Consider the following 57,671-nt stretch of genomic DNA (forward strand, 5'->3'; position numbering starts at 1 on the left):
GGCACAGTGGCAGCCCTCGTAAAACTGCCTCGTAGCTGTCACAACTATGCCAGACGAGCGTTCGTAGTCGTCACAACTACGACTCGTCTACGAGGCAGAACGTCGGACGCTTACGAATGTTTCGAGTTCTGTCTTTGACTTCTCGCTTGAAGCGCTTTCCGCGGAGGGAAGCGGACTAGTCGCAGCAACAAGGAGGACGATTCCAACAATACGGAACTTCATGGGACAAATCAGTGAGTTGAGCAGAGGACACCTTAACCCACCGCGAGCGCAGCCGAACCGATCACGCTCGCAAAGCGAGCAGACCAATCCAGAGCGCGGGCAGAGAGCGAAAGCGGGGTTGAGCAGGACGGGCTAGCTGACATGGGCTGTTCTTTCGGCGGCATCACGGATCGCATCCACGAAACTTGCAGCCGCGCCGATTCGTGAAACCTGAATCAATTCGTTAAGGCCGGTTGTGCTGCGCAGGTGCAGCTCCTCATACCGCGCGATCGGAATGCTCGGATTATCCTTAAACCTTCGGTCGGGCCCACCTGATTTGTTCACGTATCGGAACGTGCTCCCCACCACCTTTGCGTCTCGGGGGACTCCTTCAGATTCAATAAAGTTTGTTTCATCTATGACCATATCGATCGAGGCATAGCCAAGGGCTCCGACCTTTTTGCCGTCTACGATTAAAATAACGTCCGGCAGGAAGTGCAGAGTCTGCCGCCCTACTGGTATGCACGGGACCGGGATATTAGCCTTCACCGACTTAGGTAGCCTGAAGCCAAGCTGAACATGTTTTCGTCCTACGACTGAATTCGCACCCGCGTGATACTTACGATCGCGGACCCCGACCTTCCCCGCCGCACTCACATGCCATGTGCGAGCAACTGAGGCTAAACTTTCGAAAGCGACATGCATCCGCTTAAAGCGCTCTTCTTCCGCATCCTCAAAATCATACATTAAGACACTCGTTTTTCGCTGCGCATCCCAGATACGGGCGGCAATGAACGCAGTGAGTGCAATCGCTATGATAATCGCGGGGCTAAATTTATCGTGGGTTGCCCATAGCGTTCCAGCTCCTGCAATCGCGACAAGCGGCGCAAACGGCCATTTCGCGGCATTGGCGTTTATCTCGGCTAACAGAGCAGCCGAGGAACCGTCGACCATGGTGGCCACATCCCCGCTCTCAATCTCGTGCATGACTGGGCCGTGTCTCTTTGAGGGCTCAACAACTTCGGGCCTAAACGGCGCTGCATGCCTGGAGGACGGCACAGACTGGCGATATGAGATCCGGCCGCCGCCAACTCTGATATAGTTACCCCGTGGGCCGCTCCCCACGCGAAAGCCGGGAAGACCCGCGGATACGCCCACACCCGACTGCGACAAACTGAATCGCAGCAGGCCAACGCGAATGCTCGTACGAATGTAGAATCCCATCGACGCGCGTGCGTTTAATAATACGGGAACAGTGAGTTGAGCGGAGGACGACTTCACCGACCGCGAGAGCAGCCGAACCGATCACGCCAGCGAAGCTGGCAGACCAATCCGGGGCGCGGGCACAGAGCGAAAGCGGGGTAGAGCAGGGCGGGCTCACGAAAGCTGGAGGAGCGCAAACGCTGGCCATCTGCGTCTGCGAAAACCAGCCAAAACTTTGCGCCTTTCTTGTTCTCTTGTTCAGCACCCCGCACCTTTGGTTTTCGGATTTAAGCGCGAAGACGCCAAGCTGGCGAAGATTCGCGAAGGAAAACAGAGGGCTCTGGACTTGGCTTGGCCTTCAATCTCGGAGCGAAGCGACAAGCGCCGGTCCGGGCGCGCAGTCGGTGCGGTCGGCTCGTCTTCGCGGATCGACCTTCGCGATCTTCGCGACTTCGCGCTTAGTCCGACTTGGATTTTGGATTCAGCGCAAAGACGCCACGGGATGACCAGGCATTTGCCAGCCCGGCTTGGCACGAGGAAGAACTCCGGAAAACGGAAGCTGATTTTGCAGCCGGTCGCATCGAAGCGCTTGATTGGGACCAGGCGAAAAAGGAACTGCGTCGCCAGTTCGAATGAGAGTCAGGGTTCTTCGTTCGGCACTCGAGGATCTCCGCTCTGCTCGCTCCCATCACCGGAGCGGAGGACGCGGTCAGTCCCATCGCACAACATCAACCACTATCAGCCTCGGCCCACTCTAGCGCCTCCACCGCTCCTCCCCCGTTCAATGCGGTCGCGGAAAAAACCACTCTGAAATAGATACTGTATTGCCGATCAAGTCATTGGCGCTTGGATCAATTAGCTCCGTCTCTCTCTTGGTGAGTCGGTCGCAGCACCCCGACTGAACTTTCTATTTCAGAACGATGGCGGATCCTTCGGAGAAGATCTATAGACTATGGGACGAGTTGGCGGACCTGCCCTTGTCCGATCGACGAGGCGCTATCGAACTGCTCTTCAGCCGAGTCTCCGAATGGATCGGGGCCGACGATGCCTTCTGGATCGGCATCACTCGGGTTCAGGACTCCCCGCATGCCGATAGCGACGCCTTGTATGGGTGGCGTCTGCGCACGGCCGAGTGCTGGATCATGCGGCCGGAGTATAATCAGGAATTCATCCGCAAGGTGCTCGCGCACATGGAGCGCGATCCGGGCTTGAGCACACGCAAGGTCGTCGAGGAGGCGGGACGTTTTCGCAGCTACCGGCTGCACGACGGCTTCATCGACTTCGAGGTGTTTCGCGCCACGCCGCAGTATCAGATGTATTTCGAGAAAGGCGGCATCACCGATCGCATCTGGTGCGCCTTTCCGGTGAACCGCGACGCGGAGTCGCTGTTTTGCTTCGACCGCATCCGGCGGGAGGCGCGCTACACGGCGGGGGATGCACGCCTGGTCGAGCAGACCCTGCGCGGCCTCAAGTGGTTTCACCGTCAGCTTCTGCTCAACCACGGCCTGCTGGTGGGCAACACGCCGCTCTCGCCGGCGCATCGTCGCCTGCTGCCCCAGCTGCTCTCGCGAAAATCCGAAAAGGAAATCGCCGAGGCGCTGGGCCTGAGCCGCGCGACCACGCACAAATACGTGACGGACATCTACCGGAGTTTCGGCGTCGGCAGCCGGGCGGGGCTGATGAGCCTGTGGATGGGCGGGGTCTGATCGCGGGGCCCCTGCTATTTAGCAGGGTAGGCGGGTTTTGTGGGTTTGGGTAACGTCTTCGAAGACCGATGATGGAACGTTCCCAAGCACGGTGGGGCGAAACCGCCACTCCCACCATTGACCCGGCACACACCGCCTCCCGCTGGAGCACTTCGTTTTCGAGGATCCGATCCGTTGCCAGATTGTGGGCGGCGCTCTCCCTTCTCCTCGCTTGGTTGCCTCACCTCGCCTCCGCCCAGGTCACCGTCGAGGGAGAGGTTTACGGCTCGAATCCCTTCACGTCACCGGCGTGGGACGTCGGAGATATATTGGTGGTTGGAGGCACCGAATCGGACGGGCGCCTGACCATCAACAGCGGAGGGGTTGTGTCAGGGGTGATATCAGAGGATGCGGGGTTTTTGACGTTTATGGGACTAGCCAGCGGCGTATCAGGCGTGATCGATGTGAATGGCGGCACCTTTCACAGCTCCGCGATCTCTGTCGGGGGCCCAGGCAGCGCCACGCTGATCGTTCGCAACGGTGGGACGGTCACGCTTCCTTTTGACCAGGCTGCGCTCTCACCGGACTTCCTCCAGTCCTTCATTTTCGTGGCAGCGGACCCGGGTGCCACCGCCTTGCTCCAAGTCATCAACGGGACGCTCAATTCAGGCGAGAGGCTTGATATCGGGTATATAAATGGGAAAGGCACCTTGGAGATCTCCGGCGCCAGCGTGGTGACCAGCTGGCAGGCGAGGGTGCGGGACGGCGAGGCGCATGTGAGTGGTGGAAATTGGAACATCTCCGACTCGCTCAACCTGATGAAGGGCGGCCTGATTGATATTTCCGGGGATGGTTCAGTGAAGGCATCGATCTTTTACGGTTCCGGGAAACTGAGGATCCGGGATTCGGGAGCGTTGTCGGGCACGAACCTGGCATTGGGGGGCGTGATCGACATTTCAGGAAACGGTTCGGTGTCGGCCTCAAATCAGCTAACGTTCAACACCAACAGCTCGGCTGACATATCCGGGAACGGTTCGATAAGCGCACAAACCATCACTATCGCCGGAGAAACGACGGTCCGGGACTCGGCCACGGCGTCGGCCACTACGCTGGAAATTATCGGGGACGGCACCTCGGTTGACCTCTCCGGAAACGCTTCGGTGGAGGCGCAGACCATCTATGCCGAGGAGAAACTGGTGGTCCGGGATTCGGGTATGTTGTCCGTCGGCACCCTGGTGATCGATGGCCCGACCGAGGTGAATGGTGGGAGTGTGAATGTCAGCGGAAGTGTCGCCATCGGTTCCAACGGCAGGACCGGCACCCTTACGATCAACGATGGCTTGGTCGCCACGGGGAAATCGGTGTTTTTTGGCTGGGGCTCGGGATCGCACGGCCTGCTCCAGCTGAACGGCGGAGTCCTTGCCACGAGTGATCTGATGGGGTCGTCTTCTTCGCCGTTTCTCGGCGGCGGGACCGAGGCCATTCGGTTCAACGGAGGAACGCTCCGGCTCTCCAAGTCGGTGTCCGAGCTGTTTCCAGAATTCGATCCGGGAACGGTCACGCTCGAAGCCGGCGGGGGGACCATCGACTCCCAGGGCTTCAACGTCAGCACGGCCTCCTACGGACTGAGCGGCCCGGGTGGGTTGATCAAAAAAGGCACCGGCAGATTGAACCTCGGCGGAGCCAACACCTATGCCGGAGGCACGACGGTGAGCGAAGGCACGCTGACCGTCACAGGATCCGTCCAGCACCCGGACAGCGCCTTCACGGTCGGCGGCGCTCTGGCGATCAATGGCGGCACCGTGACGGCCTCGACGCTCACCGCCGCCGGTCCGGCGTCGGACACCGCGACCGTTACCTTCAACGGCGGCACTCTGCGGCTAGGCGGCAACCAAAACGACCTGTTCAGCGGGTTTGCCGCCGGCAACGTGATCTTGGGCGCGAGCGGCGGCACCATCGACACCCAGGAGTTCACCGTGATCAGCGCCGTGGAATTTGGCGGCGCCGGCTTGTTGACCAAAACGGGCGCCGGCACGCTCATCCTCACCGGCGCCAACCCCCACGCTGGAAGCATCACCATCAACGGCGGCGTTCTTGAACTTGGCGTGGGCGGCGTGCTCTCCACCGAAATCGTCAACAGCGCCACCCTCCGCTTCAACAGTTCCGCGGCGTCCATCTTCGACGGGACGATCAGCGGTGACGGCGACATCGAGCTCGTCGGTTCCGGCCCCGTCACTTTCTCCGGCGTCAACACCTACACCGGCCGGCTCGAACTCGATCCGGGAACCACCCTCCGCTTGGAGAATAACGCCGCCGCCAGCACCGTCGCGATCTACGTGAAGGGCGCCACGGTCGACTACGCTGATGGGCTCGTCATCGCCAACCGGGTTCATCTCCTGAGCGGCGATTTCCACTCCGATAACGTCGCCGCCAGACTCAACGTGGACTCGGGCACGGCCACCCAAGGCCATATCTTCGATGGCGCGTCCGATGGTCGCGTGGAAAAGACCGGGGCGGGCACTTTGGTCCTGACGACGTCCAATACGATCGGTGGCGGCGTCATCCTGAGCGGCGGCGTCCTCTCCTTCGGCGCCAGCAATGGCTCGCTGGGGGGGACCGACGGCACCCTGACCTTCAACGGTGGCACCCTTCGCTATACGGGCGCGGGCTACGGCACCCCACGCCCGACGAGCGTCACCGCCAGCGGCGGCAGCCTCGAGGTGACCGACGTCGGTTCCACCTTCTCGTTGTTTGGCGCCCTCTCCGGCTCCGGCACCTTTACCAAAACCGGAGCCGGCACCGTCAACCTGGCGGGCACCCATAGCGCCTACACCGGCGCGGTGACCATCGAGCAGGGCCGCTTCCAGCTCCCGGCCTCCACCACCTCTTGGGCCGCCAATGCCTTCTCCGTTGCTTCGGGCGGCGAGCTTTATCTCGCGTCCCGCAGCTCCGGCAGCTACGAACTCGGCTCGCTCTCCGGGACGGGCGACGTGACGCTCATCGCGAACTCCGGTGTGGTGACCAACCTCACCGTCGGCGCGAACCACACCGACACCACCTTTGCCGGCACGATCGCGACGAGCGGGGCGGGCACGGGCTTCTTGACCAAAGTCGGCACCGGCACCCTGACGCTGGAGGGTCCCAACACCTACACCGGCGCCACCTCCATCAACGCCGGCAAACTCGTGGTAAACGGAGCGTTCGCCAGCTCCTCCGTCGCGGTCCAATCCGGCGCCACGCTCGGCGGCGTCGGCACCTTCGGCGGCCTCGTCACCATCGCCACCGGCGCCACGCTGACTCCCGGAAATTCTCCCGGCACCCTGACCTTCGAAGGCGGGCTGACGCTCGACGGCGGCTCCACGCTGGAGTTTGAGCTGGGCACGTTCAGCGACCTGATCGAAGTCACCGGCGGCACGCTCACTGGTGCGTCCGACGGCGCCGTGATTCTGGATATTTTCAATTCCGGCGGCTTCGGCGACGGCACCTACACGCTGTTCACTTTCGCCGAGAGCGTGACGCTGACGGATTTCGATCTCACCGACTTTGTCTTCGGCGACACGATCGTCGGCTATGACTACTCGCTCGAATTCGTCAGCAACGCCCTGCAGCTCACCGCCGTCTCCGCCATCCCCGAACCTTCGACCTGCGCCACCTTCGCAGGGGCATTCACACTCGGCTTTGCGGTGTGGCATCGTCGCCGCCGCGGCGCAGCAGGAGCCGGACGGGATCGGAAACACCCGACTTGCGGGTGACGCCGGTCGCGCCTTTCGGATTTAAGCGCGACGACGCTCAGCGGGCGAAGCTTCGCGAAGAAAACCGAAGAGGGTTTTGATCCTTCGTCTAGAGCCTTCTTCCCCCGAGCGAGGCGACAAGCGCCGGGCGGCGCGCGGTCGGCTCGGCTTCGCGGATCGATCTTCGCCTGCTTCGCGACTTGGCGCTAGTCCGACTCGGAATCGGAGTAAGCGCAAAGACGCCAAGGTGGAGAAATCTCGCGAGGACAATGCGCGCCTTCCGCTTCGCTCCCCTGCCACTGAAATTGAGTCGGATAGGGTAGCGGCGGTCGTCCCGACCGCCAGGTGCGCCCGCTCTCCGAGCCGGCCAATCCATTCGGGGCGCGAGTCACGCAGTCATTTAGATTGCCGGGCCAAAACGAGACGGGGAAGGGCGGCTGTCTTTTGGTCTGAACCTTCGGGAAGCCTTCTTGAACGGTTCGGGGAACCTTCGGGTAGCCTTGGACGACGCGATCGTTTGAGCTCCGCCGCAACATAAGCGGTTAATTTCCGAAAACACTACATCGCCTCCGGACGCCACCCCCAGCCGCGGGGGCACGCCTGATCGTAACGCTGACGCACCGCGGGATCGGCTGGGTGAAATCAAGGCCTTTTGCCGGCCTCATATCCTTGCGCCCGCAAAGTGGGTCTGGCCTCGGACCGCTCCGGTCCCGTCTGTCGCTGCTCTACTGCATTGGCTTGTCGAGGACGTGATCACTCATAGCCTGGCCGGCGTTGTCCGTTCAGCCTCCAGCGTCTACCGCCTACTACGCCGCCCAAATCGAGGACTTCGCTGTGGCCGAGCCCCGCGAGGTGATCGGGGACCTCGTTCTACACAGCAATTTTGCGGTCGAAGAGACGCAGCGCGAGGCTTGGACTCACGAAATTGGGCTTCTCCAGCGTAGCCTGGCGGGAATTTCGGGCCGGGTGTTCTTCGAGTTTGTGGTGCCACGAATCGGGAGCCGGATTGATGCGGTCGTCATCACCGGTCCCGCGATCTTGGTCCTGGAGTTTAAGGTCGGCGCAAAGTCATTCGAGCGAGCGGCCAGAGATCAGGTGTGGGATTATGCGCTGGATCTTAAAAACTTTCACCTCGGCAGTCGTGACGCGGCCATCATACCCGTCCTGATCGCGACCGAGGCGCCGTCTCATTCCACAAGCTTTTTGTCGCACGCGGACAGGGTGTATCAACCAATCGATAGTAATGCTGACGACCTGTCCAAACTCGTTCAGCAGGTGACGCGCGAGATCACTGGTCCAACGATCGATGCCGAGGCATGGGCGCGGGCTCCTTATCGTCCAACGCCAACCATCATCGAAGCGGCGCAGGCGCTATATGCGAACCACTCGGTCGAAGCGATAACCCGTAATGATGCCGGCGCTGACAACCTTGCCTACACCTCTGGCGCGGTTGAACGAATTGTCGGTGAAGCGCGTGCGAAACGATTTCGCGCGATTGTCTTCATCACGGGCGTGCCCGGTGCCGGAAAAACGCTCGTTGGACTGAACCTCGCGACGAAGCGCCGCGATTCGGCGTCGCCGACACATGCGGTGTTTCTCTCCGGCAACGATCCGCTGGTGAAAGTGCTCCGGGAAGCGCTCACGCGCGATGAAATCAAGAGACTGCGCACGCGTGGGGTTCGCACGTCGAAGAAGGAAGCCGGTCAGCCAATCAAGAGCTTTATTCAGAACGTTCATCATTTCCGCGATGAAGGTCTGCGAACGGAGCTGCCGCCCACCGACCATGTCGTTATATTTGACGAGGCGCAGCGCGCATGGAACACGGCGATGACAGCCGACTTCATGCGGCGAAAAAAGGGGCGCCCTGATTTCAATCAGTCTGAACCCGAGTTTCTAATTTCCTATCTCAATCGGCATTCGGATTGGGCGGTGGTCGTCTGCCTCGTTGGCGGTGGGCAGGAGATCAACCGCGGAGAGGCCGGAATTTCGGCGTGGCTCGACGCGGTCCGGGAGAGATTCTCGGAGTGGCACGTGTATGTGCCCTCCAATTTGATGGGCCCTGAGTATCAGGCGGAAACGGCGCTGGATCGATTAGCGGCTCACGCAAGCGTATGTTACGATGAGAAACTGCATCTTGCGGTCTCCATGCGTTCCTTTCGGGCGGAGAAAGTTTCGGCCTTTGTACATGCGTTGCTTGAATGCGAAAAGGAGCGGGCCCGAGACCTCTACCGGGCCGTGCAAGCGGCATATCCCATCGTTGTTACCCGTGACATCAGCCGCGCGAAGGCCTGGGTGAAGAGCCGTGCTCGTGCCAGTGAACGCGTCGGAGTGGTTGCCTCGTCAGCCGCGCATCGGCTGAAGCCCCATGCCATCGATATTCGCGTGACGGTGGATCCTGTGCATTGGTTTCTCAATGGCGACGATGACCCGCGTTCCAGCATGTACCTCGAGGACGCGGCAACCGAGTTTCAAGTGCAAGGCCTCGAACTCGACTGGGCCTGTGTCACGTGGGATGCAGACCTGCGCCTCGTTAGCTCTGGATGGGAGTATCACGCTTTTGTCGGTGCCAGATGGCAGCGTGTGAAGAAGCCGGAGCGTCGCCGCTATTTGAAGAATGCTTACCGCGTGCTTCTCACCCGTGCTCGGCAGGGGATGGCGATCTTCGTGCCGCCTGGAGACGCGGAGGATGGGACCCGTCCGCCATCATACTACGACGACACGTTCCGCTACCTCTCCGGGCTGGGGCTGACCGTGATCTGAGTTCGGTTGAACGAGCTATTTGCGCTCACCCGCGGAAGAGACATCACATATATCAAAGTCGGCGGGACTGATCCCGGTCCAGTCTTCCTCAGGATAGATTGTCGAATTGCTGAGCTCGCCCACCAAAATCCAGTCCTCGTGAGCGGCTCGCTGTAATTCGTCACGAGCCGAGTTCCTGATCAATACTTCGTCATCGCTGAAGGCTGTCTGCCCGAGCAGGGCCGCACTCACTCATACTTCGGGCAATTCCTGTCCGGCAAAGTCGCCGTGGCCCCGCGCCCCTCGCCACGCCTGTAGCGGCACCTCAGAACGGATGCTGTCAAAAGTCAGACATGACCCCTTCTACCTGGCCTGGATGTTGGATACGAGGCGCGACGCCTTGTCGTGAGATACGAGTTTTCTCCGGCGTGAACGACAACGTCACGACGACGTGTGCACAGAGTCGAGCCACGGTGCGGAGTCTGCCCTGCCGGCATCGGTCCGATAATCTCCAATGATTTTCAGACTGACTGTTCGTGCGAATTTGCTCCACGAAGGCTTGCCAAGGTGCGTTTGGAAAACTCTTTCCCCCCCCGCATGAATCATGGCACCTCGCGCAAACTCCTCCATCTCGGCATCGGTGTTGCGCTCTTTTTGACAACCCATTGTTTGTCCCACGCCCAAGCTGTTATCACTTGGGGGACTCCAACTTTCATCAGCGGGGACGCAGACGTCGCTCCCGTCGACACGCGACTCTGGGCCTACAATTTCGGCAACGCAGCCGTGAGTCCGGTGGTCAATGGCGTCACCTTCACGGGCTACGACGCGTCCAACACCGGCAATTCCGATTTTACGCTCACCACCGTAGGTTCGTCCATTTACCACTTCCCGAACTCGTTCGGCAACGCCGGTGCCTTTTACACCGCCCTGAGCAGCGGTTATCAGGACCTGCTGCGTTCCGCGACCTTCTGGTCGGGAGATGTCTCCGATACCCAGACGATGACGCTGCTCAACCTGATCGCCGGCGCCACCTACCAAATTCAATTCTGGGTCAATGACTCGCGTGCCAGCTACCATAACACAGAAATCGTCACCTTCTCCGACGCCCTCACCGACGGCAACAGCGTCGACGTGCGCTACAGCAACAACGGCGCCACGCTTGGGCAGTTTGTGACCGGAATATTCACCGCCGAGGACACGACTCAAGTGATCAACCTCGGCCCTTACAGCCCGCAGATCAACGCGGCGACTCTCGGCACCATCGCGATTCCGGAGCCCTCGACCTATGCTGTGCTTGTCGGCGCGCTAGCGCTCGGCTGGGTGGTGCTCTGCCGCAGGAATAAACAGGGCCGCTCCAATGGGGGGCAGGCCGATAGCTGTTAATTGCTAAGTTCGCGCCGGCGGCATTTAGCGCGTCGTTAACCGCGGCAACCACCGGCGCGCTTTGTTCAGGAACGCGAGCGAAGCGGGCGCGTTTCTGTCGGCGCTGGAGAGGCCGTCGAGATCTTCAGCTGGCGACTCACGCCTACCCGATCATACGGAACCATCACCATTTGGTTGGAGGGCAACCGAAGGGGTCATGGACCGCGGCGCGCGGTCGGTTCGCTCGATTTGGCTTCGCGGATCGATCTTCGCCTTCTTCGCGCCTTCGCGCTTAGTCCGACTGGAAGATTGAATTCAGCGCAAAGACGCGAAGCTGGCGAAGTTTCGCGAAGGCAACGATCACCGTGGGGTAAGTTAAGAGCTGTTTCGGAATTAAGCGCGAAGACGCGAAGGGAGCTAAGTTTCGCGAAGGAACCAGAGGGCTCCTGGACCTTGGTTTGGCCTTCCCCACGGGAGCGAAGCGACAAGCACCGCCGCGGTGCGCAGTCGGTTCGGTCGGTTTGGCTTCGCGGATCGATCTTCGCGTTCTTCGCGCCTTCGCGCTTAGTCCGACTGGAAGATTGAATTCAGCGCAAAGACGCCAAGGTGGCGAAGGACACTCCACCTGAGCCGCTTTGAACTACGGCGTCGTTTCAGGGACTACGAAGGGCTTGGCTGTCGTCTTGCGCGAAATGCAGCACGCGGCGGACGGCGACATGCGCCTGAGGCTCTTCCCAAACGAAATAGATACCGTAGGGGAAGCGATCGATGCGAGCCAGCCGGTGGAGTGGACCGCGCAATCGGAAGATCTGCGGCATTCGGGCGATCAGGTGCAGTCGCGCTTCGACACAGCGGAGGAACTCATTTCCGAGGCCTGCACTTCGCGCCTCATACCATCGAAACGCTTCCCTCAAATCGGCCTCAGCGCGCGGCGCGAGGGAAATCGTATTGGCCATGCCTTAGGCTTGGCCGACGATGCGCCGCTTCACGTTTTCCCACGAATCTCCACGTGATGGATCCGACACGTAGCGCTGCGCATCCTCAGCAAGGACAGCATCGTGCCAAGCGGGCGGTTCGACAGCGTTGGACTCCCGCGCGATCTGATTCCAAAGCTCCTCGACCAGGAGGAGTTTCTCCGCCGGCGACAGTCGTTCAATCTCAGCGGCGAGCGCAGCGTTCATGGGGCGAAAATGTGATGCGGATGCGACGGGAGGCAAGGAATTGGATTGAGCGCGACGACGCTAAGAGGGCGAAGCTTCGCGAAGAAAATCCAAAGGGCCCCGATCCTTGGCTTGGCCTCCCGCCCCGGAGCGAAGCGACAAGCACCGCCGCGGCGCGCGGTCGGTTCGCTCGGTTTGGCTTCGCGGATCGATCTTCGCTTTCTTCGCGCCTTCGCGCTTAGTCCGACTGGAAGATTGAATTCAGCGCAAAGACGCCAAGCTGGCGAAGTTTCGCGAAGGCAACGACCACCGTGGGGTAAGTTAAGAGCTGTTGCCGGGCTAATTCCTGCAGTCCAGTAAAGTCGCCGTAGCCCCGCGCCCCGCTCGCCGCCGCCTGTCACGGCACCTGAAAACAAATGGTGTCAAAAATTCAGACATGACCCATTTGGGTCTCCTCTTCTTGCGCGCGATCCGAACCTTCTTCTGGATCGACCCCTCGTCCGGCTGTTTCGCATCCGCTCTGATTCAACTCATGAAAAAATACCTTGTCTGCTTTGTGATTGTTTTTGCCGCAGCGTTCGTCGGCCAAGCCGCAACGCTGACGTTGCGGGCCGACTCACTGCCGGGACGTTGGAGCGAGGCTCGGGCAAATGCCTGGGCCGCTCAACAAACCTTGCCGATCGGTGCCAACTACGTCCCGCGTTCGGCGATCAACCAGCTCGAAATGTGGCAGGCGGAAACGTTCGATCTGGCGACGATCGATGAAGAGTTCGGCTGGGCGGCGGAGGTGGGCATGAACGCGATGCGCGTGTTCTTGCACGATATTTTATGGGAGCAGGATCGCGACGGGCTTCTTAAGCGGATGGATCAGTTTCTCGCGGTGGCGGATCGGCACGGGATCAAGATCCTCTTCGTGTTTTTCGACGGCGTGTGGGATCCGCATCCTTACGCGGGCGCGCAACGGCCTCCGCGGCCCCACATCCACAACAGTGGCTGGGTGCAGTCGCCTGGCCGCGTGATCCTTGGCGATCCGGCCAGGCAGGATGCGTTGAAGGATTACGTGCAAGGCGTCGTTCGGCGCTTCAAAGACGACCCTCGCGTGCTGGGCTGGGACCTTTTCAACGAGCCGGAAAACCCGAACCGGGACAGCTACGGCAATATCGAGCTGCCGAACAAGGCCGAGTGGACGCTTTTGCTTCTGGAGAAGGCGGTCACCTGGGTGCGAGAGATCGATCCGTCTCAGCCGCTCACCATCGGGGTCTGGCTCGATTACAATGGTCGGAAGAAGAACCCGCCGATGCACCAATTCACGCTGGCGAACTCGGACATCATTACCTTCCACAATTACGGCCCGCGTGACGACATGGCTCGTGAGATCGCCGAACTCAGAGCGGCCAGCGCGCGGCCGATGTGGTGCACGGAGTATATGGCGCGCGGGGCGGGCAGCACGTTCGATCCGATTCTCGGCGACCTGAAGGCGGCTGGCATAGGCGCGTTCCACTGGGGTTTGGTCGAGGGTAAGTCGCAGACCAACTATCCCTGGGAGAGCTGGACCAAAATGTATACGGAGGAACCGAAATTGTGGCATCACGACGTGTTTCGCGCGGATGGCACGGCCTACCGGCAGGACGAGGTCGACTACATTCGCTCGGTCACAAAGCACGCACCCTCGATCCGGTAAACCAGACTGCGCGCGGTCAGGGACAAAGGGGGCAGGCTGTTACTTGTTGATTCTGGTTTTTGGCTTTCGGACCTAAGCGCAAAGACGCGAAGGCGGCGAAGCTTCGCGGAGATAATCCGCGCTGCGTCGATTAACGCAGCGCCGCTGTCCCAGTGAACGCGCGACGCGCCTGATCGACGGAAAACAAAAGACCGTCGACGTCACACCGTCGCCGCACATCGGATGCTGCAGCGTGGCGGCGCCAAAGGAGTCGCAAGGGGTCAATTCTTGGCCTGCCTTCAACACCGACGCGAAGCGACAAGGGCCGGCGGCGCGCAGTCGGTTCGGTCGGCTCGGCTTCGCGGATCGATGTTCGCGATCTTCGCGCCTTGGCGCTTAGTCCGACTCCGAACTCGGATTAAGCGCAAAGACGCCAAGGTGGCGAAGTTTCGCGAAGGAAACCAAAGGCACGGATCCTTGGCTTGGAGTTCCGTCACCCGAGCGAGCGACAAGCGCCGTCGGCGCGCAGTCGGTTCGATCGGTTTGGCTTCGCGGATCGATCTTCGCCTGCTTCGCGACTTCGCGCTTAGTCCGACTCGGCATTCCGATTCAGCGCAAAGACGCCAAGGACGCGAAGTTTCGCGAAGAGGGATCCACCGTGCTCGCATAAATGTAACGCTGGAGCGAACGGCGCGATCAACCCTCGGTGTTGGTCGACCTGTCCCGGCGTTGGCCGTGTCGTCGTGGCTTTTCTGCTCCTGATACGAATCGAAACGCCCCCTTATGGTTGTTGGTCCAGCCACGCGATTGCCGCTGCGAGGTATTCGTCGCGGCCTTCCTCGATGCCACGTCGGGTCCGCGCCACCGGCACGTCGGGCCGAAAACCCGTGCCATAAAACACCGTGCGGTCATGCTTCCGCACCTCCATCGCCGTCCACATCACCCGGAATCCTCCCGGCAACGGAATGAAGCTCGCGTTGCCGTTGCAGCCTGCCGTCGCCGCCCCTACGAGCGTCGCCAGTCGATAGTCGGCCAGCATCGCCATGCAGGTCTCGCCGTAGCTCACCACACTTGGTTCGTTGATGAACACCACCTTCCCCCTGAATCGCGGCGCCTTCGGCTCGACCGGCCAAGTCATCTCGATGTAGCACCATCCGACTCGGTTCGGCTGCGTGACCTTCGGGACGAGCATCGGTGACGCCTGGATACGTTGGTCGATCAGGTGCGGAATGACGTCTGCGTGCACCTGCAGTTGTTTACCGTTCGGATCGGCGGGCGGTCGCCCGCCCCAGCGCCAGTCGAAGATCACCCCGCGTGCCGCCGCGAGCTGAGGGAGGTGTTCCTGATACTCCGCCGGCGTCACCGTGTAGAGGTTTACGTAGAAAATTCCTGGCCTCACCTCGCTGCACCCAGGGAATGCGAACTCCTCGACCCCGCCTTTGAAGAAATACCCGCGCCGCTCACGACGCCGCGGCAGCTCCATGGAAACCCGCTCCGCACCGCGTTGCACGATGACTTGTGCTGCCCGTCCGATTGGCCCTTCGCCAAACTGGTTCAACGCGCGAAACTCTCGCAGGTGTGCTGACCCGGGCGTGATTTCCTCCAGCGCGCGCAACGCGTCGTGCGCCGCCAACCCGTCCACGCTCAATACCACGTCGCCCCGCCGCACCGGCGCCTCTGCTTCCGCCGCGGTCACCACCACCGCGCCCTCCGCTCGCGTCACCCGCCAGGATAGCCCGCCGAACTCCTCTCCGCGTCCATAAACATAGCCATGGCCGTCGCCCGTTCGAGCGATCATCGCCGAAAGCGTGCGATAATAGTCTTCGCGAGTCTCGCCGCATAGCGCGGCCTCGAGCGCCGGTCGCAGCGCTTCCCGCCACCCGTCGCCTTGGAGATAGGGATGGAAATGTTGAAAAGCAGTCCACACCGTGACGACGCCGCTTACCCGCAGTCGCCAGTCGTCCACTCCGAATTTCGCTACGTCGATCTCGGCTAACCGGGCCTGCAACGCGGTCGCTTCCTCGTGGTTCGGTGCCGGGGTGCGTCCCGCCTCGTCAGTTGGCAGTGCCGTCGGCATCGTGATCCATAGCCCGCCCGGCAGTGGCTCCGCAATCGCTGGCGGCGGCTCCACCGGGGTGAACAGCGGCTGCCGTTCAGCGAGTTCTCCACCGCGGACCACGCGTCGCCGACGAAACGGGCCGGGCTGGTCGGTCAGTGAGAGCCCGGCGTATTGCCAGAACGTCAGCAGCCCCGAGCCTGCGACGGCCTTTCCATCGGTCGCTGCGGCGCGCTCCTCGGCGAACTGCAGTTTCAGCCCTGGCGCCAAGGGGCCAAACACGCGCTCGAGCGCAATCTTGAGTTCCGACGTACTCCGCGCCGCGCGTGCCGCCTCGGCTCCGACGATCACGACGCGATCCCAGTCCGCGGCCGCCGCCTCGTCGCTGGGTGAAAAGAACCGGACATAGCCGGCGACTTCCGCCAGTGTGGTGAGGTGATCGATATCACGGGGCAACGGCTCCGGAGCCGTTGCCGCGCCGAGGCTGGTGACCGCTGCGGCACACACGCTGGCGGCGAACGGGAACGCGCGGGGGATGGACATAAGAGCGGTGAGCCTGCGACCGGCTTTTATTACAAGAGGTCCGTGAAAAGACTTCGTGTCGCGCGACGCGCCCGCTGCTTGCCGCACCAGGGCTTCGGCGCGGGAGCGAAGTTTCGCGAAGAGGCACCCGTCGCGTTCGTATAATCATCACGCTGGACGAACGGCGCGATCGTCTCCCTGTGCGTTTGTCGACGCTCCCGCCGTCGCTCAGCGCTTGATTGTACAACTTCAAAAGGTCTTCGACCCTCCGGGCAGATAATCCCTGAGCAGCTATGCTTCCTCGATCCTGGCGTTTGGCGTAATGAAGAACGCACTACCCTTTGATGCGCGTTGCGCGGTCGAGAGCAGTTCGGGAAACACCTTCGCAAACTTCCATGCCTGATCCCAGAACGACAGATCGATCTAGCCCTTCTTCAGGAAAAACGTGGTGTGCCCGGCTTCCTGCCATCCTGGTCCTGGAACTTAAAGTCGGCGAAAAGTCATGGATTATAGACGATCTGCGTGGTGATATTCACTCCGTCCTGTTCGAGTGTCGCTTGGTTCGCCTTCGCCGGAATCAAGTTGCCGTGGGAATCGCTTCCATCCGTGAACAGCAATTTGCTAAGTCCCGCCACTTGGATCGGCCGCCTGTTTGGCTGGAGCAGGCTCCCGCCAGTTACGCGAACGTCTGATGCCGCGCCAATTTCGATAACAGGCATGGCATCGTCGTAGGCGGAAATATCGCCAAAATATACAGGGCCGTGGAACACAACCGAGGGGGCGTAGATGCCGGTCCACCCCTTGACGGCGAAGAACGCCGTATTGGCGGCCCGTATGCCGCCAAATTTGCCATTGTTGCTCGATATCGCGATAAAAGCCACATCTGCGATACCGTCGTAGTTCGTTGTCGCATGTCCTTGGAACAGGGGGCTTCCGTTTTTCTTGGGATCATTTGTCAGGCTTGCGACCTGCAATATGTTGAATGCTCCGGTGGGATCAAAAGCCGTAGCGCGGCCAACGGTAAAAATAGATACATTGGTTCGCTCGTCGGCGCCGGTAATCACGATCCCCGCGTGACCTTTAGTATAGGCCACGGCTTGATTATAGTTTACGGGGCGGGCTGGTGGAGCTGCTATCTCCAGAACCAATGACAATGTGCCGGGTCCGCTAAATTCAACTTGCACGATGTCGTCATCCATATCGACGAACGAAATTCGCGTGATTTGATTATTGGAGTAGTCGGCCGTGATCACGGCCGCTTCCCCCTGCAGAAGCACCTGATCGAAGGTTTTGCCATTAGGGTGAAGAATATCCGCACCGATTTCCTCACCAAAACCTGCCACCTTGGCGGTGGATGTCATACCGATGATGGCGGCCCGGCTGTCAATGGAGGTCGTGCCGTTTGTAGCTCTTGCGCTGTAAAGCCCTGTTTGCGCAGGTTGTATATTGGTTAAAACCAGAGATGAGCTCTGCGCGCCTGCAATATCACGGCCATTCCGCCGCCACTGAAGCTGTGTTGCTCCGGACGCGGCCGCGTTGAGCATCAGTGTGCCGCCAATTCCTAGCGCGTGACTTTGCGGGCTTGACTGAAAACTGAGTGGGAGCTCGGACGAGTCGGTAAGGTCAGGGACTCCGTCCCGATCTGAGTCATTTGCATCCGTCAAGAGAAACGCATATCCGGTGAAATCGGCCCAATATGTTTCGGGGAGCCCGTCGTGCAACTCGAGACCTCCCCGATATACGTTGCCGCTGCGTGTCAGATTTCCGGCTTTGACGCGATATGTTCGTCCATCGTTGCCAATCGCATCAAAGGCGGCATATGCCATTTCATTCTGGTCTGTAGTCGTAAAGGTTGTTGACCCTGAAATGGTGCGACTGGTGTCGCCGGCATTTTGCAGGGCAAGCGAAATCGTATTGATGGCACCGCGCTCATACAATGCGCTACCTTGGTAACTCAGTACACTATAAGCCCCGGTGACCGAATTGATTTCTCCAGCGGAATTTTGTGTGGTGGCTTTGTAGGTTCCGACTCCCGAGTTTACGGCGCGCGTGAAGTTGATGCTGATCGAGAATGTCAGGCCCGCGGCCGCGCTGTAGCCTGAGCCGGTCGCATTGAAGTTGCCCGGACGATCGATTTGGAGAACGTCCGGGATGGCGTTTCCGTCGGCATCGCCCGGCGGGACGGCAATGGCGTAAGAGCCGTAGTCTATAGCCATGAGCGCTGTCACTTGCCCATAGCTACCTTCGTAGATTCCGTTGGTGTTCAGTCGGGGACGAAGTTCGCCGCTTACGATGTTGCCGTTAAAAGTGTCGATCAACGGGAGACCGGCGGCCCCGTTGAAAGTAGAGTAGTAGGTCGTGACGTTTCCCAAGCTCGGGACGAATATTGGTGAAGAGGGAAGCAACTGCACGGCCCGGGAATGGACGAGGACCTGCGCCGATTTTGGGGCCGCTTGAAGTGCACCAACGAACGTGATGCAGCAGATGCCGATCCGAAAGATTTTGGATGAGCTCATGCTAGTGGATAATCAGCTGAGTTGGGGTGTTGAGCGGAGGACACATTCACCGAGGCAGAAACGAGCAGGACGAACTCGGCGGGTGATGCCGGACGGGGTCTAAACGCTGGATATTTGCGCAGCTTTAAACCAGCCAAAAGTTTGCGAATGCCTCGATGTTGGTCGACGCGCGTAAGGCTTACGAACTCAAGCGCGCAGACGCGAAGGTGGCGAAGCTTCGCCAAGGAAACTAAAGGCACGGATCCTTGGCTTGGAGTTCCGTCACCCGTGCGAAGCGACAAGCGCCGGGCGGTGCGCCGTCGGTTCGATCGGCTCGGCCTTGCGGATCGACCTTCGCGATCTTCGCGACTTCGCGCTTAGTCCGACTCGACATTCCGATTCAGCGCAAAGACGCCAAGGACGCGAAGTTTCGCGAAGAGAATCATAGCGATCGGCTCTGGGGTCGGGCGTCGTCACCGAAGCGACGCGACAAGCCCCGCTGGCGCGCGCTTGGTCCGATCGCTAGGCAAATGCAGCGCCGCCGCGGAAAGGCGCGGAAATTCGCGGGACACAGGCGGTTTCACTTGTCTGCCGTCGCCACGAAACCGATACCAGCGGTCCCATGCTTCACCCTATTCTCAGGACCTTTGCGACGATCATGCTGGCGGCCGCATTCGCGGTGGAACTCCCCGCGCAGGCGGTGCGGGCGGGCTATCTGACCGGCACGGCGGCGAAGGCGACCGGCGAGCCGCTGGGCGGCGTGCGTATCCGCGTCTTCGGGACGACCGACGCGGGGCAGCGCTCGTCCTTGAATGTGCGCACCAAAGCGGACGGGAGTTTCGCGCTGCGGTTGCCGCCCGGACAGTTCAGCGTCCGCGATGCGAACTGGACGGTGAATCACAATGGGCGGGCGTATTCGCTGCCGCTGTATCTGGACGGAGAGGACAACAGCGACTTCGATTCTACGGAAGGCGCGGCGGTCAGGCTGGTGCTGAAGATGTCGGGAAAAGTGTCGGCCACGAAGAGCGACACGGATGAGCGGGCGTTGTTTGGCGGCACGATCGAGTTGGAGTTCATCAACTCGGACGGCACCGATGCGAGCAGCCTGCCGGAGAACGCGGTGTTGAAGATCGAGCTGACGCCGCGCGGAACTTTGATGGATGGCGCCCCGGCGCGAACGCTGAACTACACGAAACCGTTGAACTGGCAGCGGACGAGCCGCTTCATTCTCGATGTCCCGCTGGCGGACTATGAGGCCAAGGTGATGCTGGACGCAGGCGGCGCAGCGGTGCCGCTGCTGGTGTCGAGTCGCGAGGTGGTTGGCGCGCAGCTGAAGACGCCGCTGGCCAAGGCGGCGCCGGTGACATTTGCGCCGGCGTCGGGCGACGTGCCGCTGATGAACGGGAGCGGCGTGGTGAAGTCGGTGCTCCAAATCGTGATTCCGGCGAAAGGCACGGTGAGCGCGGCGGGCGTCGCGAATGCGACGGGCGCGGCCGGAGGCGGCGCGGGAGAGTGGAAGGTAGGCGACCACGTGAACGTGCTGCGTTCGCCGATGCTCGGACAATGGCACGCCGGACGGATCCGCGCCGTGAAGGACGGACTTTATTGGATCAAATTCGATGCCTTCGCGGAGGAGCAGAACGAGTGGGTGGACGCGTCGCGCTTGAAAGCGCTGTAAGCGACAGGCCGACAGCGGCTGCATGGAGAAAACCCTCCGAAGCAGCCGCGTTAACAAACCTCTATATTCTATATCGCGCTCGGCGAACTCGCGGTCGACCTGGTTTCGCGCGTCATCCGCTCAGGCGGCCGCCTGTTTCAACAGGGCGAGGGCAGCCGTCCGCGCCGACGCAGCGGGCGCGCTCGAACGCGTGGCGTGCGCGGCGACGATCGCGCCGTCGATCCATAGACTCACCGCGCCGCCAACTCGGCGGGATGCCGGACGCCGGCTGTTTTGACGATCGAGGTCGTGGCGTTTGAATGGAATTGCGCCAAATTCATCACGCCGCGCTACACGCGACAGGAAGTCGAGAGGTCCTCGCGCCGCTGCGTGCGCGGATCTGGAACGACAGTTGATCGAAAAAACCAACCTGTAAGGAGACGTTTCACATGAAAATCGCCCTGCTTGGAGCCACGGGATTCGTGGGCTCGCACCTGCTGATCGAGGCCCAGCGCCGCGGTCACGCCATCACCGCCATCGCTCGCCGCGTCGAATCGATACCGGCCTCGCCCAACGTGACGCCGGTCAAAGGAGACCTGACTCGCGAAACGGAACTCGCAGCAATCTTGCGAGGCCACGAAGCCGTGCTCAGCGCGACCAAGTTCCTCCGCACCGATGCGGCGGCGCTGATCCGCATCGTCAAAAACGCCGGCGTGCCGCGGTGGCTCGTTGTGGGCGGCGCGGGCAGTTTGGAGGTCGCCCCGGGGGTCGCGCTCGTGGATACCCCGCAGTTCCCGCCGGAATACCGGGACGAAGCACTGGCGGGCCGGCACTTCCTCGCCACCCTGCGCGAAGAGCAGGAACTGGCGTGGACGTTTCTGTCGCCGTCGGCGTTACTGTTTCCGGGCGAACGCACCGGGCATTATCGCGTCGGCGACGACCGGCTGCTGGTGAACGATCGCGGCGAGAGCCGGATTTCCGTTGCCGATTTCGCCGTGGCGATGATCGACGAACTCGAAACGCCGCGACACATTCGGACCCGGTTCACGGTCGGAGAATGAAGCACGTAGCTTAAGCGCGAAGACGCGAAGGGGGCAAAGTTTTGCGAAGAAGAGTAGATCCTTGATTCGGTTCGCTCGGCATGGCTTCGCGGCTTGCAGCTTTGCGCTAGTTCGATCGGAAAGGGCTTAAGCGCGAAGACGCGAAGGGGCGAAGTTTCGCGAAGAAAACCAAGGGGCGCCGATCCTAGAGTCCGGAGTCCAGAGCCTAGCGCCGAGAGCTTAGGGATCAGACCCTGAACTCAAAACCCAGAACCCAAAACCCAGAACCCAGAACCCAGAACCCAGAACCCAGAACCCAGAACCCAGAACCCAGAACTCGCCGCGGCGCTCAGCGCGGCGGCATCGGCTGGGTTAGGCTGAACCAATTGCCCGAGTCGTCTTCGAGGATCGCTTCGATGCCGTAGGGCCGGCGTTCGGGCGGATGGCGAAACGTCACGCCGCGGGATTTGAGTTCCTCGTAGGTCTTCTCACAATCCGCTGTTTGAAAGACACCCGCGCCGAGCTTTCCCGCGGCCATCAACTGACTGAATTTTTCACGGATCTCGGGCTCGTCGTCGAACATGGCCGCCGGATCCAGCAGCGCGATCTCCAGATCCTTCTGCTCGGGGGCGCGCACCGTCAGCCAGCGGAACGTTCCGAGGCGAACATCGTTGGTGACGCTGAAGCCGAGCTTTTTGGTATAAAACTCACGTGCGGAGTCCTGGTTTTTGACGAAAACGGTGGTGTGAGAAAGGCGGGCGATCATGGCAGGGGAGTGGTAGGGAGCTCCGCAAGACTAGCACAGGCGCCCACCCCAATACTTCTCGAAAATTGCGATTTTGTATCGGGGCGCATCGCCGTGAGGAAACAACCGGGGATGAACAACGGCGGAAACTCCAGACCCATGGTCCAGTATCTCCGCCGACGCGTGCGATAAAGGCGCGGCGTCATGCCAACGTGCCGCGCAAACAGCGCCGAAAACGAGCCGAGGCTTTCGTAGCCCACCGCATCGCAAATGGCGGTGATGCTCAGGGTGGTGTCCGCGAGCAACTGCTTGGCGCGCTCGAGGCGCACCTCGATCGCGCGCTGGTGCGGGGTCTGGCCGAACGTGGCGCGAAACAAGCGCAGGAAATGATATGGCGACATGGCCGCGACGCGTGCGAGGTGCGCCAGGGTGGCAGCGCGGCCGGAAGATTCTTCAATCAGCCGTGAGGCCGTGAGCAGCCGTGTCAGCCGAGGGTCGTCGCCCGACAGGCCCGAACTCATGCGACGCAGCGGTGGTGACATCGCGCCCAACGAAAGCACCGGTCGCCGAATGTCGAGCGAGGTTTGGCCGCCAAGCCGGCTGGGCTGAGTGACGCCGGAAGTTCAGATGCGGCGGTCGAAGTGCTCGCGCTACCGTGCCGCGACGGGGGCTACGGTGGCTTTGGACTGAAAGTCGCGGACGAAGTTGAAGATGAGGTCTTCCACCAGTTTCGCCGGAGCGTCGCGCAGCGACGTCGGCTTCACCCCTTCGAGGGGAGCGTCTTCGACGCCAATTACGGTATGAAGCGCGTGTTTATATTCTCCGGAAAACGTCGCCGCGCCGTTCTCTTTGTAGGTCGCCGTCATAATATAGCGATCGGTGACCACCGACCCGGCGAGTCCGAACGTCAGGCCGGTCACAAAGCCTTTCTTCATGGCTTCGTCGGTGTCGCCGATGTTGTTGATTTCGATCTCGAGGATTGCCGCGTCGGGAGCATCCGAAAGAGCGAAAGCCTTCGATTTTTCCAACGCGGCGGTCACTTCCTTTGTCCACACCTTGGTCGCTGCGCTGTTGGCTTTTCGATTGGTGAGCCCGGTGACGATCAACTTCACGGGCTTCGGATCGGCCGTGGCGGCAACGCTGAGCGCCGGCGCACGATACTGCGGATCGAGATAAACCTTGGGGATTATGCATCCGCTCAGAAGGAGCATAAGCGCCATGACCGGTGCGAGACCGAGCAGGCGAAGCAGCGGCAGGGGCTTCATGAAAGAGGTGCGCTCAAACACGGCGGGAGCATCCGGGTCATGGCTGTGATCGTCTTCAGGACGATGCCGTGGCCTCGGTCGTCGCAGTGACCGCCGCCGGATTTGCCGCCTCCGCTTTTCCCTCAGAATTTTCGCCCAGCTCGGGTTTGGGAACGTCTGCTACAGGGGCCGCTGCCGGCGGCCCAGATGGATTCAGCGGCGTGAGCTTCACTTGGACCGAATCCTCATAGTTCGTCGCCTTGCCCGTCGCTATATCCACGCCGACACCAATCAAGCCACCAAAAATGATATTGCCGAAGGTCATTCCCGCGACCGATTTATCGAGAGGGAAGATTTCCGATTTATAGCCGACGAGATCATATTGGATCATCTGTTTCTTCCGGCTGCGCTTCACCATGAGGGTGGTGGGCGTCGTTCCCCGCGGGATGCCGTTGATACTGATCGTCGCCCCTTGGGGATCGGAGCTGAATGCGACCGGCTGGCTGTCGTCTTTAACGATCGTGGCGCAACCGGTGAAAAAGCAGGCAAACGTGCCTGCGGCGGCGAGGAACAGTAGTTTACGCATAGAAGCAGTGAGTTGAGCAGCGGACACTTTCGGGGCCGTCGTTCAGGTCATGACGGATGGGCGCGAGTCGCGCGTGGTGCGCCTGGAAATCGAAAGCAGGCTAGAGCGGGGCGGGCTCAAGGGGTGAAGCAGGATGCCTATAAACGCTGTCGACCTGCATCTGTGATCACCAGCCAAAACTTTGCGATTTTCTTGTTTTCTGCCACCGCGACCGTGCTTCCGAACTGAGGCGCGAAGACGCGAAGCGGGCGAAGTTTCGCGAAGAAGAGTGGAGCGCGGCGGTGCTGGCTTTGGATTCCAGCACCGAAGCAAAGCGACGCGCGCCGTCTCGGGCGCGCGGTCGGTTCGCTCGGATCGCTTTCGCGGATCGACCTCTGCTTTTTCGCCTCTTCGCGCTGAATCCGACCGGAATTGGGTTCAGCCAAGAGGCCGCTTCCCTGCCGCGTTTTAATACATCGCCAAGGTCGGCGCTACGTCCGCCTGCTGCCACGCTTGCTCGAAGCGCTTTCGAGCCGCCGCGGCGCCCGGCGCGTCTCCTTGCTTTTCCAACGCCAGCGCCAGCCCATGCAACGCCCAGCCGTTTTCCGGCCAGACCTTTAGATCCTCGCGAAACACCGCCGTTGCTTCGTCCGCGCGGCCGAGCGCCAGCAACGCCGCCCCCAGCGTGTGCCGCGTCGGATAAAACCAAAATGCAGGCTCCATGTAGGGCATCGCGTCCTCCAAAGCCACCGCCTCGCGGAGCGCGCCGAGCCCGGCCTCCGTTTCGCCTCGGGCCAGTGCCGCCCGCCCTTCGGCGAGACGGGCCGCGATGCCGGCAATCTTGATCGCCGGCAGATACACGTTGTCCATCGCCGCCACCGCTTCGCCTCCCGCGATCTCTCGCGTCGCGTTCGCCTCGAGGGTCGCCGCCGCCGCGTCTCCGCGGGCCGAATACGCTGTCGCCCGCGCCCAATGCCACATCACGCGATCGAGGGGCTCCGCCTCGGGCGGTTCTGTCGCTGCGAGGATCGCTCCCGCGTCGCCAAACCGCACGGCCGTCAGCAGCGACAAATGCGTGAAGCGCTGCTTCTCCGCCACCGGCGTTCCGCAGATCGGCGAACTGGCCAGCGCCACGATCTTGCCCGCTTTCTCCACCGAATCGGCCTTGCGTCCCTGAAAAGTATAGGCCCACCAGAGGAAGTGCTCGTTGTGCGGATAATACATCCCCGGATAAAATCCCTGCACCTGACACGACGTGATATAGGCCCGGTCCGCCTTCGCCGCCCGCTCGTTTGCCAGTGCCGCCTCCTGATACATCCCGGTTCGCATGAAGATGTGCGAAGGCATGTGCACCAGGTGTCCTGCATCCGGCGCGTAAAATCTCAGGCGTTCCGCGCTCGCCAGCCCCTGCGCCGGCTCCGGTCCCGCCTCCACCAGATGGATCAACGCATGATTCGCTCCGGGATGATGCGGGTCCTTCGCGAGCACGGCTTCGAGCGCGGCGATGATCTCCCGCGTCTCCGGCTTCGGCGTCGTCCGGTCGGCGAGCCAGTAGTCCCACGCCATCGTGTTCATCACGGCATCCGCATGCAGCACCGCCGCATCGAGATCATCGGGAAACCGCCGCGCCACGTCTTGCATCGCCTTCGCATAGGCAATATTCAGCTCCGCCTGGTCCGTGTCCGGTTTTTCCGAATACCGAGCCCCCAACGCGTCGATCCACGCGCGCTCCCAGTCCGAGCCGTGCCGCGCCAGCGCGCGCGCCTGATCCAGCGCCGCCAGCGCCGGCGGACGCGCTCCTTCTTCCATCGGCGCGTTGATATTGGGGCCATGCGCAAACGCCACGCCCCACCAGGCGATGGCGAGTTGGGGGTCCAGTTCCGCCGCCGCCTTGAACGAACGGACCGCCTCGTGGTGATTGAATCCCCAGAGGAACATCATCCCCTGGTTGAAATAGCGCTGCGCCAGCGGGTCCTTCGTCGACACGTCCCGCTCGTAGCTGCCCAGCTGGTCGAACAGCGGCGCCGGCGCCGGTTTTCCGTCTTTATTTTGCGGATACGCCGCGAGCGCGACTACTCCCGCCAGGCCCGCGAGCGCGGCCGCGATGCGATATGCCATCGATGATTTCATAACGTGTTTGTTTGGGTTAACCGCGCGTCGCTCCCGCGTTCGCAACCATGGGAAATGTTTCACGACCGGCGCTTCCACGTCGGCCTTCGCCGGACGGACCAAGCGCATTTTCAGCGGGCGATTTCATGGGGGGGAAAGGGGGCACTCGCCGCGGGGAGTTCACCCGCGGCGGCTCCGCCTTACAAGGTGGCGCGCAGAGGGCATACCCGATTCGCGCCCACTCCTTTCCCCTATGGCTTAGTCTGATCGAAGCCGCCGAATAAGCGCGAAGGCGCGAAGGCAGGCAAAGTTTCGCGAAGAAAACCAAGGAGCGCCGATCCTGATTGGGGGCTTTGTCACGCGAGTGAAACACGGTGCGGCGCGTGGTCGGTTTGGTCCGATTGCTCTTCGCGGAGCGAACTTCGCAGCTTCGCGGCTTTGCGCTTCGTTTGATCCAAGCCGATTAAGCGCGAAGGTGCGAAGGCGGGCGAAGTTTTCGCGAAGAAAAAACAAGGAGCGTCGATTCTTGGTTTGGCTTCGTTGCTGGAGCGAAGCGAGACGCGCCGTCCGGACGCTCCATTTAAGGGTTTCGGAGTGGCCAAAAGATTTGCCATGTCCCGGGCGACCGCCTAGCGATGACGTGTCAGCCGCGGCTTTTACCCCTCCGAAGCCAACCCCATTTACCCCTCATGAAGCTGGCCGGGCCTGCTTCCGTTTTGGCATCGCTTTTACGGCGCCGGATTTTTCCGGCGGCCCTGCCGTGCCCCGGCGTCGCGGCGTCCGCGAATTTGCCGCGCCATCTTCGCCCCTTTCGTGCGCCGCCAGGCGCACGTCGTTGACCAGTAACTCATATCTATGAACACCGCTATTACGCCTAGACGGGTGCTGGCGTCCCTCGTGACGCTCGCCCTTTTTTCGGGTCGGATATTTGGTCAGGTCACCGCACCGGCAAACCCACCCGAACGCGATGACGAGACCATCGTCCTTTCGCCGTTCGTCGTGGAGTCCACCGAGGACACCGGCAGCTATCGAGCCAGTTCCACCCTTGCGGGTTCCCGCGTGAAAACCGACCTGCGCGATGTCGCCTCGCCGCTCAGCGTGGTGACGTCCCAGTTCCTGCGCGATACCGGCGCCAACAACAACCTCGACCTGCTCACCTACACCACGAGCACGGAGGTCGGCGGGCTCTTCGGCAACTGGGGCGGCTTCGGCAATGCGCAGGGCGTCAGCGACCGCGGCGCGCTGCTCTCGCCCAACAACAATACACGTGTCCGCGGGCTGGATACGGCGGACAACACCCGCAACTTCATGCTCACGGACATCCCGTGGGACAGCTACAACACCGATCGCGTCGAGATCCAGCGCGGCCCGAACTCCATCCTGTTCGGCGTCGGCAGCCCCGCGGGTATCATCAACGCGAATACCATCGAGGCGCGCTTCGACGGCAACTCCGGCAAGGTCGAGAACCAGATCGGCAAGTACGGTTCCGTCCGCTGGGTGGCCGATTACAACCTGGAGGTCATCAAGGGCGTCCTGGCGTTCCGCGCCGCGGGTCTGGCCAACGACCAGAAATACCGGCAGGAGCCGGCCTTCAACGACGACCGTCGCGGCTACGTGACGGCCACCTTCCAGCCGCAGGTGCTGCCGGCGAGCTGGGCGGGCCGTCTGACGGTGCGCGCCAATTACGAGAACGCCCGGATCAAGGCGAACCGCCCCCGCATCCTGCCGCCGGACGACGGCATTTCGCTGTGGTTCGAGGACGCCGCCGGGGACGGCGTGGCCAACAAGATCGGCTTCGGCAAACGCGTCTATGACATGTTCCTGTGGAGCCAGGCCGGCGGCGGCGACGCGTCCCGCGGCACGCTCGCGAGCGTCGCGAACACGGTGCGCAATCCGCTGCCTTACCAGCCGGGAGTCTCCACCATCGACGGCGGCCCCCTCAACAACGGCGGCATCGGCTTCTGGTTCAAGAACGGCGACTCGCGTCCGTTCTTCGTCTCGCGCCAGGCGCCGCGCGAACATCCGGGCGCCTTGAACGCCACCGGCGGCGTGGATAACGCGATCGACATTCCCTACGGTTCGCCGCTGCGCGTCGGCGGACTGAACGCCTACGCCCTCGGGATCGACAAAATCGACGAGGTGGAGGGCGTGCCCTCGCGTTATCCCCTCGCGACCCGCGGTTATTATAAAGACCAGTCGCTCACCGATCCGACGATCTTCGATTTCTACAATCACCTGATCGACGGCGACAACAAGCGGGAGCATCAGCGATGGGACGCCGCCAACATCTCCGTGGCGCAGACGTTCCTCGACAACCGCCTGGGCCTCGAGCTCGTCTACGACAAGCAGGACTATTCGGAATGGCGCACGGGTGCGACCTGGAACCGGCCCTACATCTCGATCGACATTAACAAGAATCTCCAGAACCAGCTCACCCAGTATCAGCGTACCGATGCCAACGGGCAGGTCGACCCCGACAACGGGATGCTCGATACCACCACGTATCGGGCAATCGGATTCACGCCGACGGCCGCGCAGCCGTATGTGAACGCTAATGCGGGTGCCGCGTTCACGGCCGGCAGCTTCACCAACAACGACCGCACGGACCGCGAGCGCGAGAACTACCGGTTGACGGCTTTTGGCGAACTCCGGGCGCATGATTTCATCAGGCGCGGCTCTCTGCTCGAGCGGATCCTCGGCACGCATCAGTTCACCGGTCTCGCCTCCCGCGAAGAGCGCCACGAGGAGAAAACACAATGGGCGCCGAGCGCGACGCCCTACGATTGGGCCTTGGGGCTTTCGGTCTCCGGCGCCGACACCAACCTCACCGGTGCGACCCGCGGCATCACGCCGATCATCTATCTCAGCGGCCCGCTGTTCGACCGCACGAGCGCCCACGGCCTCAATCTCGGACCGATCCAGACCTCCTACAATCCGTCCGGCACCTATTCGGTCGATTACTTCAAGACCCAATGGCTGCCGCCGCGGGATCCGACGGCTCCCGGTTATGTGGATCCCGGTGCGCGCTGGGTGAATCTCCTCGGTGCCGTCGGCGTGCAGGCGGACAATCCCTTCAACTACACCGGCCGGACCACCGCGTCAGTCGACATCCTCAACGCCGATCACGGCGATTTCGACCAGCTCGTCACCAACTACGGCGTGACCGATCAGGTCGTGGAGTCGGTCGGCCTGGTCTGGCAGGGCCATCTCTTCGGCGGCAACATCGTGCCGACCGTTGGCTGGCGCGAGGATACCTTGCGCACCTACACCGCGACCGGAGCGAAGGACGCCACCGGAATTTCGGCGACCACGGTCGGGAAGACCGAGCAGGTGCTCGAGAACACCGGCCGGACCACCTCGTGGGGCGTGGTCGCTCACCTGCCGCGGGAGTGGCTGAAAAACACCCCCGTCCTCTCCGGCCTCAGCGCATATTACAACTACGGCGAGAACAACCGCGTCGAAGCCCGCTATAACTACGATGGCGAGCCGCTCGAAAATCCGTCGGCCGAGAGCAAAGACTACGGTATCGTCGTCGGCCTCCTCGACGACAAGCTCACCATCAAGGTCGGCAAATACGAGACGAAGGTGAAGAACGCCAACCTCCCGGGCGGCTCCTCGATTCTCGGCTCGAACCAATATTATCTCTATCAACTCGAAGCCTGGGGCACGGCCAACTCGCTGTTGTATCTCTTCGGTCGCGCCGGCCTGGACCCGAACCAGTCCTGGCACTGGAACTGGGCCGGAATCGATGCCACCGGCGACGGCGGTAATCCCGCCTATGCGCCGAATACCGATGCGTTCAAAAACAGCCCCAGCACGCAGGCGCAGACGGCCGCTATCGATGCGTGGTTTGCGGGCATGGACCAGCAGTTCTTCACGAACTACGCGATCAACGCGAACGTCGAGGCGCTGAAGACCGCATACGCGGCCTACAAGTCCAGCGGGAACATCCAGCCGCTCGTCGACGCCGCGAAGGCGAGCGGGTTCAACGTGGGCACCTACACCACGGGGTTCTCCTCGCAGAACAATGGCCAGATCAATGGCATCAGTCCCAACGGCACGATCGACAACACGTCCAAGGGTTACGAGATCGAGGTGAACTGGACGCCCACCCCGAGCTGGAACCTGCAGATCAACGCCGCCAAGACCGACGCCTATCGTGAAAGCCTCGGCAAGCCGATGCTCGACTATATCGACAAGCAGTGGTCGCGGCTCCAGGGCCCCGCGGGTGACATCCGTCTGTGGTGGGGCGGCGATAATACCATTCGCCGCTACTATCAGGACAATATCATGTCCGCGGTGGAGTTTCAGAAGGAGTCGATCGGCTTCCAGGTCCCCGAGATGCGGCCCTGGCGCTTCAGTGCCATCACCAACTACAGTTTCAACGAGGGCTCCTTCAAGGGCTTCAATATCGGCGGCGCCTATCGTTGGGAGGACAAGCAGATCCTCGGTTATGGACTCAAGACCAACCTCAGCGGACTGGATGTGCAGAAGCCGATTTACGGTGAGACCGAAGATCACGTCGATCTGTGGATCGGCTATCAGCGCCATCTCACCAAAGCCATCCGGTGGCGCATTCAGCTGAACGTCCGCAACGTCGGCGAATCCGTCGGGCTCACGCCCATCTCCGTCAACCCTGACGGGGTGATCGCCGCGCAACGCATCAACGAGGGCATGTCCTGGCAGGTGACCAACACCTTCTCGTTCTAGCCTCCTGGTGCGTCCAGCGACCCGTTCGCTGACGCTCTCTCCAAAGCCGCGGCCAAACGCCGCGGCTTTTTTTTGCGTGCGCCGCTCGCGCATGCTCACCGCGTCGCTGGCGCCCGCGCGGTGATTTGGCGGATCTCGCTCGCCTGAGTTCCACCTGTGGTCGGCGTGTGTCTTCCGCCGATTTCGACGACCGATTCGCGCCGGATGCACGACCGGCGAAACGAAGCGCAAAATGATCGGGTTCATCCCTCGCCCCATCATGAACCCTCTCTTCGTTCCGTGCCGGCCGAGAGTCGCAATCGCGAGCGTTGCCGGCTTGCTGATCGTCGCTACGGCCGATCTTTCCGCGCAGATGACCTTTTTCGGGCTGGGCCTCAATACCGGCCAGCCCTCCGGCGTTTCGAACGACGGCAATGTTGTCGTCGGCCAGACACCCGACGGCGGGTCGTTTCGCTGGAGTCGCGCCAACGGCTCCACCAGTCTCGAGTTCTTCTCCAGCCAGATGTCGCCGATCGTCGGAGTGTCCGCCGACGGGAATGTCATGGCCGGCATGACCTCGGGACAGCCGTATCGCTGGACCAAATCCGGCGGCACGGTTCCGCTCGGCGTTCCCGCCGGCACGACCGATGTCTCCGTCCGCGCAATCTCCGCGAGCGGCACCGCGATCGTGGGTCGCGCTTACGCCACGGGAGCGGGCGGCACGGGGGAAGGCTGGCGGGCGTATCGCTGGACCGAAGCGGAAGGTTACCGGGATTTGGGCACGTTTCAGAAACCCTCGGGCGACGCCAACCCGATGGCGATGGCGACCGCCGTGTCCGCCGACGGTTCGATGGTGGCCGGCGTGGGGAGCAATCCCTCCGGCTGGACGACCTTCCTCTGGACCGAAGCGGGCGGGCTGATCGACCTGCACCGCGGGTCGGCGATCGATACGCCGCGGGCGATTTCCGGAGACGGAAAAACCATCGTCGGCGGAGCGAGTTTCAGCGGCGGCTATCCGGAAGCTTACCGTTGGACCGCCGAAGAAGGCTTCGTGCGGCTCGCGACGCGGTTCGACCTCGCCGCGCTCAACAGTCAGGCGCGGGCCGTCTCGTTCGACGGCACGCTCATCGTCGGCGACACGGTTTGGGGCGACAATGGTTTCATCTGGTCCCCGGCCAGCGGCGTGCGCGATTTCCTCGATGTCTTGCAGACGGATTATCAACTGCGGGCGCAGCTCACCGGCTGGGAGACGCTGAATCCGTTCGCGATGTCGCTGGATGGTCGCTTCATCGCCGGCAGCGGCTTCTTCAATGGGCAAGCGGAGGCGTGGTTGTTGGACCGCGGCTTGAATCCGCCCGACATCCTGCCTCCGCCGCCTCCGCCCCCGCCGCCGATCACCCCGGTGCCTGAGCCTGCGACCTACGGCGTGATGGCAGCCGCGTTTCTTCTCGGGCTGACGATCTGGCGCCGACGCCGGCAGTCCGGACCTTCTGCCGTAGCGATGCTTTCGTAGCGGGCGACGGCTCGCGCCAGAGACTCGTCGATGGGGCACCGTGCCGTGCGCGAATCGGCGCGGCGTTTAAAATCTTGCGCGGGCACGAGGCGGGCAGATTCGTTTTCGGCGATGACCTCGCGTTGCTTTCTCCAGGTGGCCGGCTCGTTGTTTCTCGGTTTTGCGACCATCGTCGTGGCTGCGGCCGCGCCTTCGCGCCGCATCAATCCGCTCGCGTTGCCCGATTATCCCATCGGCCGCTCCGTCCGGGACGTTGCTCCCGGACGGCCGAACGACCCCGCCGGTCTCTGGCTCTCGGAAACCACGCAGCAGTTTCGCGAACTCGCGGATCCTTCCGCGCTCTGGCACGAGGGGAAATGGTATCTGTATCCGTCGGTCGACATGGCGTGGGTGAGTGCCGACGAGGGGCGCACCTGGGCGCATCATCCGCTGAACGTGCGCGACATCGGCTACGCGCCGACGATCGTGGAGCATCGCGGGCAGTTTATATTGATGGCGTCGCACTCGGATATTTATACCGGGCCGACGCCGCTGGGGCCGTTTGTCTCGATCGGTCAACTGGAGATGCCGGCGCGCGACGGGTTGCCTCCGCCCATCGATCCCATGCTGTTTTCCGATGACGGACGACTGTTTTATTATTGGGGCTGCACGCCCAACTCGGGCCTTTGGGGCGTGGAACTCGACGCGGCCAATCCGACGAAAGTCATCGGCGAGCCGAAAGAATTGATTCCGTTTCGCCCCGACACCTATCTGTTCGAGCGCGTCGGTAGCGCGAACCAGAATCCGAATACCGGCTGGATGGAAGGCGCGTGGATGATCAGGGAAGGCGGGCGCTACTATCTCACTTACTCCGCCGGCGGCACGCAGTATCGCACCTACACGATGGGCGCGTATGTCGGCGATTCGCCGCTCGGACCTTTCAAGCCGCAGCAGCGCAATCCCATCTTCCGCACCACCGAGGGTCTCGTCACCGGCACGGCGCACGGCTGCATCGTGCGCGGCCCACGCGATCGGCTGTGGGTTTTCTATACACTGTTTGCAGGCGTTGCCCACGGTTTCGAGCGGCGGGTCGGACTGGATCTCGCCGCGATCGATGAAAACGGAGAGCTCTACGTGCCGCGTGCGACCTCCACGCCGCAAGCGCTGCCGGATTCCGCTTCCGCCGACGCGTGGCTGCCGCTCAATGAGAGCGAGCCGAACTTCGGCAGCTCCAGTGCGCCCAACCTGTCCGGCCGGTTCGCCGCGGACAACGCGCTCACCACCTGGTGGCAGCCCGCCGCCGACGATCCGCAGCCGACGCTCACCGCGCATTTCTCGACGCGCGCCACGATCCACGCGGCGCGCATCGTGTGGCGCGACATCGGCCTCGACACGACCGCGGGAAAAAATCCCGGCGCGTTCCGTTATCGCATCGAAGCGGAGACCGCGCCCGGCGAGTGGACGACGATCATTGACCGCAGCGAGAGTGCCGAAGATTTCCTCGTCGACTATCGCGAATGTGCCCCGGTCCACGCGACGCGCGCCCGCCTCGTAATTCTGGGCCACCCGCCCGGTATCCAGCCCGGCGTGACGGAGTTCACCGTCTTCGGCATCACCGACCGCGCCGGCCGGTAACAACGCTTTCCCGCGACGCAGGGACGAGACGCCCAGCGCGGCCCCTCAACCTCTCCTCGCAGGCGTTCCGGCGACGGACGCGGGAAGGTTTCGCTTGTGATAGAGAGGGGCATTGCCATCGTGGCTGCCACCCAAATGCCCCCGGGAACCGCGCCGAATCTGTCCGTCCTCGACCCTGCGGCGCAGGCAAAAATCTATGCGCTTTGGGATGAGCTCGTCTCGTTTGACGCAGCCAAAACCGAAGACGCGTTGCTCCACCTGCTCGATGCGGTGGCCGGGCTGATCGATGCGCAGAACGCCTACTGGATGGGCACCGTGCGCATCAGCGAAACCACGACCGACCCGTTGTGCGGTTGGCGACCCATGGCGTTGCGTTATCTGCGGCCGCTGCCGCCGGACCCGGGTTTTACCGAGCGGCGTTTGCGCGCCATCAACAAAGGCCAAGTGGACGAATCCACCATCGCGCAGGCGCGGCTCGCCGGTACGTTTCGCGCCCATCGCCTGCGCGACATCGTTTCGCCCGCCTGGTTCAGCACCGACTTTCATCTCGGTTATCTCGCCCGCGGCATCCACGACTCGCTCACGGTCGCCGTGCCCGTCAATGCCATGAGCGAGGGTTACTACGGCTTTCTGCGCATGCGTCCGGGCGAGACGTTTACCGAGCAGCAGTGTCAGGTCGCGTTCTGCGCCATGCGCGGCCTGATGTGGTTTCACCGCCAGGTGCTCCTGGCCCACGGCGTGGGCGTCGCCGACAAGCCCATCAGCCCCGTCGAGCGCAAAGTCGTCGCTTTGCTGCTCACCGACAAAACGGAAAAGGCCATCGCCGCCGAGCTCGGGGTCACCTCAGCCACGGCGCACACTTACATCCGCGATGTGCTCAACAAGCTGGGCGTCAAAGGCCGCGCGGGGCTCACCGCCCTCTGGCTGAGTTGATGGTGCTGAATCGGCGGACAGGAGGAAGCCACTGATAAAATCAGCACTCAGATCAAATGAGTGCCGAGGCGAAGGGACACTATATTGGCGTCCTGTATGGCTGAGGATGGGGGCTTTGTTGATCGTATATAAAAAAGGCCGCAAAGGGCACCCCGCTGGGCTCGTGATCCGGACGCTTTGAGTATGACACGCGCCCCCTCCCTGATTAGGGAGGATTTTCGGTCCCCGCCCTTTCTGATAATCTGGGGGGAACACCCTTCCCCTTCCGATGCCCCGCTTCAACCGATTCCGGCTCTGTTCTCCGCTGTCCCGCGGCGCAACCTTGTTGCCCCTGCTGTCGTTTCTCTGCTGCTCGCTCGACGCTCAAACCACGATCGAATATGACGTGGGCGATAACCACACCGCCGATGTGGTACTCGACGGGGAAACAATTCTTCACGTTAACGGCGACACCTCTCCCTTCTACGCTACCCAAAGCGGGGTTCTCAGCGGCTCCGGCCCCGTTCGTAAGACCGGTAGCAGCACGCTTTTCCTCACCGCCGACAACACCTATACGGGCGGCACGTTTGTGGATGAAGGCGGAATTCTTTTCGGCAACTACCCCACGCCCAGCTCCGCCGGTTCCGTAACCGGGGACATCACGCTCGCCGCAGGCACCGCGGTCGGCTTCCGGCGTTCCAACGCCGTCGTCTTCGACGGCAATATCGACTACATCTATGCCGGCGGCACTCCGGACTACGACGACGGCTCGTTGGGTTCACGGGATGGTCTCGTGGAAATCTTTGCCTCCGAGAGCAGCTTCACGCTCGGTGCGAATCGCAGCATCAACGTCCGGAATCTCCACTTTGAAGGCGGCGGCACCCTGAATCTTTCGTCCAACGCTTCCATCAACACCGTGTATACGCATCTGGGCGGGAGCGACACGGACACCATCGTCAGCCTCGCGGACGGCGCGTCATTCGGGTCCATCATTCCCGGCTCGGCGGGTTACGTGCTCGTCGGCGATTTCGGTTCAGCCAGCCCCGTCGCCACGACCACCACCCTGAATATCGCCGAGGGTGCCACCGTAGATCTGAGCAATGTCTATCTCTCGTTGGGAGGCAGCAATCCAGGGACCGCCGTTCTCAACGTCGGTGCGGGCGCCACGCTGACGGCGAACGTCGACATGGGTAATGGTGTCAACTGGGACGACGGCGGCTCCGGCGGCGGTGACGCCATCGTCAACCTCGCCGCGGGCGCCACCGCCAATCTCTCTATTGAGGACTCGATCGGCGGAAACGCGTCGTCATCCGCGGATGGGGGCGATGTCGTGATCAATGTCCAGGACGCCAGCCTGAACCTTGATATCAACGGCAACTGGTTCTATCTCGGCGGCCGAGGCAACAGCGATGAAGGTTCCAGTCATCGCGGCGGCGATGGCACCCTCAACCTCGCCGGAGCCGGTACCAGCGTCGATCTGCGGTCCGAGGACTTTCCTTCGCGCCAGTTCACGCTCGGCGGTGGTCTCAACGGCGGCAACGGCAGCATCACTGTCACCGACGGCGCCACCCTCAAAATCGGTGATACTTATGTGGGCGGCGAGGGCGGTGGCGACGGCAGCATCACCGTCAGCGGGTCCGGATCCACCCTCCTCATCAGCCCGGTCGATGCCGAAGAGCGTAGTAACCTGACTCTCGGCTCGGCGGCCTATGGTGACGACGAGATGGGGGCCAATGGAGCCAACGGCACCCTCAGTCTCTCGGACCATGCCACCGGCACGATTGCCGGACATCTCCAAATCGGCGGCAATGGCGCTAACTCGAGCACCACGTCGTATACCGGCGGCAACGGCACGCTCGACCTGTCCACCAACGCCTCTCTGACCGTCAAGGATTACATCACCGTTGGCGGTATGAACAAATTAGGAGGGGAAGGGTCCGGCCCCGCCGGAAACGCCGTCATCAACATCGCCACGGGAGCCTCCCTCGCGTTCGAATCGACTCTCTACCTCGGAGGCGACATGAGCTCTGCGGACGAGGAAACAACCACGGGCAACGGCACCCTCAATCTCGGCGCAGGCACGTTGTCCGGCTACGGACACGACGGGAATACCGCTGACATCGTGATCTCGCCCACCGGCACGCTCAATATCGGTTGCGACGGCTCCGGCGCCACCACCGCGCCGACCGCGCTCACCCTTACGAGCGACAACCCCGCCCCGGAAGAGGATGGCCCGTCTAGAATCTACAACGCCGGCACCATCAATTTCCGCCACAGCAGCGGCACCTTCACCCTCGCCGCTCCCATTGCGGATGGGGGCGAGAGCGCTGGCACCATCAACCAGGTTGGCGCCGGCACGACCGTCCTCACCGGCGACAATAGCGGTTTCACGGGCGCCACCACCGTCTCCGCCGGCATCTTGCGGAACGACGGGACGCTCGGCGGTGCAGTGACCGCGGAAAGCGGCGGCATCCTCGGGGGCGTCGGTACCTTCGCCGGACTCGTGACGATTGGCGATGGCGGCATCCTCGCGCCCGGCGATTCGCCCGGCACGATCACTTTTGACGCCGGCCTCATGCTCGACGACGGAGCGGTGCTCAACTTGCAGCTCGGCGATTTCAGCGACCTCATCCGTGTTTCCGGCGGCGAACTCGCCACTAACGGCATCGTCACGCTGAATCTCTTCGATGCTGGCGGGTTCGCCGCCGGAACCTATGACCTGATCGACGGCACGAGCGCCACCTCGGTGGGGAACTTCGACTTCACCGATTTCCAATTCGGCTCCAGCATCGCCGGTTACACTTACACCCTCGGCTTCGCGGGCAACGTGCTCCAACTCACCGCCACCGCTTCGGCCGTCCCTGAGCCCGCGACTTACGCCGCGCTCACCGGCGCGCTCGCGCTCGGTTTGGCGGCGTTTCGCCGCCGGCGCTCTCGCACGATTTCGGCACCCGTCACGTGACGTCCTGACAACGCGTCGTCGGCAACGCCCGGTTGGTGACGCGCTCCCGCGCGCCAGACTCGTGATCGTCGGCCACCCGCCGGGCGTCGAGCCCGGCGTGACGGAGTTCACTCTGTTCGGCGTCTCGGAACGCACGCCGGTAGCGCGCGATCGCTCACGCTACTCGGGCGCCAGAACGGCTTGGCCGATTGCGAATTGACGGACGCTGGGTTCGAGCGCCAGATCGGGTTCGCTGTGGCCTTGCCTGCCTCCAATGTTCCGCCAAACGCATCCTCCGGGAGTGGCCGAGCGATGGGACTCACCTTCGCCGCGGTCGTGGCGCTGGGCGGCAGCTCCGATGCGGGTGCCGCCGAGGTAACGACGTTTCCCCTGCCGGATCCATTGGTGCGTTTCGACGGCACCGCGATCACGACGGCGCAGCAGTGGACCGAATCGCGTCGCCCGGAGCTGTTCGCCGCCTTTGAGCGCGAAGTGTACGGCATCACGCCCGATCGGAAAATCGAAATGCAGGCGCACGTGCGCGAGGAAGGACTCGTCTTCGAGGGCAAGGTCCGCCGCCAGCAGGTCGTGCTCACGTTTCGCAGCGAGTTCGGCACGGGCACGGCGGAGCTGCTGATTTATTCGCCCGCAAAATCATCCGCGCCGCTGCCGGTGTTTCTCGGACTGAATTTTTTGGGCAACGCCTCCGTCGCGCGCGATCCCGCCATTCTCGGGCGCGGGGAGCGAGGTGCGAGCGAGCGCCGCTGGCCCATCGAGTACATCACCGGCGCAGGGTATGCGGTCGCGACGTTGTGCTACGAGGATTTCTTTCCCGACAAAGACGAAGCAAGCTACGCGACGAGCCTGCAGCGCCTGTTCCCGCCGGAGGAGCGCGGTCCCGGGGCGGACCGCTGGGGTGCGATCGCGACGTGGGCGTGGGGACTGAGCCGCGCGCTGGATTATCTCGAGACCGACCCGCAGTTCGACGCGAAGCATGTGGCGGTGATCGGGCATTCCCGTCTGGGCAAAGCGGCGCTCTGGGCCGGCGCGCGCGATCCGCGTTTCGCGCTGGTGTTGTCGAACGACTCCGGCTGCGGCGGGGCGGCGTTGTCGAAACGGATCGCAGGAGAAACCGTCGCCGATATCAACGACCGGTTCCCGCATTGGTTCTGTCACAATTTCCGGCGCTACAACCGGCGGGAGGCGGATCTGCCGATCGATCAGCACGAATTGCTCGCGTTGATGGCGCCCCGCGCGCTCGGCGTGCACAGCGCGTCGGAGGACGCCTGGGCCGATCCGGAAGGGGAGCGTCGCGCGCTCGAGCTCGCGCAGCCGGTCTACGCGCTCTTCGACGTGGCGCCGCTTGATGCGCCGGAGTCCGATCCGCGACCGCGCCGTCTGCACTATTTCCTCCGCACCGGAGTTCACGACCTCCTCCTGCCCGACTGGGTGGAATATGTGCGCTTCGCCGACGAGACGCTCAAAAGGATCCGGCGGTAAGAGACGCGCGTGCGCGGGATCCTCGCACGACTCGGCGCGTCGCAGCGCGGTCGTTGACGACGTTCGCCGCGCGGCTCACGGTCGGTGGCATGTCCTCGCGTTTTGTTCGCGCGCTTGCGCTGTCCGCCTCGCTGACGATGTCGCTTTCATTTGCCGCCGCCGATTCGTTCTCGATCGAACCCCTCGCCGATGCTTCGGCGCTGTCGCCCGCACCGATGAAGATCGGCGGCCGCGTCGTCACGGTGAAACGTGAGGACGGCTCTGCGGCGTATCGTTTTCAGTGGCCGGGCGTGTATTTTGAAACGGCGTTCACCGGCGCACGTGCCGCCGTTCGCATCGGCGAGGGCGACGCGATTTATCGCGTGCGGGTCGACGACAACACCGGGAGCAAGCTCGTGAAACCGGCGCCGGGGGTTTATGTGCTCGAAGGAATTTCCGAAGGAGCGCACACGCTGCGCATCGACGTCGTGTCCGAAAATCAAGGTGGCGCGGCGAGTTTTGGCGGCGTGCTCGTGCCTTCGGGCGCGGCGGCGCAGGCGCCCGCCGCACGGCGACGCACGATCGAGTTCATCGGCGATTCGCACACCGTCGGCTACGGCAACACGTCGCCCACGCGCGAATCCGGTGGCGACCAGGTGTGGCTCGCGACCGACACGTCGCAGGCGTTTGGTCCGCTGGTCGCGGCGCATTTCGGAGCGGACTATCAGGTCAACGCGATCTCCGGCCGCGGCATCGTGCGGAACTACAACGGCGGCGCCGGCACCACGCTGCGCGAGGCGTATCCGTTTGCCTTGTTCGACGGCAAAACGCCGGTCGCCGATCGCGGCTGGCAACCGCAGATCGTGGTGATCGGGTTGGGAACGAACGATTTTTCCACGGCGTTGAATCCCGGCGAAAAGTGGCCGACGCGCGACGCGCTGCACGCGGACTATGAGGCCAGCTACGTTGCCTTCGTGCAGCGGTTGCGGGCGCGTGTGCCGGACGCGTTTGTCATTCTCGCGGCCAACGACATGGCCGATGGCGAGATTCAGCAGGAAGTGAAGAAAGTGGTCGAACGCCTCCAGGCGGCGGGCGATCGCCGCGTCGGCTTGGTCGAGTATCCGCCGATGGAGCTCACCGCGTGCGACTGGCACCCGTCGCTTTCCGACCATCGGAAAATGGCGCAGACGCTGATCGACTATATTGAAAGCCGCGCTGACGGGTGGAAGGGGGCTGGAGGGTAGAGGGCAGAGGCTAGAGGAAAGAGGCTGGTTAGGAGATGAGAGTTGAGGGTTGAGAGGCGGAGTCCGCGCGGACGGGGATGGCGAGTTCGCGGCCTGATGGCTGCACAAACTCAGAACTCAAAACCCAAAACCCAGCCGAAACCCCGCGGCGTTCCCGCCGCGCTCAGCCGGCCGCGATCTTGGCTTTGATGGTGACGACGACGGAGTCGGACGCCGCGGCCTGCGTGATACCGCTGAGCGTGTCCACTTTCCAGCGGATACTGTCGGTGCCGAGCGTGAGCTTGGCTTCCTTCACCGCAGCGCGGAGCGCCTCGTTGAAATCCCCGGTTTCCGAGCGGCCAATGAACTCTTCGATCGTGCGGCCGCCGGGCTGCAAAATGGTATTCATACAGCCGATCAGGCTGCGACCGGGCGACGGCGTTGCCAACGGCGTCCTTGTGCGCCGTTCAATCAGCATCCGCGCTCATTGCGCTTATGAGTTCCACCGTGTTGCGCGTTCGCGGGCAGCAGCGGCCGGAGTTGCCGGTCGGCGCGGAAGCTTCGAAGCGATCGTCCGGCTTGTTTTCTCCTGGGAGGCGACTTCTGTCCGCGGATGACTCAGCCCGTGACGCCGGTCGGATTCGACGAGAAGAATGCGGCTGATTACGACGATCGCTTCGCGAAAATCAGCGCGCTCCGCGAAGCGCTCCACCTTGAAATCCGCGCGATCTTCGCCGTCTTGCCCGGCGATGCCCGGGTTCTCAATGTCGGCGCCGGCACCGGGCAGGAGTTGCTCGCACTCGCGTCGCATTTCCCGCACGCGCACTTCACCGTGGTCGAACCCTCGGCGCCGATGATGGAGCTCTGCCGGCGTCGCGCCGCAGAGCACGGCTTCGTTCACCGTTGCACGTTTCATACGGGTTATCTCGATACGCTTCCCGCCGGCGAGCCGTTTCACGCCGCCACGAGCCTCCTGGTGTCCCAGTTCCTGGTGGAGAACGGGGCCCGCCGTGTTTTTTTTCGCCAGATGGCCGAACGGCTGCGCCCGCGCGGCTGGCTCGTCACCGCGGATCTGAGCGGTGATCGCAACGCGCCCGATCACGCAAAGCTCCAGGACGTGTGGTTTCGCCTCATGGAGATTGCGGGCATTCCGGCGGGGCACCACGCCAACATGATCGACGCGTGGCAGCGTCACGTCGCTTTCCTGCCGGTCGCCGAGTTGGAGACCCTGATCGCCTCGGCGGGATTCGAGGCGCCAGTGCTCTTTCACCAGTCGCTCCTCATCCGCGCGTGGTTCACGCAGCGCAGCGGTTGAGGCGCTGCGTGTCCCGTCATCATCGGGCTTCGCCCGGACGCGGCTGGCCAATCCAGAGGCGGTTGCCGTCGGGATCTTCGAGGCGGAATTCGGTCATGCCATAGAACGTCACGCCGAGGTCCGGAGCGGCCACGCCCGCGGCGCGCACCTGCTGATGATAGGCGGCGACGTCGTCAGGGTAAAAATAGAGCACGCCCTGCCGCGGCGCGTTGGCGGGCGGATTGATCGACTGGTCGAGCATCACGCGGCAATCGTCGCAGCGCAGCATGGCCCAGCCCCAGTCGTCCTGGCGCTGCTCGATGCTGAAGCCGAGTTTCTCGTAAAACGCGATGCTCGCGGACAGCTGCTTCACCGGCAGCATCGGAATGAGGCGGGTCATTTTCATTGGGTGGGGCGGGATTGATGGGTAACGCATCACCATCGTGCCACGCGTGCCCGTTTCCGCAATCCGCGGCGACCGCAGTTCGCGCGCATCCGTCACTCGCTTTCTCCAAAAAATTTTCGCACCGTTGCCCCATTTCCGCGGATTCCGAAGTTAGGTCCGCAGATTTCGCGTTCCGATCTCCGCGCGTTCCTTCCCGACGCGTTTCTCTCCATGCGTTTGTCCTCTCGCTCCAAAACGGCCGCTGCCTCATTCCTCCTCGCCGCGGCGTTTGCCGTCGCGGTTCGCGCTCAGGCGCCGGATCCGCTCGAACTCGGGTTTCGCACGCCGCCGGACGCCGCCAAGCCGCGCACGTGGTGGCATTGGACGAAGAGCAACGTCACCCAGGACGGCATCACGAAAGACCTCGAATGGATGAAGCGCGTGGGCATCGGCGGCTTCATGCTGGCCGATGTCGATTTTGGCCGCGGCCAGAACGTCGAACCGAAAACCCCCTTCGGCACATCCGAGTGGTATGACGCTGTTCGTTTCGCCGCGAGCGAGGCCGAGCGGCTCGGATTGGAAATGGCGATCTTCAGTTCGCCCGGTTGGAGCGAAACCGGCGGCCCGTGGGTGAAGCCTGAACAGGCGATGAAAAAACTCGTATGGAGCGAAACGTCGGTCGTGGGCGGTCAGCGCTTTTCTGGCCGGCTCGCCGCGCCGCCGAACCAGATCGGCCAGATCCGCGACACCGGCGCGAGCTATTACACGGACAATTCAGCGGCGCCGCCCTTTTACGCCGACGCCGCCGTGATCGCCTACCGCACGCCGGCTGCCGAGAGCGACGCCGCGCGTGCGGCGCCGAAGGTCACGACCCACGCGGGCCCGATCGATGGAACGCCGCTCCTCGACGACAAGTTGTCCACGCTGCTGACGGTGGCCTCGCCCGCGGACGGCGGCGCCGCGTGGATCCAGTATGAGTTTCCGCAGCCGTTCACCGCGCGCGCGATCACGCTTGGCGGCAAGGGCGGCAGCGCCAATGGCATTCCGGTCGGCCGCGTGCTCGCGAGCGACGACGGCGTGAGTTTTCGGCCGCTCGTCACGCTGCCCGGTGCGCAACTTTACCGGCAGGGCATGGTGCGGACGTTTTCGTTTCCCGCTGTCACGGCGAAATTTTTTCGCATCGAGCTGACCGGTGCGCCGCTCGGACCCGCCGCGACGATGAGCCAGGCGCCGGCGCTGCCCGCGAAAGAATACGTCTTGAGCGAAGCCGTGCTGCATGGCGGCGCGCGGATCAATCGTTGGGAGGAGAAGGCGGGATTCAGTTTTCTTTTCGAATACGGCACGGTGCCCACGCCGGAATTTCCCGCCGACACGATCGTGCCGCCGGGCGAGGTGATCGATCTCACCGCGCGGCTGCAACCTGACGGCACCCTCGAGTGGGACGCGCCGCCGGGGTCGTGGACGATACTGCGTCTCGGTTACTCGCTGACTGGAGCGAAGAATCGGCCGGCGACGCCCGCGGGGTCCGGTTATGAAGCCGACAAGTTGAGCCGTGCGCACATGGAGGCGTATTATCACGGCTATTTCGATCCGATCGCGAAGGCGCTCGGGCCGCTGTTCGGAAAGAGCCTGCGCTATGTGATGATGGACAGCTGGGAGGCCGGCACCAACAACTGGACCGACGCGCTCGCGGACGAGTTTCGCCGGCGCCGCGGCTACGATCTCGAGCCTTGGCTGCCGGCGCTGACCGGCCGCGTGGTCGGCAGCGCGGAGCAGAGCGATCGTTTCCTGTGGGATTTTCGCCGGACGCTCGCGGACCTATGGGCCGATGCGCACTACGGCACGATGGCCGAAAAATTGCGCGAGCACGGGTTCGGCGTCTATGCGGAGGCGGCGGGCGTCTCGCTCGAAATGCCGGAAGACACCCTGCTCAACAAAAGCAAAGTCGAGATTCCGATGGGCGAGTTCTGGGTGAACGATCTCCACCCGCGTCTGATGTATCTGCAGGACGTGCGCGGCGCGGCTTCGGCGGCGCACGTTTATGGCAAGCCGCTCGTCGGCGCGGAAGCGTTTACGGGCGGCGGCTACGAAGCGCCGGCGACACTGAAGCGCGTCGCCGACTATTGGTTCGCGCAGGGCGTCAACCTTCTCGTCTTCCATACCTCGGCGCACCAGCCGCTCGATACGAAACCCGGCAACGCCATGGTCGGCACCCATCTGCATCGCAACATCACGTGGGCGGAGGAGGCGAAGCCGGTGTTCGATTGCTTCGCGCGCACGAGTCACCTGTTGCAGCAAGGACGGTTCGTGGCCGATCTCGCGTATCTGCTCGACGAGGGCGCGCCGTCGACGCCGCCGATCTGGGGCGCGGGCACGCAGCCGAATCCGCCGGACGGATACGATTACGACTTCATCAACGCCGACGTGCTGCTGAACCGCCTAAACGTGGCGGACGACGGCCGGTTGTCGCTGCCGGACGGCATGAGCTATCGCGTGCTGGTCCTCCCGCAGACCACGGCCATGCGCCCCGAACTCGTGCGCAAATTGCGCGAGCTCGTCGCCGGCGGCGCCCTCCTCGTCGGGCCGAAACCCACGCATTCGCCAAGCCTCGCCAACTATCCGGCGGCCGACGCCGAGGTGCGTTCGCTCGCCGCGGAATTGTGGGGCGATCTGGACGGTGCGAGCCGCACCGTGCGTCACTATGGCAAAGGCCGCGTCATCTGGGGACTGCCGCTGACGGAGGTTTTGAAGACGGCGGGAATTTCCAAGGATTTCGAATACGCGCGCGGCCTGGATGCGGAGCTCGCGTGGCTGCACCGGCAGACGGACGCCGCGGACATTTACTATCTGGCGAACACCACCGACGTCGTGCAGGCGTTCGACGCGCGCTTTCGGGTGGCTGGCCGTGAGGCCGAGCTGTGGCATGCGGACAACGGAAAAATCGGGTCGGCCGGTTACCGGGTCGAGGGCGACCGCACGGTCGTCCCGCTGCGGCTCGCCGAACGCCAGTCGGTGTTCGTGGTGTTTCGGAAAAAAGCGGCGCAACCGGCACGGGCGGCGCCTGCCGTGGCAGACGCGGAGACGCTGGCATCGCTCGACCGGGATTGGCACGTGCGTTTCCCGGATCATCTCGGCGCGCCGCCGGAATTGCGGCTCGAGAAACTTGCGCCATGGTCGGCGCAACCCGATGAGGGCGTGAAGCATTTCTCCGGCGCGGCCGTGTATACGAAGCGGCTTGAGGCGCCGCGGGAGTGGTTCCGCGCGGACACGGGGGTGTTTCTCGAACTCGGTCGGGTGGGAGACCTGGCGGACGTCACCGTCAACGGCCGGCCACTCGGACTGCTCTGGCATCCGCCGTTCACGATCGACGTCACCGGCGCGCTCGCGCCCGGCGCCAATACGATCGAGATCAAAGTCATCAACCAGTGGACAAACCGGCTGATCGGCGATCGTGACCTGGCCCCGGAGAAACGGGTGCTCGGTGACGCGGCGGCCGCGCCCGGGCGAATGCGCGGCCCCGAACTCAAGCTGCCGGAGTCGGGCCTGATCGGGCCGGTGCGGCTGGTTTCGCGACGCATCAACCGGGTGGCCGACCAGCCCGACGGCAATGTCGTGGGTATCCGCGCAAATTATACGGAGGCTCTGGCCGGCGATCCGAAAGTGCCCGATCCATTGATCTTCGCAGACGGTCGGCCGGTGCCGAATGCCACGGCGTGGCTCGACGAGCGGCGGCCGGAACTCCTGCGCCTCTTCGAGGCGCACCAGTTTGGCCGCGTGCCCGGGCAGCCGACCGATCTGAGGATCGAGGTCATCGACGCCGGCACGCCGGCGTTCGAAGGCCGGGCGCTGCGGAAACAGGCGACGCTCTTCTTCTCGAAGGAGAAGGCGAACGGACCGCACGCGGATGTGCTCGTTTATTATCCGGCGAAGGCGACGGGACCGGTGCCGGTGCTGCTGTGTGCGAATTTCTCGCCCAACAACCTGACCGTCGACGATCCGGGCGTGAAGGTTGGCCGCAGATGGGACGCGGAGCAGCAGCGTCGCGTGCCCGCCACGTCGGGCCGGCGCTTCGGACGTCTCAATGTCATCGATACACTCGCGCGTGGCTTCGCGATCGCCACGGTGAACTACGCGGATTTCGATCCCGATGCACCGGGAGCAATCGCGGCCGGCGTGCGGCAGCTTTATCTGCGGACGGGTCAGACGGAGCCGGCGGCGGACGAGTGGGGTGCCATCTCGGCGTGGAGTTGGGGATTGAGCCGGGTGCTCGACTATTTTGAAACCGAACCGCGCGTGGACGCGAAGCGCGTGGCGTTGTTCGGCGTCTCGCGTCTCGGCAAGACGGTGCTCTGGACCGGCGCGCGCGATCCGCGATTCGCGTTGGTGATTGCGAGCTGCTCGGGCGAGGGAGGGGCGGCGTTGAGCCGGCGCAACTATGGCGAAACGGTGGCGCACCTCACGGCGCCGACGCGTTATCCGTATCAGTTCGCGGCCAACTATGCGAAATGGGCGGGCCGTCCGGACGAGTCGCCGGTCGAGGCGAATCTGCTCGTCGCGCTCCTCGCGCCGCGACCGCTGTTGCTGCAGACGGGAGACACCGACATCTGGTCCGATCCCAAAGGCGAGTTTTGGGCCGCAGTGTCGGCGACTCGCGTTTACGAGTTGTTGGGGAAGTCCGGCTTGCCGACGGAACAGATGCCGCAGCCGGGGCAGCTCGTCGGCGGTGAGTTGGGGTATTACCTGCACGCCGGCGGCCACGGCACGGTGCCGTCGGACTGGGAAGTGTTTCTTCAGTTTATGGAGAAGCACCTTGTGCCGAACCAAGTGAGGTAACCTTCGGCGAGCGCTGCGGTTGTTGACCCATGTGCGCCATGATCTCTCCAACGATCCTGCCCCTTATCCCCCATCGGGTGTTTTCGTCATGAACTCGCTTGTCCGCCGCATGCTCTCCGTTGGGTTGTTCGCCGCTGCCGTGCTGATCGGCCGCGCCCATTCGGCGGCGCCTCCGCCCGCCGTCGCCGTGGGCGTGATGAACCGCGAATTCGCGGATCCGGCACGTCGCAACTGGGCCGATACGGCGCCGCGCCCGGTCCGAGTGACGCTTTGGTATCCGGCCAGCGAGGGTGGCACGCCGGAGAATTGCGAGGACGAAGGCGAGCCGGTGACGCTGCGCCGCGAGGCCGCCATCGCCGGCGACGAGCGGCGCCCGCTGATTCTTGTTTCGCATGGGTCTGGAGGCAACGCGGCGCAGATGTTGTGGCTGGGGAGGTTCCTCGCGCAGCAGGGGTTCCTCGTGGCGGCGGTGAATCACAATGGCACCGCGGAGGAGGAGCTGGACTGCGAGCGACCGACGCTGACCGACTTCTTCGGCTGGGAGCGGGCGCGCGATGTTTCCGTCGCGCTCGACGGCCTGCTGGCCGACTCCGCGCTCGCTGCCCGTATCGATTGCGAGCATATCGGCGCCGCCGGCTTCTCGCTGGGTGGAACCACGGCGCTATGGCTGGCCGGCGCGCGCCTCGATCTGGAGCTTTTACGCCAAAACTCGCCGCCCCCGCCGCCGCCGATGGCAGCGGCGATCCAGCAACGTATCGAGTTTTCCAAGACGAATCCGGTGGGGCGGGACGCCGTGGCGCGCGCAGCGCTTTCTTATCGCGATGAGCGGGTCGGCGCCGTGTTTGCGCTGGCGCCGCCGATGGGCGGCGGTTTTGCGCCGGCGGGGCTTCGGGACATCGCCGTGCCGGTTCTCCTGGTGGTGGGCGAGGCCGACCTGATCGCGCCAGCGGAGAGCAATGCGAAGCATTTCGCGGAGCACATTTCCACCGCGTGGCTCACGATCCTCCCGGGGGAGCGCGGCCATTACCTGAAGCCGCTCCCGGCCGAGCAGCGCCGCGCCGAACTCCGCGAAGTCGCGGAACTGGCCGGTCGTTTTTTCGAGCAGGAGCTCCGCTGACGCGCCGACTGACGGAATCGTTCTCCGAGGTCGGCGCTTGCGACGCGAGTGCTATCGCGGCCAGAGCCAGGCAAACGTGCCGGCGGTCACGAGAGCGTAAGCGAGCCCGTCGATCGTCGATTTCACCGTGTAGCCCCAGCCGCGTCGGAACCAGATGGATTGCGGCCAGAGGGCCGCGCCATGCGCGAGAAACGCGACCGCGCCCACGATCCGGAAGACCGCGAGGTAGTGCGCGCCGGCCGGGATCGCATGATAGGCGATATACGCCGTGAAGAAGCTGACGATGACCAGATAGATGAACCACTGTACGAAAGTCGGTCCCATCGAACTGGCGCCTTTCGGCAGTACGGTCAGAAGCTGATTCGGACCTTCGGCGAGTTTGGCCGTGTGCTCGGGCGAATTGTAGTTTCGGTCGGGGCACGCCGGCATGATATAGTCGCCCGGCGGCACATCGAACGGACGCAGCGCGGCGCGGATTTTCTCTTCCTCGGGCAGTTTCTTGAAATCGCTCTTGTGCCACGGCAGCGCCATGTGGATGAACGCGCTCAGCACGAAAACGAACGCGGCGGACAACAGGATCGGAAGCCAGAGGCTCGACATGATGATCTCCTTGCGATGGAGCGCCGAACAGCGGCGCGGTTGGGGGTTGGGGAAACGCCGCGACTTTGCAAAACGATCGCTTCACGTCAACGGCATTGGCGGAATGCGTTCGGTTCCGACCCACGTGCGGCCCCTCGGCGCGACATTGGATTGCGTCCCAAAAAGAAACCTGCCCCGCCGCCGGCCATCGAGGCGCCGTGCGGGAGGCAGGTGGTAATATCCGCGGAGCCGCCGGCAGAATTTCAGCTGTGGGCCGCCAACGCCGCGGCAGGTGGGACCGCACGCGCGCGCCGGCGCCACCAGATGAATCCAAGCAGTCCCATCGCGCCAACGAGGCCCGTGACGGCCGGTTCCGGCACGGGATGGAATTGCAGCACCTCGCCCTGACCGGGAATGACCCCGCGATTGGCGATATAGAGATCGCCCCGCGCGTCGAACGTGAGTGCCGTCGGCGCGATCAGGCCATCCGTCATCAGCAGCTTCGACATGCCCGTCGTCGGATCGAGCCGCCAGAGGCCGCCCGTGGGATCGCCCGAGAGCATGCCGAAATGGGCGAACTCGAGGACGTAGAGCATGCCGTCCGGACCCATCGCGAGGTCGATCACGTTGGTGAACCCACTGCCGACGAGCGAGAGACCGCCGCCCTCCTCCACGCGAAACACACCGGCGCCCCCGACCGGAAACGGAAAGCCCGTGAGCTGGCTGACGTAGACTTCGCCCGCGGACCCGAGCGCCAGGGAGGTCGGCACCGCTTCGGCACCGGAGGGCAGCGCCGAGAGTGTGCTGACGAGATCGATGGTCCCGTCAAAGCCGACGTTGAGAATCGCGTTGGCACCGGCGTCCGCCACGAGGACGCCGCCGGCGTGCACCTTGATCTTGAACGGATTGGAGTCGACCGGTCCGCCGGCGGGATTGTTGGCCTGTTCGTAGGCCGCGACGTCGGCCACCGCTGCCGGAGTGCTGCTTCCGGCCGGCAGGCGCATGAGCTGACCCAGCCGATTCAGTTCGGGACCGCTGCGCCCGGCCGGGTCGGTGCCCAGACCGGTTGTATAATATAAATTGCCGGCCGAATCGAAACCGAGGCCGTGCGTGCCGATGACCTCTCCGCTGATCGGATTATAGAGTGCCGGCAAGCCGGACAAAACGGTCGACCGCGTCCCCGCGTCCCAGCGGGTGATCGCGCCCGAGTCGCCATAATAGACCGGCTGGCCGCGCATGATGAGAGACGGCGTGTCGGCGTCCGGGGTCTGTACACTTCCGGCCTCGCTGATATACAATGCACCGTCGGCCCCAAACGTCAGTCCGCGAGGATTGTGGAGATCGCTCAGGATCACCCGCGAAGAGAACTGGGCCCAGGCGCCGGTGGCGAGGAGCAGGGCACTGACCGCGGCGATGGCGCCACGCGCGCTGCGACCCAAACCGAACGGAGCGAACGGCAGGTGTTTTGTCACGACGACGGGCGCAGCGTGAAGTTCACGCGGAGAACGAGTTTCAAGGACGGAGTCAGGGTGGTGCGGATTCATGGGAGCAGGAAGGCGGCGGCGAGGTGCGCCCCGGTGCCGGGAAACGTTCGCCGCCGAAGGATGTGAAAAGGAAACCGTCGACGCCCTGCGCGGGTGAGACGTTCTCCGGAAACGCTGAAACCGGCGGGCCCAGTGTAAGTAATGGAATCGGCGCGTCCATGGCGGCGATGCCAGCGAAACGCCGAGCCGCGCTACGGGAGTTCCCCGGGGCGCGGCCTTTCCTCTTGGCAACCTTCGCCCCGCCGCGACAATCGCGTCATGAAGCGTGCGACGACGCGCCAGAATGGCGGAGCGAAGCTTTCAGTCGGTCAACCGCTCGCGACCGGAGTCAGCCAGGCGCTCTCTTCGTCCCGTTCGGCCGACGTCCCGCCAAAGGCCGCGAAAGCCACTCGCGCGGCGGTCGCCGGCGCGGTGATCGGCTCGGCGGCGCTGCGCCAGGAGGCGGGCGGACCGGCTCGCGAGTCGGGGGCGTCGTCCGCCGGGGCAACGGACGCAGCGGCGCTCGCCGCCGAGATGAAATGGCTCTCGGCCGTAATCGATCAGCGGATACGCGCGTTTTTCGGCTCCGGGGACGGGCGCGCATCGTGGCCGCCGGCCCCCGCGGTCCGCGGCGATTCGCCCTACGGCGCGCTCCTCGCGCGTTTCGCGCCCGGCGACCGCGAGCGACTCCTGCTGGCCCTTGCCCTGGCGCCGCACCTTGCACCGCATGTGCTCGATGGGTTTCTCCTGAAGAACGAGAACACGGGCCGGAACTTCACGGAAGTCGGCGGGATCAAGGGCGAGGCCCATGCCGGATTTCTGCCCACCGGGCAGACCGCCCTGTTTCTTTTGGGAGGCGACGACTTCGCCGCGCGGATGGAGGTGATGCGGCTGCTCGATCCGCGGCATCCGCTTTCCGCGGCGGGACCGCTCCGGCTCGCAAGCCCCGTGCCCGGCGAGCCGGCGTGGAGCGGCCCGCTGGAGTTTTCGCCCTCGTGGCTGCGGCATCTGCTCTATGGCGAAAAACCGGGGCCGGATCTTGAACCGACGTTTCCCGCCGCCGCCGTCACGACCGCGCTCGCCCCGGACGACTTGGTGCTGGCGCCCGCGACCGCGGCCGGGATGGCGGAGATCCGGAACTGGGCGCGGCATGGACCGGAGCTCCGCCGCGACTGGGGGCTCGAGCGCCACAGCCGGCCGGGATTTTGCGCGCTGTTTCACGGCCCCACCGGCACGGGCAAAACGCTCGCCGCCGCGCTGCTGGGCCGGGAGCTCGCGGTTGACGTTTACCGCGTGGATCTGGCCGCGGTGGTTTCCCGTTACGTGACCGAAACGGAAGCGAACCTGCGCCGCCTGTTCGACGAAGCGGAGCGGCGCGATTGGATTCTCCTGCTCGACGAAGCCGATGCCTTGTTCGGCCGCCGCACGGAGGTGCGCGACGCGCACGACCGCTATGCCAATGTCGCGGTCGCGTATCTGCTCCAGCGACTCGACGACTATCGAGGGATCGTGGTGGTGACCGCGCAGGATGCGGCGAATCTCGATGACGCGCTGTTCCGGCGGATGGATGTGGTGGTGCCGTTCCCACGACCCGACGCGACCCAGCGCGAGCGCTTGTGGAAAAACGTCGCCGACCGTCGGGTGCAGCTCGCGGATGACGTGAGCTGGAGCAAAATCGCGCGCGAACACGAGTTGACCGGTGGACAAATCGCGGGCGCGTTTCGGCGGGCCTGTTTGCGCGCTGTCACGCGCGACGATCGCCGGCTCACGCGAGAGGACATCGTCGCGGGAATCCGGTCCGAACGCGAGCGGGCGCGACCTGTGCGATCGCGGCGTTGAGCGCGCCGCTTCTGCTGCGCCAGCAAGACGCGCCGCGCGGGAAGTGAAGCTGGCGTGTCGGTTCAGCGGAATTGTTCCCGCCAATATTTAGCATTGAGGCGCCGTGCGGCACGCGGCTGCATGTTGCAATCGTCCGGCATCCTTCGACTCCGCCCCTGCGTCCATGAATCTCACCGTCCGCGTGCTCGTGTTTACGCTTGCCCTGCCGCTGCTCGCGGCCGGTTTCGCTTGGGGGGCAATGGCGAAGCTCGACGGGGTGATGCGGGACGCCGTGCAGGGACGTCATCCCGAGCTCACGCGGGAACAACTCGCAGACGTGACGGTGGAGTCGCTCGCGGCGCGCAACGCGTTCGACGAGGCGAACGAGCTCCCGAGGATTTACGCGCGGCTGAAACTCGCCCGTTCCCTTGCGATTGCCGTGGGCGGAGCGGGGTTGTTGCTGCTCGGCGCAATTCATGCCGCGGGACGTCTGACGCGAACGCGCCGCGACCTGCTGCTGCGTATTTTCCGGCCGGGGCTTTATCTCACGCTGACGCTGGTCGGCCTTCTTACCGCGGTGCAGGCGTTCGCCCTCGCTTACGCGCTCTACTATTTCGAATCCATCTTTGTCGAGAGGGTGCATTTCATCTTGATCGGTGGCGTCGCGGTCGGCGGCGGCCTCGCGCTGGTGGCAGTCGGACGCGCGACGTTCGCGCTCGGGCATTCCGGAGAGTTCGATATCGTTGGCCGCCGGGTGTCGCGGGAGGAGCAACCCCGCCTGTGGGAACTGGTGGACGGCGTTTGCGGCGAGTTGCGGACGGCGGCGCCGGACCACCTGGTCCTGGGGATCGAGCCGTCGTTTTTCGTGACTGAAGCGCCGGTCATCACGCGGGACGGCCGGTGCGCTGGCCGCACGATGTTTCTTTCGCTGGCGCTCGCCCGGTTGCTTTCGGCCGCTGAGTTGCGGGCGATCGTCGGTCACGAAATGGCGCATTTTGTGGGCGAGGATACGGCGTTTTCGCGCCGGTTCTTTCCCGTCTATCGCCGCACCCTCCTGGCGCTGACGCATCTTTCGCGAAACGCCGTGCACGGCAGCATCGCGATCGCGCAAATGCCGGCGGTGAGCTTCCTCAATTTCTTTTTCAATGCGTTCGTGACCTCCGAGCGCAATCTCTCGCGCCGGCGGGAGATCGAGGCCGACGCCGTCGGCGCGCGTCTCGCGGGAGCGACGGCGCTGGCCACCTCGCTCGTCAAGATCCATGCGGGCGCCGATCTTTGGACGCGACTGATCGACGACCTGTGCGCCGATGAAGATCAGGCGCGTCGCGAACAGAATTTCGCGGTCGCCTTGCACGCTCGCGCACTCGCGCTCACGACCGGTGATCTGGCCGACGCGGGCGGAACGCGGCAGCCTCATCCTACCGATACGCACCCGCCGCTCGCAGAGCGCGTGCGGGCGCTGGAGCACGAGCTGGAGCGCGTGGCGAACCTCGCCGAAGTGCCGGCCTTCTCCGACTCTGCCGCCGCCCTGATCGCCGGCGTCGAAGCCCTTGAATCTGTGCAAACCGAGCGGATCAAAACGCTCGCCGTCCGGCGCTGACGCGAAAGCGCGTCTTGCGCGGCGAGCGGTTTCGGCCGACGAGCAGGCGATCCTCAGCGCGCTGCGAGGGCTTGGTTTCGCAGAAAAGCGCGCGCGTGCTCCACGCGGGGAATGCCGGCGTCGCTGGCGGCGGCCACCTCCGCGAGCTGCTGATAATACTGGCGGGCTTTGCCCGCGTCGCCGCTACGCTCGGCGGCGAAGCCGGCGCCATAAAGGGTGTTCAACCGGTTGGGGCTGGCGGCGAGTACGGCTTCGAACGCCTGCAGCGCCTCGGCATTCCGACCCGCGGCGAGCAGCAGATCGCCGAGTAGATCGCCGGCCGGAAGCACCTCGCCCGGTGTGACCGCCTCCTTGTCGGTGGACGTCTCGAGGGCCACCGCACGCTGCAGCAAGGCGATGGCTTCGTCCGGATGCTGCGGATCGAACGCCAGCCAGGCACGGATCGCGAGGACCTGGGTTTCGGCCTGCGAACTCCAATACGAGACCCGGTTGGTGGCGGCGAGCCGGCTTTGGAGCGTCTCCAACTCGTGGAGCTCGCGCCGCGCGGCATCGAGGTCTCCGCTGCGGGCCGCGCCGAGGCCGCGGGCGAAGCGGACGATGGATTCACATTGTGGATACGCATCTTTCCACGGGAAGGACGCGGGCGCCTCCAGCGGAAGCGCCGCAGCCTCGCCCCACGCCTGCCGCTCGAGGGCGACGCGCGCCGGAATCGCGGCGAACGCGAACGCCATCTGCGTCGTCTGCGCGGGCGCATACGGTCCCTTCAAGGCGAGGATCTGCCGGCGCACCGCGTCAGCCTCCCGATATTGGCCGCGTTGGAGGTAGGCGTAGACGAGATAGTCGAGGGCGTGGGGATAGTGCCCGTTCAAGGCTCCGGCGGCGTCGCCGAGTTTCCGCGCCGCTTCCGCGGAGCGCAGGTTGAACTCGATGGATTTCTCCCACAGGCCGCGACGCGTGAAGATGTGCGTGGGCATGTGCAGCGCGTGGGGCACCTCCGGCGCCATGCCGGCGTAGGCGTCGCAGATCTCCAGCGCGCGGCCGGCCAGCAGGGGCGAGTCGAAGGCATGGATCTTGTAGTGGAGCGCACCGGGGTGACCGGGCAGACGGGCGAGCACCCGTTGGAGCCGGTTGGCGGCCTCGAGCTGCATCCGATACGACCGGTCCTTGGTGGCGAAGCGTGCCGGCGCGAGATGGTAGAGCGCGCTGAAGGCGAGCGCGTCCAAGTCATCTGGATACTGATCCGCGAGCGCGCTCCAGGCCTCGTCGAGCCGGAGCAACCCGGCGGGGTGATCTCCGGCGTTTGGGCGATCGAAATAGCGGTCGAGCACCTCGAGGTAGGCGCGTTCCCGGGGTGTGGCCGGCGGACAGGCGAGGCCCTGCTGGATGTAGCCGGCGCCGAGTTTCAGCTCGGCGTCGGTCGGAGCGTCGGGCCAAAGCGGATGAATGAGGGCCATGGCGCGACCCCAATAGGCGAGGGCGCAGGCGGGATCGGCAGCGGCCGCCGCCGCGAAGGCGCGGTCCGCCTCCAGATACATCATGTGATGCACCAGCTTCACGCCGCGAACGACCTGCTCGCAGGCTTCGGGCTTGCCGGTGACCGCAAACTGAATCGTGCCGAGCTCGTCGGCATGGTCGTCGACGGCGCTCACGAGCGGGAGGGAAACACTGACGAAGAGCCAGAACGCGGAGAGGAGCGCGGCGGATTTCATCGCAGGGCGGGTTGGGCCAAGGGCCGTGGTTCGGGGGCAGACGCGACCCGGGATGTCGCGTCCAGGGAAGCGGCGATTTTCCCGCGCGACGGCACACGCTGCAATCAGGCGGCGTGGCCGCCGGCGACACGGTGAATTCCCGAGGCGAGGGCGGTCGGGCTTCGCGGCCACGGTTTCGCGCAGCTTGCGAATGGCCAAAGGCGCTTACGCTTCTGGCCTGAACTGATCTTTTTCCGCCATGCCGACGCTCTCCGATTATTCCCAGCTCATCGACCCCTTGCGCGATCAGTGCCCGGTGCGCGCTGCCATCGATGTCGTGCGCGGCCGCTGCGATTGGCGCGCCGATGTATAACTTTGGCCTGCCGGCGCAGCTGAAAGCGTATTTCGATCAGGTCGTGCGCGTGGGACGCACCTTTGCTTTCGATCCGGCGGCGGCCGATCCGTACCGGCCGATGCTCGTGGATCGACCGGTCGTGGTGATCACGTCTGCGGGCGACGGCGCCGTGCATCCAGGCGGCCCGCTGGCACACATGAATCACCTCGAGCCGCATCTGCGCACGCTGCTCGGTTTCATCGGACTCACGGACGTGCGGTTTGTGCGCGCCGGCTTCGACGAATATCAGGACGAACGCGCGCGGCGTTCGCTCAGCCGTGCCGAGGCAGAGATCGACCGCGTTGTGGAGGAACTTGCGGCGGTGCGGCTCGCCGTCTGAGCCCGCGTTTCGAGAGTCTCAGCCCGGAATTTCCGGATCGGTGAGCTGGGCGAGCAACGTGAGCGAATCCTGCCAGCCGAGGTAGCACGCCTCGGCGGGGATGACGGCCGGCACGCCTTCCTGGAGGATGTTCAGCTCGGTGCCGAACGGGGTCGCCCGCAGCGTGATGGTGACGTGAATCTCGCCGGGGAGATTGGGATCCTCGAACCGATCCGTAAAACGGATACGCTCGTTCGGAACAAGTTCGAGATAGGTGCCGCCGAACGAGTGGCTTTGGCCGGTGGTGAAATTGGTGAACGACATCCGGTAGGTGCCGCCGACGCGCGCGTCGACATGGTGGACTTTGCCGGTGAAGCCGTGCGGGGGCAGCCATTTCGCCTTGGCGTCGGCATCGAGGAACGCGCGATAGATGCGCTCGGGGGTTCCGCGCAGCACGCGGTGCAGGCGGATGGTGTGAGTGGCGGGAGCGGTGGACATGATGATCGAGGGTTTTGGTGAAGGCGGCGGGAACCCGGTGTTCCGGCCTCAACAGATCAACGATCCAACGCTACCACGCCGGACGCAGCGGCGGCGAATTTCCTTTTTCGGTCGCGGACATTCGGCTGCGGGGCGATTTCCGGATGGCCCCCGCCGCCGTCGCGCGGGAAACTGGCCGGATGCAATTACAGCCGATCCTCACGGAAGCCGCCGCGATCGCTCGGGGTGCGGGCGAGATCGTCCGGCAGCACTTTGCGGCGCCGACGCCCACGAAACTCAAAACGAGCCGCATCGACATCGTGACGGCCGCCGACACGGAGGCGGAAGCCTATATCGTGCGGGAGCTGCGACGACGGTTTCCGGACCACCACATCGTGGGGGAGGAAGGCGGCGGCCAAGGGGCGCCGGCGGCCGAGGCGCCGTATCACTGGTTCGTGGATCCGATCGACGGCACGGTGAATTTCGCGAGCAAACTTCCGTATTTCTGCACCAGCATCGCCCTCGCCACGCCGGATCGCCAGCCGCTGCTGGGCGTGGTCTACGATCCCACGCGGGACGAGTTGTTCACCGCCTTGAAGGGAGAAGGGGCCTTCCTGAACGGCGATCCGCTGCGGGTGACGGACACCGCGGAGCTGATCGATGCGGTGATTGCGAGCGGTTTTCCGTACGACAAGCACACGAATCCCGACAACAACCTGAAGGAGTGGGCGGCGTTTCTCCGTCGCATCCGGGGCGAACGGCGGCTCGGCTCGGCGGCGCTTGATCTTTGTTATGTGGCCGCGGGCCGGCTCGACGGTTATTGGGAAAAGGACCTAAAGCCCTACGACGCGATGGCGGGGATGCTGATCCTCCGCGAAGCGGGCGGGATCGTGACCGATTATGCGGGCGAGCCGAATCCGCAGCGCGAGGACCGCGGCCGCTATGTCGGCAGCAACGGTCGCCTCCACGCCGCGATGCTGCAGGTGCTGCAGGGCGACTGAGAGGGCGGCGGCCGGGTTGCCGATTGCCGGCGATCGATGCGTGTATTCAGGCACTAATGACAATCTAGTGCAAAGACGCATTGCCTTTGACGTGCGAA

At 63.7% G+C, this 57,671-nt stretch carries 38 protein-coding genes and 1 pseudogene; 22 read left to right on the top strand and 17 right to left on the bottom strand.

Annotated features, from left to right (window positions below; genetic code table 11):
- Nucleotides 1-354: 354 nt before the first annotated feature.
- The gene (locus tag AC6RV7_RS06025) at nt 355-1,188 is read right to left on the bottom strand and encodes a hypothetical protein (protein WP_500094205.1); all 834 of its coding nucleotides are present in this window, start codon (nt 1,186-1,188) and stop codon (nt 355-357) included.
- 90 nt (nt 1,189-1,278) lie between these two features.
- Nucleotides 1,279-1,425 (bottom strand): annotated as a pseudogene (locus AC6RV7_RS06030) (DUF4236 domain-containing protein); the annotation flags it as partial.
- 447 nt (nt 1,426-1,872) lie between these two features.
- Here AC6RV7_RS06030 and AC6RV7_RS06035 point away from each other — a divergent pair.
- The 5 genes from AC6RV7_RS06035 (at nt 1,873) to AC6RV7_RS06055 (ending at nt 10,942) form a co-directional block, all read left to right on the top strand.
- Entirely contained in the window at nt 1,873-2,040 is a 168-nt protein-coding gene (locus tag AC6RV7_RS06035) for an addiction module protein (RefSeq protein ID WP_500093013.1), read from the top strand.
- A gap of 284 nt (nt 2,041-2,324) precedes the next feature.
- Complete coding sequence (locus AC6RV7_RS06040; RefSeq protein ID WP_500093014.1) at nt 2,325-3,110, top strand: helix-turn-helix transcriptional regulator; 786 nt, start codon at nt 2,325-2,327, stop codon at nt 3,108-3,110.
- 68 nt (nt 3,111-3,178) lie between these two features.
- Complete coding sequence (locus tag AC6RV7_RS06045) at nt 3,179-6,841, top strand: beta strand repeat-containing protein (protein WP_500093015.1); 3,663 nt, start codon at nt 3,179-3,181, stop codon at nt 6,839-6,841.
- Nucleotides 6,842-7,654: 813 nt separating this feature from the next.
- Nucleotides 7,655-9,580 (top strand): DUF2075 domain-containing protein, encoded by a 1,926-nt coding sequence (locus AC6RV7_RS06050; protein ID WP_500093016.1) that lies wholly within the window; start codon nt 7,655-7,657, stop codon nt 9,578-9,580.
- Between the two features lie 576 nt (nt 9,581-10,156).
- Nucleotides 10,157-10,942 (top strand): PEP-CTERM sorting domain-containing protein, encoded by a 786-nt coding sequence (locus AC6RV7_RS06055; protein ID WP_500093017.1) that lies wholly within the window; start codon nt 10,157-10,159, stop codon nt 10,940-10,942.
- 632 nt (nt 10,943-11,574) lie between these two features.
- On the opposite strand, the gene AC6RV7_RS06060 is transcribed toward AC6RV7_RS06055, so the two are convergent.
- Nucleotides 11,575-11,877 carry a type II toxin-antitoxin system RelE/ParE family toxin gene (locus AC6RV7_RS06060; protein ID WP_500093018.1) on the bottom strand — a complete coding sequence of 101 codons (303 nt, stop codon included), beginning with the start codon at nt 11,875-11,877 and terminating at the stop codon, nt 11,575-11,577.
- Between the two features lie 3 nt (nt 11,878-11,880).
- Nucleotides 11,881-12,102 carry an addiction module protein gene (locus AC6RV7_RS06065; protein ID WP_500093019.1) on the bottom strand — a complete coding sequence of 74 codons (222 nt, stop codon included), beginning with the start codon at nt 12,100-12,102 and terminating at the stop codon, nt 11,881-11,883.
- A gap of 511 nt (nt 12,103-12,613) precedes the next feature.
- Between AC6RV7_RS06065 and AC6RV7_RS06070 the strand changes: the two genes are divergently transcribed.
- Nucleotides 12,614-13,762 carry a cellulase family glycosylhydrolase gene (locus AC6RV7_RS06070; protein WP_500093020.1) on the top strand — a complete coding sequence of 383 codons (1,149 nt, stop codon included), beginning with the start codon at nt 12,614-12,616 and terminating at the stop codon, nt 13,760-13,762.
- A gap of 760 nt (nt 13,763-14,522) precedes the next feature.
- On the opposite strand, the gene AC6RV7_RS06075 is transcribed toward AC6RV7_RS06070, so the two are convergent.
- Together AC6RV7_RS06075 and AC6RV7_RS06080 are read right to left on the bottom strand one after the other, a co-directional pair.
- A complete protein-coding gene (locus AC6RV7_RS06075) occupies nt 14,523-16,340 on the bottom strand; it encodes a S41 family peptidase (RefSeq protein WP_500093021.1) in 1,818 nt (605 codons plus the stop codon).
- A 479-nt stretch (nt 16,341-16,819) separates the two neighbouring features.
- The gene (locus AC6RV7_RS06080) at nt 16,820-18,835 is read right to left on the bottom strand and encodes an immunoglobulin domain-containing protein (protein ID WP_500093022.1); all 2,016 of its coding nucleotides are present in this window, start codon (nt 18,833-18,835) and stop codon (nt 16,820-16,822) included.
- A gap of 601 nt (nt 18,836-19,436) precedes the next feature.
- Between AC6RV7_RS06080 and AC6RV7_RS06085 the strand changes: the two genes are divergently transcribed.
- Both AC6RV7_RS06085 and AC6RV7_RS06090 read left to right on the top strand, forming a co-directional pair.
- Entirely contained in the window at nt 19,437-20,492 is a 1,056-nt protein-coding gene (locus AC6RV7_RS06085) for a carboxypeptidase-like regulatory domain-containing protein (RefSeq protein WP_500093023.1), read from the top strand.
- Nucleotides 20,493-20,920: 428 nt separating this feature from the next.
- On the top strand, nt 20,921-21,532 hold the full coding sequence (locus tag AC6RV7_RS06090) for an NAD(P)-dependent oxidoreductase (RefSeq protein WP_500093024.1): 612 nt from the start codon (nt 20,921-20,923) through the stop codon (nt 21,530-21,532).
- A gap of 328 nt (nt 21,533-21,860) precedes the next feature.
- Here AC6RV7_RS06090 and AC6RV7_RS06095 read toward each other — a convergent pair whose 3' ends face one another.
- From AC6RV7_RS06095 to AC6RV7_RS06115, 5 genes are all read right to left on the bottom strand, one after another.
- Nucleotides 21,861-22,277, bottom strand: coding sequence for a VOC family protein (locus AC6RV7_RS06095; RefSeq protein ID WP_500093025.1), 417 nt, complete (start codon nt 22,275-22,277; stop codon nt 21,861-21,863).
- Entirely contained in the window at nt 22,274-22,777 is a 504-nt protein-coding gene (locus AC6RV7_RS06100) for a helix-turn-helix transcriptional regulator (protein WP_500093026.1), read from the bottom strand. The genes AC6RV7_RS06095 and AC6RV7_RS06100 overlap by 4 nt, the downstream gene beginning before the upstream one ends.
- Nucleotides 22,778-22,906: 129 nt before the next feature.
- Nucleotides 22,907-23,542 carry a hypothetical protein gene (locus AC6RV7_RS06105; RefSeq protein ID WP_500093027.1) on the bottom strand — a complete coding sequence of 212 codons (636 nt, stop codon included), beginning with the start codon at nt 23,540-23,542 and terminating at the stop codon, nt 22,907-22,909.
- A 34-nt stretch (nt 23,543-23,576) separates the two neighbouring features.
- Complete coding sequence (locus AC6RV7_RS06110) at nt 23,577-24,086, bottom strand: PEGA domain-containing protein (protein ID WP_500093028.1); 510 nt, start codon at nt 24,084-24,086, stop codon at nt 23,577-23,579.
- A gap of 447 nt (nt 24,087-24,533) precedes the next feature.
- On the bottom strand, nt 24,534-26,195 hold the full coding sequence (locus AC6RV7_RS06115; RefSeq protein ID WP_500093029.1) for a Rossmann-fold NAD(P)-binding domain-containing protein: 1,662 nt from the start codon (nt 26,193-26,195) through the stop codon (nt 24,534-24,536).
- A gap of 834 nt (nt 26,196-27,029) precedes the next feature.
- On the opposite strand from AC6RV7_RS06115, the gene AC6RV7_RS06120 reads away from it, so the two are divergent.
- From AC6RV7_RS06120 to AC6RV7_RS06150, 7 genes are all read left to right on the top strand, one after another.
- Complete coding sequence (locus tag AC6RV7_RS06120; RefSeq protein ID WP_500093030.1) at nt 27,030-30,884, top strand: TonB-dependent receptor plug domain-containing protein; 3,855 nt, start codon at nt 27,030-27,032, stop codon at nt 30,882-30,884.
- Between the two features lie 259 nt (nt 30,885-31,143).
- Nucleotides 31,144-32,376: a PEP-CTERM sorting domain-containing protein gene (locus AC6RV7_RS06125; protein WP_500093031.1), complete on the top strand. Its 1,233-nt coding sequence runs from the start codon at nt 31,144-31,146 to the stop codon at nt 32,374-32,376.
- 111 nt (nt 32,377-32,487) lie between these two features.
- Complete coding sequence (locus AC6RV7_RS06130) at nt 32,488-33,990, top strand: family 43 glycosylhydrolase (RefSeq protein WP_500093032.1); 1,503 nt, start codon at nt 32,488-32,490, stop codon at nt 33,988-33,990.
- Between the two features lie 135 nt (nt 33,991-34,125).
- On the top strand, nt 34,126-34,923 hold the full coding sequence (locus tag AC6RV7_RS06135) for a helix-turn-helix transcriptional regulator (protein ID WP_500093033.1): 798 nt from the start codon (nt 34,126-34,128) through the stop codon (nt 34,921-34,923).
- A 268-nt stretch (nt 34,924-35,191) separates the two neighbouring features.
- Entirely contained in the window at nt 35,192-37,864 is a 2,673-nt protein-coding gene (locus AC6RV7_RS06140) for a beta strand repeat-containing protein (protein ID WP_500093034.1), read from the top strand.
- A 291-nt stretch (nt 37,865-38,155) separates the two neighbouring features.
- Nucleotides 38,156-39,343, top strand: coding sequence for an alpha/beta hydrolase family protein (locus AC6RV7_RS06145; RefSeq protein WP_500093035.1), 1,188 nt, complete (start codon nt 38,156-38,158; stop codon nt 39,341-39,343).
- A gap of 89 nt (nt 39,344-39,432) precedes the next feature.
- Nucleotides 39,433-40,566 (top strand): SGNH/GDSL hydrolase family protein, encoded by a 1,134-nt coding sequence (locus AC6RV7_RS06150; RefSeq protein WP_500093036.1) that lies wholly within the window; start codon nt 39,433-39,435, stop codon nt 40,564-40,566.
- A gap of 163 nt (nt 40,567-40,729) precedes the next feature.
- On the opposite strand, the gene AC6RV7_RS06155 is transcribed toward AC6RV7_RS06150, so the two are convergent.
- On the bottom strand, nt 40,730-40,954 hold the full coding sequence (locus tag AC6RV7_RS06155; RefSeq protein ID WP_500093037.1) for a hypothetical protein: 225 nt from the start codon (nt 40,952-40,954) through the stop codon (nt 40,730-40,732).
- Between the two features lie 204 nt (nt 40,955-41,158).
- Between AC6RV7_RS06155 and AC6RV7_RS06160 the strand changes: the two genes are divergently transcribed.
- Nucleotides 41,159-41,860, top strand: coding sequence for a class I SAM-dependent methyltransferase (locus AC6RV7_RS06160; protein ID WP_500093038.1), 702 nt, complete (start codon nt 41,159-41,161; stop codon nt 41,858-41,860).
- A gap of 19 nt (nt 41,861-41,879) precedes the next feature.
- Here AC6RV7_RS06160 and AC6RV7_RS06165 read toward each other — a convergent pair whose 3' ends face one another.
- A complete protein-coding gene (locus tag AC6RV7_RS06165; protein ID WP_500093039.1) occupies nt 41,880-42,245 on the bottom strand; it encodes a VOC family protein in 366 nt (121 codons plus the stop codon).
- 210 nt (nt 42,246-42,455) lie between these two features.
- Here AC6RV7_RS06165 and AC6RV7_RS06170 point away from each other — a divergent pair, with 210 nt between their 5' ends.
- Entirely contained in the window at nt 42,456-47,057 is a 4,602-nt protein-coding gene (locus tag AC6RV7_RS06170; protein WP_500093040.1) for a glycosyl hydrolase, read from the top strand.
- Nucleotides 47,058-47,145: 88 nt separating this feature from the next.
- Complete coding sequence (locus tag AC6RV7_RS06175; protein WP_500093041.1) at nt 47,146-48,174, top strand: alpha/beta hydrolase family protein; 1,029 nt, start codon at nt 47,146-47,148, stop codon at nt 48,172-48,174.
- A gap of 51 nt (nt 48,175-48,225) precedes the next feature.
- Here the strand turns inward: AC6RV7_RS06175 and AC6RV7_RS06180 are convergent, their stop codons facing one another.
- On the bottom strand, nt 48,226-48,774 hold the full coding sequence (locus AC6RV7_RS06180; protein WP_500093042.1) for a hypothetical protein: 549 nt from the start codon (nt 48,772-48,774) through the stop codon (nt 48,226-48,228).
- Between the two features lie 242 nt (nt 48,775-49,016).
- Complete coding sequence (locus AC6RV7_RS06185) at nt 49,017-50,297, bottom strand: ScyD/ScyE family protein (RefSeq protein WP_500093043.1); 1,281 nt, start codon at nt 50,295-50,297, stop codon at nt 49,017-49,019.
- 258 nt (nt 50,298-50,555) lie between these two features.
- Between AC6RV7_RS06185 and AC6RV7_RS06190 the strand changes: the two genes are divergently transcribed.
- Together AC6RV7_RS06190 and AC6RV7_RS06195 are read left to right on the top strand one after the other, a co-directional pair.
- Nucleotides 50,556-52,115, top strand: a complete 1,560-nt coding sequence (locus AC6RV7_RS06190) for an ATP-binding protein (protein ID WP_500093044.1) — start codon at nt 50,556-50,558, stop codon at nt 52,113-52,115.
- Between the two features lie 163 nt (nt 52,116-52,278).
- Complete coding sequence (locus AC6RV7_RS06195) at nt 52,279-53,694, top strand: M48 family metalloprotease (protein WP_500093045.1); 1,416 nt, start codon at nt 52,279-52,281, stop codon at nt 53,692-53,694.
- Nucleotides 53,695-53,747: 53 nt separating this feature from the next.
- Here AC6RV7_RS06195 and AC6RV7_RS06200 read toward each other — a convergent pair whose 3' ends face one another.
- Nucleotides 53,748-55,403, bottom strand: a complete 1,656-nt coding sequence (locus tag AC6RV7_RS06200; RefSeq protein ID WP_500093046.1) for a hypothetical protein — start codon at nt 55,401-55,403, stop codon at nt 53,748-53,750.
- Nucleotides 55,404-55,747: 344 nt separating this feature from the next.
- On the opposite strand from AC6RV7_RS06200, the gene AC6RV7_RS06205 reads away from it, so the two are divergent.
- Nucleotides 55,748-56,116 (top strand): FMN-dependent NADH-azoreductase, encoded by a 369-nt coding sequence (locus AC6RV7_RS06205; RefSeq protein WP_500093047.1) that lies wholly within the window; start codon nt 55,748-55,750, stop codon nt 56,114-56,116.
- Nucleotides 56,117-56,134: 18 nt separating this feature from the next.
- On the opposite strand, the gene AC6RV7_RS06210 is transcribed toward AC6RV7_RS06205, so the two are convergent.
- The gene (locus AC6RV7_RS06210) at nt 56,135-56,593 is read right to left on the bottom strand and encodes an SRPBCC family protein (protein WP_500093048.1); all 459 of its coding nucleotides are present in this window, start codon (nt 56,591-56,593) and stop codon (nt 56,135-56,137) included.
- A gap of 143 nt (nt 56,594-56,736) precedes the next feature.
- Here AC6RV7_RS06210 and AC6RV7_RS06215 point away from each other — a divergent pair, with 143 nt between their 5' ends.
- Complete coding sequence (locus AC6RV7_RS06215; protein ID WP_500093049.1) at nt 56,737-57,573, top strand: inositol monophosphatase family protein; 837 nt, start codon at nt 56,737-56,739, stop codon at nt 57,571-57,573.
- Nucleotides 57,574-57,671 lie beyond the last annotated feature (98 nt).

This window comes from Opitutus sp. sgz309028, from assembly GCF_059821195.1.

What these genes read in the sequence shown, in the direction of transcription:
- AC6RV7_RS06160 (WP_500093038.1), top strand. Translation starts at nt 41,159, where the DNA reads ATGACTCAGCCCGTGACGCCGGTCGGATTCGACGAGAAGAATGCGGCT.
- AC6RV7_RS06140 (WP_500093034.1), top strand. Translation starts at nt 35,192, where the DNA reads ATGCCCCGCTTCAACCGATTCCGGCTCTGTTCTCCGCTGTCCCGCGGC.
- AC6RV7_RS06145 (WP_500093035.1), top strand. Translation starts at nt 38,156, where the DNA reads ATGGGACTCACCTTCGCCGCGGTCGTGGCGCTGGGCGGCAGCTCCGAT.
- AC6RV7_RS06185 (WP_500093043.1), bottom strand. Translation starts at nt 50,297, where the DNA reads ATGAATCCGCACCACCCTGACTCCGTCCTTGAAACTCGTTCTCCGCGT.
- AC6RV7_RS06175 (WP_500093041.1), top strand. Translation starts at nt 47,146, where the DNA reads ATGAACTCGCTTGTCCGCCGCATGCTCTCCGTTGGGTTGTTCGCCGCT.
- AC6RV7_RS06065 (WP_500093019.1), bottom strand. Translation starts at nt 12,102, where the DNA reads ATGAACGCTGCGCTCGCCGCTGAGATTGAACGACTGTCGCCGGCGGAG.
- AC6RV7_RS06100 (WP_500093026.1), bottom strand. Translation starts at nt 22,777, where the DNA reads ATGAGTTCGGGCCTGTCGGGCGACGACCCTCGGCTGACACGGCTGCTC.
- AC6RV7_RS06190 (WP_500093044.1), top strand. Translation starts at nt 50,556, where the DNA reads ATGAAGCGTGCGACGACGCGCCAGAATGGCGGAGCGAAGCTTTCAGTC.
- AC6RV7_RS06170 (WP_500093040.1), top strand. Translation starts at nt 42,456, where the DNA reads ATGCGTTTGTCCTCTCGCTCCAAAACGGCCGCTGCCTCATTCCTCCTC.
- AC6RV7_RS06095 (WP_500093025.1), bottom strand. Translation starts at nt 22,277, where the DNA reads ATGATCGCCCGCCTTTCTCACACCACCGTTTTCGTCAAAAACCAGGAC.
- AC6RV7_RS06120 (WP_500093030.1), top strand. Translation starts at nt 27,030, where the DNA reads ATGAACACCGCTATTACGCCTAGACGGGTGCTGGCGTCCCTCGTGACG.
- AC6RV7_RS06195 (WP_500093045.1), top strand. Translation starts at nt 52,279, where the DNA reads ATGAATCTCACCGTCCGCGTGCTCGTGTTTACGCTTGCCCTGCCGCTG.
- AC6RV7_RS06045 (WP_500093015.1), top strand. Translation starts at nt 3,179, where the DNA reads ATGATGGAACGTTCCCAAGCACGGTGGGGCGAAACCGCCACTCCCACC.
- AC6RV7_RS06125 (WP_500093031.1), top strand. Translation starts at nt 31,144, where the DNA reads ATGAACCCTCTCTTCGTTCCGTGCCGGCCGAGAGTCGCAATCGCGAGC.
- AC6RV7_RS06115 (WP_500093029.1), bottom strand. Translation starts at nt 26,195, where the DNA reads ATGAAATCATCGATGGCATATCGCATCGCGGCCGCGCTCGCGGGCCTG.
- AC6RV7_RS06180 (WP_500093042.1), bottom strand. Translation starts at nt 48,774, where the DNA reads ATGTCGAGCCTCTGGCTTCCGATCCTGTTGTCCGCCGCGTTCGTTTTC.
- AC6RV7_RS06200 (WP_500093046.1), bottom strand. Translation starts at nt 55,403, where the DNA reads ATGAAATCCGCCGCGCTCCTCTCCGCGTTCTGGCTCTTCGTCAGTGTT.
- AC6RV7_RS06080 (WP_500093022.1), bottom strand. Translation starts at nt 18,835, where the DNA reads ATGAGCTCATCCAAAATCTTTCGGATCGGCATCTGCTGCATCACGTTC.
- AC6RV7_RS06025 (WP_500094205.1), bottom strand. Translation starts at nt 1,188, where the DNA reads ATGCACGAGATTGAGAGCGGGGATGTGGCCACCATGGTCGACGGTTCC.
- AC6RV7_RS06060 (WP_500093018.1), bottom strand. Translation starts at nt 11,877, where the DNA reads ATGGCCAATACGATTTCCCTCGCGCCGCGCGCTGAGGCCGATTTGAGG.
- AC6RV7_RS06135 (WP_500093033.1), top strand. Translation starts at nt 34,126, where the DNA reads ATGCCCCCGGGAACCGCGCCGAATCTGTCCGTCCTCGACCCTGCGGCG.
- AC6RV7_RS06040 (WP_500093014.1), top strand. Translation starts at nt 2,325, where the DNA reads ATGGCGGATCCTTCGGAGAAGATCTATAGACTATGGGACGAGTTGGCG.
- AC6RV7_RS06070 (WP_500093020.1), top strand. Translation starts at nt 12,614, where the DNA reads ATGAAAAAATACCTTGTCTGCTTTGTGATTGTTTTTGCCGCAGCGTTC.
- AC6RV7_RS06055 (WP_500093017.1), top strand. Translation starts at nt 10,157, where the DNA reads ATGAATCATGGCACCTCGCGCAAACTCCTCCATCTCGGCATCGGTGTT.
- AC6RV7_RS06085 (WP_500093023.1), top strand. Translation starts at nt 19,437, where the DNA reads ATGCTTCACCCTATTCTCAGGACCTTTGCGACGATCATGCTGGCGGCC.
- AC6RV7_RS06150 (WP_500093036.1), top strand. Translation starts at nt 39,433, where the DNA reads ATGTCCTCGCGTTTTGTTCGCGCGCTTGCGCTGTCCGCCTCGCTGACG.
- AC6RV7_RS06130 (WP_500093032.1), top strand. Translation starts at nt 32,488, where the DNA reads ATGACCTCGCGTTGCTTTCTCCAGGTGGCCGGCTCGTTGTTTCTCGGT.
- AC6RV7_RS06155 (WP_500093037.1), bottom strand. Translation starts at nt 40,954, where the DNA reads ATGAATACCATTTTGCAGCCCGGCGGCCGCACGATCGAAGAGTTCATT.
- AC6RV7_RS06110 (WP_500093028.1), bottom strand. Translation starts at nt 24,086, where the DNA reads ATGCGTAAACTACTGTTCCTCGCCGCCGCAGGCACGTTTGCCTGCTTT.
- AC6RV7_RS06210 (WP_500093048.1), bottom strand. Translation starts at nt 56,593, where the DNA reads ATGTCCACCGCTCCCGCCACTCACACCATCCGCCTGCACCGCGTGCTG.
- AC6RV7_RS06090 (WP_500093024.1), top strand. Translation starts at nt 20,921, where the DNA reads ATGAAAATCGCCCTGCTTGGAGCCACGGGATTCGTGGGCTCGCACCTG.
- AC6RV7_RS06205 (WP_500093047.1), top strand. Translation starts at nt 55,748, where the DNA reads ATGTATAACTTTGGCCTGCCGGCGCAGCTGAAAGCGTATTTCGATCAG.
- AC6RV7_RS06215 (WP_500093049.1), top strand. Translation starts at nt 56,737, where the DNA reads ATGGCCCCCGCCGCCGTCGCGCGGGAAACTGGCCGGATGCAATTACAG.
- AC6RV7_RS06075 (WP_500093021.1), bottom strand. Translation starts at nt 16,340, where the DNA reads ATGTCCATCCCCCGCGCGTTCCCGTTCGCCGCCAGCGTGTGTGCCGCA.
- AC6RV7_RS06165 (WP_500093039.1), bottom strand. Translation starts at nt 42,245, where the DNA reads ATGAAAATGACCCGCCTCATTCCGATGCTGCCGGTGAAGCAGCTGTCC.